General features: G+C 60.7%; 55 protein-coding genes and 1 pseudogene (2 of these 56 cut by a window edge). 37 read left to right on the top strand and 19 right to left on the bottom strand.

Annotated elements, in window-relative coordinates:
- The 7 genes in view from prpE to M8R19_RS26935 are tightly spaced (at most 54 nt apart) and all read right to left on the bottom strand, a layout consistent with a single transcriptional unit that may run on beyond the window.
- Window positions 1–1,940, bottom strand: partial view of a propionate--CoA ligase gene (prpE, locus tag M8R19_RS26965; protein WP_249919404.1) — the 5' portion only. It extends 10 nt beyond the left edge of the window; 1,940 of the gene's 1,950 nt are visible here — the first part of the coding sequence; its start codon is at window positions 1,938–1,940; its stop codon lies beyond the left edge, outside the window.
- A 45-nt stretch (window positions 1,941–1,985) separates the two neighbouring features.
- Entirely contained in the window at window positions 1,986–3,368 is a 1,383-nt protein-coding gene (locus tag M8R19_RS26960; protein ID WP_249919403.1) for an OmpP1/FadL family transporter, read from the bottom strand.
- A gap of 50 nt (window positions 3,369–3,418) precedes the next feature.
- Window positions 3,419–4,468: a 2Fe-2S iron-sulfur cluster-binding protein gene (locus tag M8R19_RS26955; protein ID WP_249919402.1), complete on the bottom strand. Its 1,050-nt coding sequence runs from the start codon at window positions 4,466–4,468 to the stop codon at window positions 3,419–3,421.
- A gap of 25 nt (window positions 4,469–4,493) precedes the next feature.
- The gene (styC, locus tag M8R19_RS26950; RefSeq protein ID WP_249919401.1) at window positions 4,494–4,988 is read right to left on the bottom strand and encodes a styrene-oxide isomerase StyC; all 495 of its coding nucleotides are present in this window, start codon (window positions 4,986–4,988) and stop codon (window positions 4,494–4,496) included.
- 16 nt (window positions 4,989–5,004) lie between these two features.
- Window positions 5,005–6,135 carry an alkane 1-monooxygenase gene (locus M8R19_RS26945; RefSeq protein WP_249919400.1) on the bottom strand — a complete coding sequence of 377 codons (1,131 nt, stop codon included), beginning with the start codon at window positions 6,133–6,135 and terminating at the stop codon, window positions 5,005–5,007.
- Between the two features lie 54 nt (window positions 6,136–6,189).
- On the bottom strand, window positions 6,190–7,674 hold the full coding sequence (locus M8R19_RS26940) for an aldehyde dehydrogenase family protein (RefSeq protein ID WP_249919399.1): 1,485 nt from the start codon (window positions 7,672–7,674) through the stop codon (window positions 6,190–6,192).
- 48 nt (window positions 7,675–7,722) lie between these two features.
- The gene (locus M8R19_RS26935; RefSeq protein WP_249919398.1) at window positions 7,723–8,481 is read right to left on the bottom strand and encodes an SDR family NAD(P)-dependent oxidoreductase; all 759 of its coding nucleotides are present in this window, start codon (window positions 8,479–8,481) and stop codon (window positions 7,723–7,725) included.
- A gap of 257 nt (window positions 8,482–8,738) precedes the next feature.
- On the opposite strand from M8R19_RS26935, the gene M8R19_RS26930 reads away from it, so the two are divergent.
- The 11 genes from M8R19_RS26930 to M8R19_RS26880 all read left to right on the top strand — a co-directional run bounded on the left by M8R19_RS26930 (window position 8,739) and on the right by M8R19_RS26880 (window position 17,625).
- A complete protein-coding gene (locus M8R19_RS26930) occupies window positions 8,739–9,401 on the top strand; it encodes a dienelactone hydrolase family protein (RefSeq protein WP_249919397.1) in 663 nt (220 codons plus the stop codon).
- 164 nt (window positions 9,402–9,565) lie between these two features.
- Window positions 9,566–10,465: a LysR family transcriptional regulator gene (locus tag M8R19_RS26925; RefSeq protein ID WP_249919396.1), complete on the top strand. Its 900-nt coding sequence runs from the start codon at window positions 9,566–9,568 to the stop codon at window positions 10,463–10,465.
- A gap of 487 nt (window positions 10,466–10,952) precedes the next feature.
- Complete coding sequence (locus tag M8R19_RS26920) at window positions 10,953–11,162, top strand: AlpA family transcriptional regulator (protein WP_249919395.1); 210 nt, start codon at window positions 10,953–10,955, stop codon at window positions 11,160–11,162.
- A 31-nt stretch (window positions 11,163–11,193) separates the two neighbouring features.
- The gene (locus M8R19_RS26915; protein WP_249919394.1) at window positions 11,194–12,054 is read left to right on the top strand and encodes a ParA family protein; all 861 of its coding nucleotides are present in this window, start codon (window positions 11,194–11,196) and stop codon (window positions 12,052–12,054) included.
- Window positions 12,041–12,277 (top strand): type II toxin-antitoxin system HicA family toxin, encoded by a 237-nt coding sequence (locus M8R19_RS26910; protein WP_249919393.1) that lies wholly within the window; start codon window positions 12,041–12,043, stop codon window positions 12,275–12,277. The genes M8R19_RS26915 and M8R19_RS26910 overlap by 14 nt, the downstream gene beginning before the upstream one ends.
- Window positions 12,270–13,958: a ParB family protein gene (locus tag M8R19_RS26905; RefSeq protein WP_249919392.1), complete on the top strand. Its 1,689-nt coding sequence runs from the start codon at window positions 12,270–12,272 to the stop codon at window positions 13,956–13,958. The genes M8R19_RS26910 and M8R19_RS26905 overlap by 8 nt, the downstream gene beginning before the upstream one ends.
- Window positions 13,959–13,975: 17 nt before the next feature.
- Window positions 13,976–14,536, top strand: a complete 561-nt coding sequence (locus M8R19_RS26900) for a DUF2857 domain-containing protein (RefSeq protein WP_249919391.1) — start codon at window positions 13,976–13,978, stop codon at window positions 14,534–14,536.
- A 3-nt stretch (window positions 14,537–14,539) separates the two neighbouring features.
- Window positions 14,540–15,724: an STY4528 family pathogenicity island replication protein gene (locus M8R19_RS26895; RefSeq protein ID WP_249919390.1), complete on the top strand. Its 1,185-nt coding sequence runs from the start codon at window positions 14,540–14,542 to the stop codon at window positions 15,722–15,724.
- A gap of 157 nt (window positions 15,725–15,881) precedes the next feature.
- Entirely contained in the window at window positions 15,882–16,667 is a 786-nt protein-coding gene (locus M8R19_RS26890) for a PFL_4669 family integrating conjugative element protein (protein WP_249919389.1), read from the top strand.
- Window positions 16,664–17,221 (top strand): DUF3158 family protein, encoded by a 558-nt coding sequence (locus M8R19_RS26885; protein WP_249919388.1) that lies wholly within the window; start codon window positions 16,664–16,666, stop codon window positions 17,219–17,221. Before M8R19_RS26890 ends, M8R19_RS26885 begins: the two co-directional genes overlap by 4 nt.
- Entirely contained in the window at window positions 17,218–17,625 is a 408-nt protein-coding gene (locus tag M8R19_RS26880) for a single-stranded DNA-binding protein (protein ID WP_249919387.1), read from the top strand. Before M8R19_RS26885 ends, M8R19_RS26880 begins: the two co-directional genes overlap by 4 nt.
- Before the next feature lie 213 nt (window positions 17,626–17,838).
- Here M8R19_RS26880 and M8R19_RS26875 read toward each other — a convergent pair whose 3' ends face one another.
- Entirely contained in the window at window positions 17,839–18,207 is a 369-nt protein-coding gene (locus M8R19_RS26875; protein ID WP_249919386.1) for a histone-like nucleoid-structuring protein, MvaT/MvaU family, read from the bottom strand.
- A gap of 368 nt (window positions 18,208–18,575) precedes the next feature.
- Between M8R19_RS26875 and M8R19_RS26870 the strand changes: the two genes are divergently transcribed.
- The gene (locus tag M8R19_RS26870; protein ID WP_249919385.1) at window positions 18,576–20,579 is read left to right on the top strand and encodes a DNA topoisomerase III; all 2,004 of its coding nucleotides are present in this window, start codon (window positions 18,576–18,578) and stop codon (window positions 20,577–20,579) included.
- 791 nt (window positions 20,580–21,370) lie between these two features.
- Complete coding sequence (locus tag M8R19_RS26865; RefSeq protein ID WP_249919384.1) at window positions 21,371–22,936, top strand: ATP-binding protein; 1,566 nt, start codon at window positions 21,371–21,373, stop codon at window positions 22,934–22,936.
- Between the two features lie 226 nt (window positions 22,937–23,162).
- Here the strand turns inward: M8R19_RS26865 and M8R19_RS26860 are convergent, their stop codons facing one another.
- The 9 genes from M8R19_RS26860 to M8R19_RS26820 form a co-directional block, all read right to left on the bottom strand.
- The gene (locus M8R19_RS26860; protein ID WP_249919383.1) at window positions 23,163–24,986 is read right to left on the bottom strand and encodes an ABC transporter ATP-binding protein; all 1,824 of its coding nucleotides are present in this window, start codon (window positions 24,984–24,986) and stop codon (window positions 23,163–23,165) included.
- A gap of 81 nt (window positions 24,987–25,067) precedes the next feature.
- Entirely contained in the window at window positions 25,068–25,595 is a 528-nt protein-coding gene (locus tag M8R19_RS26855) for a DOPA 4,5-dioxygenase family protein (RefSeq protein ID WP_069865587.1), read from the bottom strand.
- 2 nt (window positions 25,596–25,597) lie between these two features.
- Entirely contained in the window at window positions 25,598–26,674 is a 1,077-nt protein-coding gene (locus M8R19_RS26850; RefSeq protein ID WP_249919382.1) for an amidohydrolase family protein, read from the bottom strand.
- 10 nt (window positions 26,675–26,684) lie between these two features.
- Entirely contained in the window at window positions 26,685–27,806 is a 1,122-nt protein-coding gene (locus M8R19_RS26845; RefSeq protein ID WP_249919381.1) for an ABC transporter substrate-binding protein, read from the bottom strand.
- Window positions 27,803–28,975 carry an ABC transporter ATP-binding protein gene (locus M8R19_RS26840; protein WP_249919380.1) on the bottom strand — a complete coding sequence of 391 codons (1,173 nt, stop codon included), beginning with the start codon at window positions 28,973–28,975 and terminating at the stop codon, window positions 27,803–27,805. The genes M8R19_RS26845 and M8R19_RS26840 overlap by 4 nt, the downstream gene beginning before the upstream one ends.
- The gene (locus M8R19_RS26835; protein ID WP_249919379.1) at window positions 28,972–30,747 is read right to left on the bottom strand and encodes an ABC transporter permease; all 1,776 of its coding nucleotides are present in this window, start codon (window positions 30,745–30,747) and stop codon (window positions 28,972–28,974) included. The genes M8R19_RS26840 and M8R19_RS26835 overlap by 4 nt, the downstream gene beginning before the upstream one ends.
- Before the next feature lie 16 nt (window positions 30,748–30,763).
- Window positions 30,764–33,514, bottom strand: a complete 2,751-nt coding sequence (locus M8R19_RS26830; protein ID WP_249919378.1) for a TonB-dependent receptor — start codon at window positions 33,512–33,514, stop codon at window positions 30,764–30,766.
- A 101-nt stretch (window positions 33,515–33,615) separates the two neighbouring features.
- Entirely contained in the window at window positions 33,616–34,581 is a 966-nt protein-coding gene (locus M8R19_RS26825; RefSeq protein ID WP_249919377.1) for a FecR family protein, read from the bottom strand.
- Complete coding sequence (locus M8R19_RS26820; protein ID WP_069865601.1) at window positions 34,578–35,087, bottom strand: sigma-70 family RNA polymerase sigma factor; 510 nt, start codon at window positions 35,085–35,087, stop codon at window positions 34,578–34,580. The genes M8R19_RS26825 and M8R19_RS26820 overlap by 4 nt, the downstream gene beginning before the upstream one ends.
- Window positions 35,088–35,669: 582 nt before the next feature.
- Between M8R19_RS26820 and M8R19_RS26815 the strand changes: the two genes are divergently transcribed.
- From M8R19_RS26815 to M8R19_RS26705, 24 genes and pseudogenes are all read left to right on the top strand, one after another.
- Entirely contained in the window at window positions 35,670–36,536 is an 867-nt protein-coding gene (locus tag M8R19_RS26815) for a DUF3577 domain-containing protein (RefSeq protein WP_249919376.1), read from the top strand.
- A gap of 184 nt (window positions 36,537–36,720) precedes the next feature.
- The gene (locus tag M8R19_RS26810; RefSeq protein ID WP_249919375.1) at window positions 36,721–37,548 is read left to right on the top strand and encodes a DUF932 domain-containing protein; all 828 of its coding nucleotides are present in this window, start codon (window positions 36,721–36,723) and stop codon (window positions 37,546–37,548) included.
- Between the two features lie 100 nt (window positions 37,549–37,648).
- The gene (locus M8R19_RS26805; protein WP_249919374.1) at window positions 37,649–38,047 is read left to right on the top strand and encodes a hypothetical protein; all 399 of its coding nucleotides are present in this window, start codon (window positions 37,649–37,651) and stop codon (window positions 38,045–38,047) included.
- A gap of 118 nt (window positions 38,048–38,165) precedes the next feature.
- Window positions 38,166–38,693 carry a PFGI-1 class ICE element type IV pilus protein PilL2 gene (pilL2, locus tag M8R19_RS26800; RefSeq protein ID WP_249919373.1) on the top strand — a complete coding sequence of 176 codons (528 nt, stop codon included), beginning with the start codon at window positions 38,166–38,168 and terminating at the stop codon, window positions 38,691–38,693.
- Entirely contained in the window at window positions 38,690–39,355 is a 666-nt protein-coding gene (locus M8R19_RS26795) for an FAM114 family protein (RefSeq protein ID WP_249919372.1), read from the top strand. Before pilL2 ends, M8R19_RS26795 begins: the two co-directional genes overlap by 4 nt.
- Entirely contained in the window at window positions 39,352–40,071 is a 720-nt protein-coding gene (locus M8R19_RS26790) for a TIGR03759 family integrating conjugative element protein (protein ID WP_249919371.1), read from the top strand. The genes M8R19_RS26795 and M8R19_RS26790 overlap by 4 nt, the downstream gene beginning before the upstream one ends.
- Window positions 40,056–40,637, top strand: a complete 582-nt coding sequence (locus M8R19_RS26785; RefSeq protein WP_249919370.1) for a lysozyme family protein — start codon at window positions 40,056–40,058, stop codon at window positions 40,635–40,637. Before M8R19_RS26790 ends, M8R19_RS26785 begins: the two co-directional genes overlap by 16 nt.
- Window positions 40,634–41,161, top strand: a complete 528-nt coding sequence (locus M8R19_RS26780; protein ID WP_474065098.1) for an integrating conjugative element protein — start codon at window positions 40,634–40,636, stop codon at window positions 41,159–41,161. Before M8R19_RS26785 ends, M8R19_RS26780 begins: the two co-directional genes overlap by 4 nt.
- Window positions 41,162–41,171: 10 nt before the next feature.
- Window positions 41,172–43,343, top strand: a complete 2,172-nt coding sequence (gene traD, locus M8R19_RS26775; protein WP_249919369.1) for a type IV conjugative transfer system coupling protein TraD — start codon at window positions 41,172–41,174, stop codon at window positions 43,341–43,343.
- Window positions 43,340–44,089 carry a TIGR03747 family integrating conjugative element membrane protein gene (locus tag M8R19_RS26770; RefSeq protein WP_249919368.1) on the top strand — a complete coding sequence of 250 codons (750 nt, stop codon included), beginning with the start codon at window positions 43,340–43,342 and terminating at the stop codon, window positions 44,087–44,089. Before traD ends, M8R19_RS26770 begins: the two co-directional genes overlap by 4 nt.
- A gap of 203 nt (window positions 44,090–44,292) precedes the next feature.
- Window positions 44,293–45,414, top strand: coding sequence for a hypothetical protein (locus M8R19_RS26765; RefSeq protein WP_249919367.1), 1,122 nt, complete (start codon window positions 44,293–44,295; stop codon window positions 45,412–45,414).
- Between the two features lie 40 nt (window positions 45,415–45,454).
- Window positions 45,455–45,766 (top strand): DUF2845 domain-containing protein, encoded by a 312-nt coding sequence (locus M8R19_RS33545; RefSeq protein ID WP_423357465.1) that lies wholly within the window; start codon window positions 45,455–45,457, stop codon window positions 45,764–45,766.
- A 493-nt stretch (window positions 45,767–46,259) separates the two neighbouring features.
- Window positions 46,260–46,643: an integrative conjugative element protein, RAQPRD family gene (locus M8R19_RS26760; RefSeq protein ID WP_419792496.1), complete on the top strand. Its 384-nt coding sequence runs from the start codon at window positions 46,260–46,262 to the stop codon at window positions 46,641–46,643.
- Window positions 46,640–46,873: a TIGR03758 family integrating conjugative element protein gene (locus tag M8R19_RS26755; protein WP_061561447.1), complete on the top strand. Its 234-nt coding sequence runs from the start codon at window positions 46,640–46,642 to the stop codon at window positions 46,871–46,873. The genes M8R19_RS26760 and M8R19_RS26755 overlap by 4 nt, the downstream gene beginning before the upstream one ends.
- 83 nt (window positions 46,874–46,956) lie before the next feature.
- Window positions 46,957–47,244 (top strand): annotated as a pseudogene (locus M8R19_RS26750) (TIGR03745 family integrating conjugative element membrane protein); the annotation flags it as partial.
- 10 nt (window positions 47,245–47,254) lie between these two features.
- Window positions 47,255–47,650 carry a TIGR03750 family conjugal transfer protein gene (locus M8R19_RS26745; RefSeq protein ID WP_061561446.1) on the top strand — a complete coding sequence of 132 codons (396 nt, stop codon included), beginning with the start codon at window positions 47,255–47,257 and terminating at the stop codon, window positions 47,648–47,650.
- Window positions 47,647–48,321 carry a PFL_4703 family integrating conjugative element protein gene (locus M8R19_RS26740; RefSeq protein ID WP_249919365.1) on the top strand — a complete coding sequence of 225 codons (675 nt, stop codon included), beginning with the start codon at window positions 47,647–47,649 and terminating at the stop codon, window positions 48,319–48,321. The genes M8R19_RS26745 and M8R19_RS26740 overlap by 4 nt, the downstream gene beginning before the upstream one ends.
- Window positions 48,318–49,205: a TIGR03749 family integrating conjugative element protein gene (locus M8R19_RS26735; RefSeq protein WP_249919364.1), complete on the top strand. Its 888-nt coding sequence runs from the start codon at window positions 48,318–48,320 to the stop codon at window positions 49,203–49,205. The genes M8R19_RS26740 and M8R19_RS26735 overlap by 4 nt, the downstream gene beginning before the upstream one ends.
- Window positions 49,195–50,616 carry a TIGR03752 family integrating conjugative element protein gene (locus tag M8R19_RS26730; protein ID WP_249919363.1) on the top strand — a complete coding sequence of 474 codons (1,422 nt, stop codon included), beginning with the start codon at window positions 49,195–49,197 and terminating at the stop codon, window positions 50,614–50,616. Before M8R19_RS26735 ends, M8R19_RS26730 begins: the two co-directional genes overlap by 11 nt.
- Complete coding sequence (locus tag M8R19_RS26725; protein ID WP_249919362.1) at window positions 50,597–51,031, top strand: TIGR03751 family conjugal transfer lipoprotein; 435 nt, start codon at window positions 50,597–50,599, stop codon at window positions 51,029–51,031. Before M8R19_RS26730 ends, M8R19_RS26725 begins: the two co-directional genes overlap by 20 nt.
- A gap of 139 nt (window positions 51,032–51,170) precedes the next feature.
- Entirely contained in the window at window positions 51,171–51,671 is a 501-nt protein-coding gene (locus M8R19_RS26720; protein WP_249919361.1) for a DUF1543 domain-containing protein, read from the top strand.
- A 202-nt stretch (window positions 51,672–51,873) separates the two neighbouring features.
- Window positions 51,874–52,650: a hypothetical protein gene (locus M8R19_RS26715; protein WP_249919360.1), complete on the top strand. Its 777-nt coding sequence runs from the start codon at window positions 51,874–51,876 to the stop codon at window positions 52,648–52,650.
- Window positions 52,651–52,728: 78 nt separating this feature from the next.
- Complete coding sequence (locus M8R19_RS26710) at window positions 52,729–53,268, top strand: hypothetical protein (RefSeq protein ID WP_249919359.1); 540 nt, start codon at window positions 52,729–52,731, stop codon at window positions 53,266–53,268.
- 202 nt (window positions 53,269–53,470) lie between these two features.
- On the top strand, window positions 53,471–56,308 hold the full coding sequence (locus M8R19_RS26705; protein WP_249919358.1) for a conjugative transfer ATPase: 2,838 nt from the start codon (window positions 53,471–53,473) through the stop codon (window positions 56,306–56,308).
- 13 nt (window positions 56,309–56,321) lie between these two features.
- On the opposite strand, the gene M8R19_RS26700 is transcribed toward M8R19_RS26705, so the two are convergent.
- Entirely contained in the window at window positions 56,322–56,846 is a 525-nt protein-coding gene (locus tag M8R19_RS26700; RefSeq protein ID WP_249919357.1) for an RES family NAD+ phosphorylase, read from the bottom strand.
- Window positions 56,843–56,991, bottom strand: partial view of an antitoxin Xre/MbcA/ParS toxin-binding domain-containing protein gene (locus tag M8R19_RS26695; RefSeq protein WP_249919356.1) — the 3' end only. The gene runs 223 nt beyond the window's last position; 149 of the gene's 372 nt are visible here — the last part of the coding sequence; its start codon lies beyond the right edge, outside the window; it ends in the stop codon at window positions 56,843–56,845. The genes M8R19_RS26700 and M8R19_RS26695 overlap by 4 nt, the downstream gene beginning before the upstream one ends.

Here is a 56,991-nt window from a genome sequence, read left to right as displayed (position 1 = left end):
ACGTCGGGGCCGCGCGCCAGAGCATTGCGAATCTCATTGAGGGCGCCGGGATCATCCAGCGTAGACAAGTCGCCCGGATCCGCATCCAGCGCCAGGGCCTGCAACGACCGACGCAGCAATTTGCCGGAACGCGTCTTCGGCAACGCATTGACGATGTACACTCGCGCCGGCCGCGCTATCGCGCCCAGACGACTCTCCACCACCTGGCGTATTTCCAGCGCGGCGTCCTGGCGCTGTGGCTCATCGAGTGCGGGCTTACGCAGGGTGGCGAAAACGATGGGCACCTGCCCCTTGACCTCGTCGGGTACACCGATAACAGCTGCCTCGGCGACTTGGCGGGCCTCGGCAACGGACTCCTCGATCTCGCGCGTTCCCAGACGATGGCCGGCGACGTTGATGACATCGTCGGTGCGCCCGAGAATGTAGGTGTAACCGTCTTCGTCCTGGATAGCCCAATCCAGCGAGCTGTAGACCTGCTCCTTGAAGTGCCCGAAATAGCTGGTGCGGTAGCGCTCGTCATCGCGCCAGATGGTCGTCATGAAGCCCGGCGGCAACGGCAGCTCGAAGACCAGCACGCCTTTCTGGTTGGCGGCGACGGGCTCGCCGCTATGCTCGTCGACCACCTTCATCCTGTAGCCCAGGTTCGGCAGGCCGGGTGAGCCGAACTTCACGGGTTTCATCTCCAGGCCGGGCTGAAGGGTGATCGCCGGCCAGCCGGTCTCGGTTTGCCAGTAGTTGTCGATCACCGGTTTGCCGAGTGCCCCGGTAATCCAGTTGGCAGTCGGTTCGTCCAGCGGCTCTCCGGCCAGGAACAAGTAGCTCAAGGCGCTCAAATCGTAACGCTCAATGGCGTCGACATCGAACTTCTTCAGCACACGAACGGCCGTCGGCGAGGAAAACATCGTCCGCACCGAGTATTTCTCGCATAGCGACCACCAGATGCCGGCATCTGGGTGAGTGGGTAGTCCCTCGTACAACAACGAAGTCGCCCCGACGATCAACGGGCCGTAGACATTGTAGGAATGCCCGACCGCCCAACCGACATCCGACGTCGAGAACATCACCTGGCCGGGGGCAACGTCAAAAACCGTTTCCATCGACAATGCCAAGGCAACCGCATAGCCACCGACATCGCGCTGTACGCCCTTGGGTTTGCCGGTAGTGCCAGAGGTATAGAGCAGGTAGCTGGGTTCGTTCGACTCCAACCACTCTACCGGCACCTCTGTCTCGCCTACGGCGGCTCGCAGACTCTCATAATCTTCGTCACGCCCCAACACGCAGGCCAGCTCCGGCTGCAAACCGCGGGATACTATCAATACCTTCGCTGGCGGCGATTTCGACTCCGCACAGGCCAGGTCCACCAGAGGCTTGTAAGGAATGATCCGACCACCGCGCATACCTGCATCGGCGGTGATCAGCAGCTTGGGCTGTGAATCGTCAATGCGCGTCGCCAAATTGTGTGCCGCGAAACCACCGAAAACGACCGAATGAATCGCCCCAATACGTGCGCAGGCCAGCATGGCGAAAACGGCCTCGGCCATGTTTGGCATATAGATGACAACACGGTCCCCCTTGCCTACGCCGAGCCGCTTGATCACCGCAGCGAAGGCATTGACCTCTCGGAACAGCTGCGCATAGGTGATTTCCCGGGTACTTCCCGTCTCCGAGGAAACTGCAATCAACGCCAGCTGTTCGCCACGCTCCGGCAAGTGACGGTCAAGCGCATTGAAGCAGAGGTTGGTTTTCCCCCCCACGAACCACTGCCGGAAAGGTGGGTTTGACGCCTGGAGGATTTGCTGCGGCGGAACATGCCAATGGATACGCTGCGCCTGTTGGGCCCAAAAACGCTCTGGATCGTCGACGGAGCAACGGTATAGATTAAGATAGCGATCTTCCTCTCCCGTCATATCCGGACTGACCAATACATTCGAAAAGTTCATGTTCCTTTTCTCTCCAACTGAATGAACAGGCTTTGTCGCTGTGGCCTAGAAGCTCTTGGTATAAGCAATCGATGCGGCTATCTGCGAATGCGAGACTTCGATAGGCTTGTCGGTAATCGGCAAGCTGTCATTGGAAACTTTCTTTTTGAATCCGTAGGCCAGAGAGAAGTCGATCGCGTCCTCAGGACTGAAGGCGTATTGAAAACCCCCAGTGAGATTGGTAGTAGGCGTCGAAGGAATGATCGGCAATGTGCCACCCGAAGGACTTGCCAATTGGGCATAGTGCACACCTGCACGGAAGGTCCAGTTTTCACTGTAGCGATATTGCCCCCCCAAGGAGTACACATTAGTGTCTCGATAGTTGAATGGCACTTTCAAATCGAGCGTATCACCCGTACCAGATTGCTTGAAGTGCACATTGATATCCTCCATGACATCGCTCCAATAAACGCGTTTGTAGTCGAAGGCAAAAGCCAGTTTATCGCTGAACTCATGACCGATCCCGACCACCAAGTATGCCGGCATTTCGAAATTGCGCAGCTTGGCCTTTCCGGCAAGTGGAATATTACCTGCAACAGCACTTACGGCTGTTAGATCGGCATTACCGGATAGATCTCCTACATGGGTTTTGAAGTTATATGCGAGCCCAAGTTGTGTTTGCGGATTCAATTGATAGGTCAGACCAAGCCGACCGCCCACCCCCCACGAATCCACACCGCCACCACTAGCACGGTGATTGTTGGTTTCCAAATACCCTGCCGATAACTCAGGCACACTCAGCAAGGCCGGCATCAGCGAGCCAGACACCCTCTGCTGTCCAGCCAACGTGCCGATTTGCGAGGTATCCAACAGGAACCCCAGATTCACCGATGTCCACACTGCGTCCAGCGAAGCCCCGACGGACAGTTTTTCATTCACTTGATAGGCCACAGAGAATGGGATCCGCAGCACCAGTAGCCGGGAGTAACTATCCAGCCCTGTATCAAGATTGTTGGTCGAGGTACGAGAGAGAAAACTGCTGTCTCCGAACTGGGTTCCAACACCATCGGAGGCGAAGGCGCCAACTCCCAGTGCATACCGGTCGCCACGCCAAACGAAAGATAGCTCGGGCCCTATGTAAGGCCCGTTATTTCGCCCATGACTATGGGAATCAGCGTTTTCTCCCGTGGCAGTATTCTTGACTTCCAAATCCGCGGAAACAATGTCCATGCCCACATCCAGGTGCGCTCCATCCTGCATCTGAGTTAGTGTCGCCGGATTCAGCAACATCCCCTGCGATCCAATATCGAAAGCCGCACCAATCCCCCCCATACCTTGGGAAACCGGTCCAGCTCCAACGAGATTGAAAGCATCTGTTGCACACGCAAAACTAGAGTACAAGCAAGTAAAAAATCCGCACACACCAAGGCTGTGAATTGATCTTTTCATCAGTTAGTCCTTATTTTTATTTTACTGAATTTTTAATCTAGGAATTAACTCTAGGAATCTCGGCCATCCGTAAACTTATCGTAATAAATACTTTCCAGCGCTATGCCATGCTCCATAAGTCGTGCGATGGCCGCGTCGATCATCGGCGGAGGTCCACACAGGTAGCCTTCCGCCCCCCCGCAGAAATCCACGGGAATATGTTCGGTCACCAGGCCACGAGCCCCCGTCCAATTGCTGTATTCCGGCTCATGTGACAACACTGGAATGAAACGAAACTCACCCTGCCAATTGGCGGCGATATTGCTGATGGCATCGAGCTGATACAGATCGCCTTGGGTTCGTGCGCCAAACAACAATGTGCAGTCGCGTTTGATACGATTCACCCGGGCATGCTCAAGAATGCTGACCAGTGGTGCCAATCCGCTGCCGCCAGCAATGCATACCATCGGCGCATCGCCGCCATGCAAATGGAAGGTACCCTGGGGCGCTTCCATCTCCAGAGGCTGGCCATCCAGTTCACCACGGAACAAAGCTTCGGTGAACTCGCCCCCCGGAACCTTGCGGATATAGAACTCGAGAACGTTTCTACCTTTACGCTGCGGCGCGTTGGCGAATGAATAGCAGCGAAAACGTGGCGAGCCCGGAACGCGCACATTCGCATACTGGCCGGCCAGGTAATGAACCGGCCGATCGGTCTGGATGGTCACCTTGAGAATGTCATGGGTGAGCGGCTCGGTTGCCACGATGGTGGCAGCGAACTGCTCGACTGGCGGCAAGTCAGCCGACGGTGGGTCGATCTCGACCACGGTGAGCTCGTCACGCGGGAACGCCTGGCAGGCCAGGATATAGCCCGCATCCAGCTCCGCCTTGGACAGGGTGTAGCCGAACGGCGTCGCCTCCCGGACACGCCCCTGTTTCAGACGTGTCTTGCATGAGGCACAGGTGCCCACCGTACAGTCGTGCGGATAGGCGATGCCATTGGCCAGCGCGGCCTCCAGCAGCGTCTGTCCCGGCTCGAGCACGATCGTCACGTCCTGGGGCAGGATCTGCACTTGCTTCGGCGTTGCCTTGCCGAAGATGGATTGAAAGAAACTTCGCATTGAGCCCCCTTGGGAGATATACCGGTCACGCGGGACGCTGCAGGGCCTGTCTGGCCAGCACGCCCACGACGACGATGGAAACGACAGCGAACACCAGGGCCGGCAGCAGGCCAATCACCGATGCTAGGTTGGCGGCCCCCAGACGGTTGTCCGCAAAGGTCAGCGCTCGGTTGGGGGCGAACAGCGCAGCGGAATAGAACAGGGTGTTCGCCCAGCCGATCCCGATGATCCATCCGCCCAGTTGCCCCGCCCTGCGGGCGGGCAACTCCAGAACGGGCAGAGACAGGGCCAGCAGAACGATCAGGAACGCATTGAGCAACTGCCCGATGTGAAAGCGCACCCAGCCATCGCTGCTGCCGGGAAGCTCCAGCGCGACCAGCCTGCCGGGGAACACCTCCAGCCCGCCGATCAGGCTGACCAGCAGCCCTACTCCAGCCAGCAGGCCGACCAGCAGTATCAGCAGGCCGTGCCCTATCATCCGCTTCTGAATTACCCGCAGCAGGGGCTTTTCCTGGTTCATGGATTAGTCCGCTCGCTCAACCATGCGCCAACTTGGGTTCGTCAGGACGCGTTCCACGCCCACTCTGGTCATCGAACCAGTCTTCCCATCCCGCGCGCTGATTCTGCTCCTGCGCTAGGCGCCGCTCGGCCGAAGAGGCGTACTCGTTGTCCCAGCGCTTGAGTGCCGGCTTGATGATCGCGCCGTACCACAAAGGCGGGATGAACCCTGACAGGAAGCAGACGATGATGCTCGGCATGATGATCGCCTCACGATCCGGCACCAGCTTGTAGTACGGGATGTAGGAGTTGAGGTGATGATCCGCGTGGTTGGTGATCTCGAACGCGTACAGGCGCGAGAGCGTGCCATAGTGGTTCCAGACGTGCCGTTTCTCGATGGGCATGCCGACCACACGAACCTGGCCGAAGTGCTGGTAGTAGTTGAACGCTTCAACCCAGAACCGCGCGATGATCATCGAGATCGCGCACAAGCCGACTGCCATCCAGCCGCCAAGGGCGTAGATGGCGCCCAGGAACACCACGATGGCCAGCAACGCGCGCCAGACCGAATGGCGAATCGAATAGCGACCGAAGCCGCGCTTCTCCAGGTTGTCCGCGTCCAGCTTCAATTCCCACCGCACGGACTCGACCATCGAGCGGGCGACGAACCGGTACAGGTTGGTGCCACGTGGTGCGGTATCGATATCCTCGGTAGTACCCACGTCGCGGTGGTGGCCGACCACGTGCACTTCCATGCGCATGACATCGAGAAACACGATCTGCCCATAGCGCCCCGCGAAACGGGCCAGCCGTCCACGCGAATGATACAACTCATGAGTCGCCGGAACGCCGGGCACCACCGACAGCCACGCCAGCCCCAGCACACCCGCCGCCATTTCCAATCCACTCAGGCCGTTATTCGCTACCGACCAGGCGAAGACGAAATACATGACAGGCAACAGCAGCGTCGAGATCCAGACCGGCAGATAGGCCCAGAAATGGCTCTTCATCCTGCGCTCCGACAGATCGAGCGGCAGCAGGGCGTCGAGGATGGCGATGGCCGGAAACGCGCCGATTGCGATCCAGGTGTAATGGCCACCCTGATAAAACCCCAGGATCGCCAGGACTTGCACCAGAGGTGCGAAGTAGTACTTGATGTATTCCCACATGATCGGTCTCCTTAAGCGGACGTGACGTCCTCGCACGCGAGGGCGGGATAGCGTTCAGTCATCGAGCAATGCGCAGACCGTCTTGGTCTCCGTGTAGGCCGACAGCCCCTCCTCCGAGACTTCGCGGCCCCAGCCCGACTGCTTGAATCCTCCGAACGGCGCGGCCGGATCAATCACGCCATGGCAGTTGATCCACACCGAACCCGCCTGGAGGCGATGCGCGACCCGGTGCGCCTTCTTGATGTCTCGCGTCCAGATGTTGGCGGCCAGGCCGTAGGTGGTGTCGTTGGCTAGCCGGATCGCCTCGGCCTCATCCTTGAAGCGGATGACGCTGACAACAGGCCCGAAAATTTCCTCTTGAGCGATCCTCATCGACGGGTCAGCGTCGGCAAAGACGGTGGGCTGCAGGAAGTAGCCCTTGTCTCCGACAGCCTGTCCGCCACAGACCAACCTAGCCCCCTGCTCTACCCCAGACCGTACGTAACCCAGTACCCGCTCCTGTTGTTTGCGGGATACCAGTGGTCCTAGCATGGTGTCAGGCTCCAGGCCGTTGCCGACCTTGAATTGCCCGGCAGCGGCAGCAACGGACTCGACCACTTGGTCATACACACTGTCCTGGACAAACAGCCGGCTTGCTGCGAAACAGATCTGCCCAGAGTTGAAGAAGACCGCGAGCGCGGCCCCCAGACCGACCTGATCCAGATCAGCGTCGGCGAAGACGATGCTCGGCGACTTGCCACCCAACTCCAGGGTGACTCGCTTCATGTTGCCCAGTGCGTACTCGACAATCTTCTTGCCTACCACCGTCGAACCGGTGAAGGTGATCTTGTCCACGCCTGGATGACGCGCCAACGCCTCGCCAGCCTCGTGTCCGTATCCGTTGACGATGTTCAGTGCGCCTTCCGGCAGGCCAGCCTCCAGGCACAACTCGGCAAGTCGGAGCGTGCTCAGTGGAGTGAGCTCCGTGGGCTTGAGTACCATCGTGCAGCCGGCGGCCAGAGCCGAGGCGATCTTCCACGAGCCCAGTGCGAGCGGATAGTTCCACGGCGTAATGGCGCCGACGACACCAACTGGCTCGCGGCGGGTATAGGTGTGATATTCGCGACCATCGAACGAAACTGGAGGGGTCGTCCCCCCAAGCTTGGAACACCAGCCGCCCATATAGCGGAAAACATCTATCGTCGAAGGCAGATCGATGATCTTGGCGAACGATACAGCCTTGCCGGTATCCAGTGATTCCAGATACGCCAGCTCATCGGCATGCTCTTCAATCTTGCGTGCGATGTTCTCCAGAATCCGACCTCGGTCGATCGGTCGTATTTTTCGCCAGGCAGACGATTCGAAGGTAGTGCGGGCTACCCGTACTGCGTCATCGATATCCTCATGCCGGCCTCGCGGCACATGGGTGATGACCTCTTCGGTAGCAGGGTTCTCAACGGAGATGGTCTCGCCAGAGACCGCCTCCTTCCACTGTCCATTGATGAGGTTGCGACTGCGGAACCCGGCCGGGTCCGCAGCGAATTTCGAGCTAGCGCTCATAAGCTGACTCCAGAGTGCAAAGGGGATGAATGTCGTGAAGAACGGCGCTTAGAGGCTCATGTAAATGCCGCCATCCACCACGATGTTCTGCCCGTTGACATAGGAGGCTTCGTCGCTGGCCAGCCAGAGTGCCACCCCGGCGATATCCGACGGCACCTGGGGCCGATCGATCGCCCGCATGGAAGCGGAAACACCCTCGAACTGCTCATGCTGCTGGGTGTTGGCGAGCGCATTTTCCGAATGGGTGTAGCCAGGAGAAATGGAGTTCACAGAGATCCCAGCCTTGGTCGCTGCGAACTCGCGCGCCATGGCGCGGGTCATCGCCGCGACGGCTCCCTTACTGGAAACGTAGTGCAACATGAAAGGCGCACCGATGTGAGCGATCACCGATGCGATGTTGATGATCCTCCCACCACCGCCCTCGCGCATCGCAGCTGACACCGCACTGCTGCACAGCCAGGGCCCTTTGACGTTGACGCTGTAGAGCTTGTCCCAGTCTGCAACCGAGATCGATTCCATTGGGACATAGTTGAGGCCAGTGAAGATACCGGCATTGTTGACCAGCACGTCGATCCTGCCGAAGCGGTCCAGTGCAGCCTTGGCCATCTGCCGAGTGCTGTCAGGATCAGAGACATCGGTGAAGACGCCCAGTGCGACCTCCTCACCAAGCTCTGCCGCAGCTGCCTCGGCCCCTTTCACATCAGCAATGACCACCTTCGCGCCTTCCGCAAGGTAAGAACGCGCGATAGCGTTGCCAATCCCGGTTGCCGCGCCAGTTACGATCGCGACCTTGTCTTTCAGTCTCATGGCAGTCTCCATTGATTGTTTTTGTACCCTGCTGTGGAGATAATACAGACAGGCTGGTTTGTTTCTTTGTTGGCGGAATCATCCTGCTGAAGAACGTCTGAGTCAACGATTTTTTGTGGAGCGAGAGGGGCAAAGCCGTGGAGGCGCTAGCCCCCACGCCATAGGCAACCGAGATGTAGAGCAACCTGAGCAATGGCTGCCGCTATGGTCAGCGCACCATCAACGAAACCGTAACTGCTAACAAGAACGAGGTCCCGATGAGTCACTGGATTACGATGGTTACCCCCCACGGCCCAATGAACGGATGGTCTGCTGAGCCCGACGACAAGCCCATAGGCGGTGTGGTTCTGGTCCACGAGATATTCGGCGTCAATGACGACATGCGACAGATCGCCGAACGATACGCTGAGGACGGCTACCTGACGGTCGTCCCCGCACTCTTCGACAAAATCCAGCGCGAAGTCGAACTCGGCTACGCCTCTGAGGAAGTCCTGCTGGGCAGCAGGCTGGCTACCGAGATCGGTCTGGAAACGGCCGCTGAATTGGTTGCAACTGCCGTAGACGCAATAGCCCATGCTGGAAAGGTGGCAATCGTAGGCTACGGCTGGGGCGGGGTCGTAGCTCTTCAAGCAGCGCAAACGCTATCGGCACCTTGCATCGTGTATCACAATGAGCAAGACGTCTTCGAGACCCATACTCGAATAAACATTCCACTACTCGTTCATTCAAGCAATAACATTCCAGGTAGCGCGCACCTGTGCCGCGAAAGAGCACCGAATATTCAAGTGCTGACCTACCCTGCGGAGAATGGCTTCTACAGAATAGGCGATATGCAGCACTATCATCCCGAAAGCGATGATTTGGCAATGCATAAGTCACTGGAATTTCTTGGTGTACATATTCGCAGAAACGAGCACTGAACAGACTCGCCGGCTGTATTCTCTGGAGTAAAAGCGGCTTCGCGCAAGGGCAGTACCAAGGAACGGTCTCCCACACTACAAGAAGTAGTTTCGACTGCAAGACCGAACAATAGTGCTCTGTCTCTACGGAAATACCCATAGGACAGTAAGGAGGCTGCTGGTATATGAGGATTCGTCACCTTCTCTATTTCCTGGTCGTCGCCGACGAACTTAGCTTCTCGCGAGCTGCCGCTAGGGTCCACATTGAGCCCTCCCCTCTGTCCCGCGCCATCAAAGAACTTGAGGCCGAGTTGGGAGTCCGCCTACTACAGCGAAACCGAGGGCGCATCAAGCTGACATGGGCAGGCGAAGTCTTCCGGGAAGAAGCTCGCCGCATGTTGACATTCATGGACGGTGCGCGAACGCGCGTACAGGCAGCCGCACGGGGATACCGGGGGCGGCTGCGTATAGGCCTGACAGATAGCCTTGCACAACCCAGGCTCACCCGGTTGTTGGCCCGTTGCCGTGAAGAAGAACCACTGACCGAAGTGAAGATTATGGAAATGACCGTCAACGAAATGGTCAAGGCGCTGGGAGACGACCAGATCGATGCCGGCTTCACCGTACACACCGAAGTGAACGATGGGGTCGTAAAAGAAATCGTTTGGACGGATCGCCCGGCTATCGCTATTCCCAGGAACCACCCCCTCCTTAGCTTCGAAAAAATTCCTCTCGAAGAAGTCGCTCGGCACTCGTTGATACTTTGTGACCCCGATCAGTGCTCTGGAGGATACGATGTCATCTGCCGTTGGTTTTGCAAGTATACGTTACCGCTGCCCCCTATATCCGAATATGTCTCCGGACACGAGACGATGATGATGTTGGTAGCAGCGGGATATGGCATTGGTGTTGGACTAGCATCGCAAGTTACCCTATACAACCATCCCGATGTGATCATCCGGCCGGTGACAGACGATGTACCGAGCACTGCGATATTTCTTACCATGCTCGACAAGCCGCACTCCGAAGAGTTGAACAGGTTCATCACCCGAGCCCAGCAAGTTGGCAAACTTACAACCGCCTAAAACTTCCCGGAAGCGATCAGTATGGCCCTGGAAACCTCTACCGGGGTCCGCTCCTTTTTGTCAGGACACCAACCTCGATTGTCGCCTTGCCACTGGCTTATCGCTCAATCCACACCCCGCATGAGACAGGCTGTCGCTGCGATTGGCCTGTACTACAGACGAGAATGACTCCCAGCTAAGAACGACTTTTTTCGTCATCAATATGACAAAAACGCACGCACGGTCATGTTTCATCAGACACACAACTATGACGTTCTGTTTTTGATCTTGATCACGTTTAGAACGCTGCGATTAGTTGAGCGCCTGCGGGTCGGCTTGACGGTGTATGCCACCAACTCAGTAAAAGATCGGTTCCGCCCTATGTAACGGCGCGCCGAAAAATCCGGTGGTTAGTCGATCCCGATTGTTTGATGCGCTCAACGGAGTGACGCTCATCTACTACGGGCCACGCCTTTCGAGTGCTACCAAGCATTAAGGAGTGACCACCATGCCCACTGAGCAAACGCCTGTTGCAGAGCGCCGTATCCTCCGCCGCGCCGAAGTTGAAGCCAAGACCGGTATTAAGCGCGCGCACATTTACAACCTGATGAAGGTGGGAAAGTTCCCGAAAGCCAAACGCCTCGGCATCCGAGCGGTCGGCTGGGATTCCATCGAGATCGACGCCTGGATCGCTGAACGTCTCGAAGAGCGCGTTTGACGACGCTCCACTACGCATAGAGGAGCGCACCATGAACGTGATCGCGATCATTTCGACGAAGGGCGGAGTCGGCAAGACCACCATCGCGGCCAACCTGGGAGCATTCATTGCCGACGCCGGCCGACGTGTGCTGCTGATCGACCTGGATGTACAGCCCACCTTGTCGTCCTACTACTCACTCAGCCATCGCGCCAGCAGCGGCATCTACGAGCTGCTGGCATTCAACGAGCAGCCCCTGGCGGAGCTGGTGTCGCACACCACGATCTCAGGCCTGGATGTGGTGCTGTCGAACGACGAGCACCAGCAACTGGGAACCCTGCTCCTGCATGCCGCCGATGGGCGCCTGCGCCTGCGCAATCTGCTGCCGTTGTTCCGCCCCCACTACGACCTGGTGCTAATCGACACTCAGGGCGCGCGCAGCGTCCTACTGGAAATGGCCATGCTGGCGGCGGATATTGCGGTGTCCCCTGTCACTCCGGAAATTCTGGCCGCACGCGAGCTGCAGCGCGGGACACTGCAATTGGTCGACGCAATCGCGCCGTACCGCTACCTGGGCATCCAGCCACCGCCGGTGCATCTGCTAATCAATCGCGTACCAGCCGTTTCCTCGAGTGCCCGTCTGGTGCAGCAAACGCTGCGCCTCATTTTCCGCGAGCACAGCGAGATCCGGGTGCTACGCACCGAAGTCCCTGCCATCGAGGCGGTCCCGCGCGCGGCCACAGCGGGGCAACCGGTACACCGGGTCGAATACCGCCGCCCGTCCGGACGCCAGGCACCGGCAGCCCTGGAAACCATGCGTGCCCTCGCCAGCGAACTCTGCCCGCAATGGCAGGAGCAGTTCGCTCGAGTGACCGGCCGGGCCGATGGGAGACAATCCCATGAGCGCACATGAATTCTGCCGCGGCCACAAACGGCTGCTGCCGCTGATCGAATTCGCCCTGAGCGAAGGCTGGCAGGTCAGCCGGACGAGTGGTGGTCACCTGAAGTTCACCAAGGAGGGCTTGCAGCCGATTTTCACCAGTTCAACGGCCAGCGACTATCGGTCCAGCCGCAACGCATGGGCACGCCTACGCCGCGCGAGTCACAACCTGCTCGGAGGTGGTCCGAATGGCTGACCTCACTCCCGAGGAGATGGCCGACAAACTGCTGGCCGAAGGGTTCTCGCGCAACGGCCCCGTTGCGAAGGCCCTCAGCGAGCCTATCATCGAGACACCGATGGTCGTGACGCTGGACGAGTTGTTCCCGTACGAGCTTGACCCACGAATCACTCGCAACCCGCGTTACGACGAGATCAAGGCGTCGATCCGCGAACGAGGTCTCGATGCGCCTCCGTCGATCACCCGACGACCTGGCGCGGATCACTACATCATCCGCAACGGCGGCAACACTCGGCTGGCAATCCTGCGTGAGCTGTGGTCCGAAACGAAGGATGAACGCTTCTTCCGCATTCCTTGCCTGTTCCGCCCATGGCCCGCACGTGGTGAGATCATCGCGCTGACCGGGCATTTAGCGGAGAGCGAGCTGCATGGCAGCCTGACATTCATCGAGCGCGCGCTCGGCGTCGAGAAGGCCCGCGAACTGTACGAACAGGAAAGCGGCAAACCGCTGTCACAATCAGAACTGGCTCGCCGCCTCAGCAGCGATGGCTATCCGGTCCAGCAATCACATATCAGCAGGATGCAAGACACGGTCCGCTATCTGCTGCCGGTCATTCCCAACGTGTTGTACAACGGGCTGGGGCGCCACCAAGTCGAGCGACTGGCCGTACTGCGCAAAGCGGCGGAGTTGTCCTGGCAGCGACGCGCCGCCGGGAAGTCGCTGAGCATCGACTTCGAGACGCTGTTCAACGATGTCCTCGCTCCCTTCGACGCACAGCCAGAAGCGTTTTCCGTGGCACGGGCCAGGGATGAACTCATCGGTCAGATGGCTGGCGTCCTTGACGCCGACTACAACCTTCTGGAGCTGGAGATCGACAGCACCGAGCACCGCCAACGCGTCATGACCAGTCCTCCATTGATGCAGAGTAACCCGGAGCCTGATGTTGACAGAACCAACATCAGAACCGCACCGAAGCCTCAGCCGGAGCCAACACTAGCAGCACCGTCGGACGGTGACGGCACTACGCAGCTCCCTACCACAGCCTCCGCTACGCCGGCCCCGCCGCCTTCGTCACCATCTGGGCAGGAACAGCCACCAAGCCCTCCTCCGGAAAGCGACGCTCCGGCGCGCGTGCAGCAACATATTGTCTCCCCCGCCGCCACGACGGAGCGCTTGCAGGCGATCCAGCAACTGGTGGCCGAGCAGACCGGCGCCCCGTTGCCGCTGTTCGCAGACACGGTGCTACAGGCGATTCCCGTGCAGGTCGGCGGCCTGTTTCCGATCTCAGACATCTGGTACATCGAGCCTGGGCTCGACTCTCCAGACCGCCTACGCATCCACATCGCGCAATTCGCGCAGGAAATTGCCGAGGAAGCCGAGCTAACCGATTGCGTCGAACCTCTCGACACCGGCATCGGCTTCAGTTGCAAGGCACTCCAACCTGCTGCGGCAACCTCCCCATTCGCTCATAGTGTGCTCACGTTGCTGCATGCGCTGAGCGTCGTCCACTACGACGTCGAGCAGGACGATCAGCACCTGAGCGACAACCTCGGCGCGCTGCTGCTCGGCTCCGAACTCAGCGATGCGGAAGCGCCTCCGCGCCTGAGCGACAACGGTTTGGTGAAATTTTTCCGTCTTGTGAGACTGGCGCGTCGACTGCTCGATCTGGAAACCAATCCAGGCGAGACCGACAACTGAACCAGCCGGAGGCATCCATGTCGGCACCTCATCCGCTGAATCAAGCCGTCGTCACCCAAGCTCTGCACGACCTGCGCAACGGTCAATTGCGCCGTTGCTTGTCCATGGGATTTAGCGAACGCGAGCTGGACGTATTGAAGCAGCCTGCGCTGGTCAGCCTGCTCGCGAACGCGCAGGTCCCGTGGTGCTCGGTGAAGGTGAATACGGATGTCCTGTGGCGCCTGGTCGGACAGGTGAATGACATCGAACAGGAGATCGCCACCGTCGATCGCATGCTGAAGCTTGGGGCCAGCACTGAGATGATCAGCAAGTTCTATGGCCTCACGCATCAAGAGGTCGCACTACGCCGCGACATCATCGGCCTGCCCAAGCGCAAGGGCCGACATCCTGTACTGAGCGAAGCACAGGAGATGACGCTGTGGAAGAACTGGAAGGCCGGCATCGACGAGCGCGGTGTCGCGCTGAACGACGACAGCGCAATGCTCGCCTTGACCATGGATCTCGCCGAAGCCCTGTCATTGCCCATGTCGGTGATCTGGGCCGCGATACGCAGCTGGATCGACCAGGGATTGGTGTGACCTATGGTGCCGCCAAGCCCCCCTTCGGCAGGCCCCACCCCGCTTTCAACGTTGCTCGATGAAGCCCTGCAGCATCTGCTACCTGCCGGCGGCACCGCCGGCGACGGTTTCCTGTTCAGCGGCAATCGCCATGAAAGTGTGCCCCGCGTGCTGTTTCTCGACCGGCGCCTGACGCCGCTGGAGCGTAATACCTGGCAGGTGTTCCGGCTCATGCTCAACGAAGACGGCGTGACCGCCTTTCCCACCTACGACCAGTTGCGCCCCTACCTCGCATCGACGCCCTGCGAGGGGCAGGCATCCCATGAGACCGTGGCCCGGGCACTGACGCTGCTGCGCCTGACTCGCTGGCTCAGCCTCGTGCGCCGTCGGCGCGACCCGAAGAGTGGACGCCTCAGGGGCAATCTCTACGTGCTGCACGACGAACCGCTAACGCCCTTTGAGGCCATGCAGCTTGACCCGGAGTATCTCGGGCTGGTCAGCCACGCGCTTACCCACGCCAGCAAGGCCATTCAGAGGGTTGGCTATCATGCTATCCAGGAGCTCGGCGAAGACCCGATGCTCTGCGGTCGCTCACTGCCGACACGCATCCAGGTACTGGCACAGCGTATGGCCCAAGGTGACACTCCCGACGACGAAAGCTACCTACAGAAGACGCAGTCCGTCCACGAATCCGAAGAAGGTGCCAGCGCCCTTCTTCGGAATCGTGAAACGCCGTCTTTGGATTCCGAAGTAAGTGCGCAAGCTAACAAAACTGCCGCTCTTCGGAATCCGAAGTGGGACCGTACTGAAGTACTGAGTACTCGTATTAAAAATCCAGTACGTACAGTACCGCGTGCGCGAGAACTTCAGGATCTGCGACTGCCCGCACGCTTCCTTACGCTGAAAGACGAGCAGCAGGCCGGCGCGCTGGCCGCGCTGCAGCAGGTTGAAGCTGATCAGCGACAGGCTGTGCTCGACGAATGGGATGTACGTTGTCGTGACAGCCGAGTACGGAAGCCTGCCGGTTATCTGTTCGGCGTGATTCAAAAAGCCATCCGTGGCGAATTCAAAGCGTGGGCCACACAGGAACAGAATCACGTCACCGTTCCGCCACCCGCAACGGCTTCTCGTCCTGCGGACCCCGAAGTCGTCAAGGCGCATCTGGCCACCCTCCATGCCCTGCTCAACCGACACGGAAGCGAGTCATAGCGCAGTGGACTTCCAGAGCGCTATCCCCCGGGGATAACCAAAACAGACAGCCCTCCGGTCAGCAAACCCGGCTGGCATCGGGTTCGGTTTGTTGACTGACCGCCTTCCGCCCTCATCCCAAGCTGGCGACTCGTGTCCTCCACCACGAGTCGTCTTCATGGCCAACGAAGAAAAACCACTGCTGCTCAATCTCGGAGCGCTGCGCAGCTCAATGGCATTGACGCTGCACACGCACCACGCCTCGCGCATCTGGCACGGTCGCGCAGCCAGCGAAGGAAAGCCCGGCATCGTCGGCCTCAACGGTTTCATCGCGATCGCCAACAAGATCAAACGGGGCGCTGAGCAGGACGACCCGTACAGCGATTGGTGGATGTTGCGCATCGAGGAGAAGCTGACGCAGACCAAAGACACGCTGCAGGTGTTGCGTGAGCAGGTCGACCAGGCCCTGGCCGATGTGCCATCCGCCCTGAGCCTTGGCGAAAACATGAATGTGCAGCCGGTGAAGCTGCCCTTGTTCGTAAACGCGCAGCTTGGCTTTCTCGCGGTGTATCTGCTGGCCGACTACGACGACCTGGCGCGCAAGTTGATCCTCGCGCACCACACCGCACTCATCGACCGCAACACCCTAGAACGCTGGCTTAACGAGGGTGCCCACGCCTTGCGCAGCCTGTTCAGCCTGGCCCAGCAATATCGATTCTCCGGCTGCACCCGAGACGACTTCGCGGCGAAAAATGCCGCCGCCCGAGCGGCGATCGAGAAATTCGGCGAGCTGCCGCAGGACGTGCTCGAAGGCATCCGTCGCTCTCGCTATGCCCCCCCCATCGTCCGGCGTTCGGCACTGGCGACCTCTGCTGGAGTTACCGCAGGCGATGACGATTTGCCGGCTGAAAGTACTGATGAGCCGGCGACTGAGGCGCACGACAGCGGAGATGCGCCAGCATGACGAACACCTCGGCATCTGCGGCAGTCCGCCGCTTTATCCCCCTGGAACAGGCTGACTTCCAGAGTCTGGAACAGGCAGCCTCTCTAAAAGGCCTTTTGCGTCCCTTTCCTTTTAAGGGTAAGGGGGCGCTGATTGAGTGGGCCAGCCAGTGCCACGCGCTACGTGACGAGCTGATCGCGCTGGCGCAGCGGCGCGTGCTGGCGCAGGCCAACGCCTACCCCTTCCGCTTGTTGCCCGTACAACTGGCCCAGCAAACGACTGGCGCAGGAACCGTGTTTCTACGCTGGCGCAAGCCCAACCGCTCGGCAATGGGGGTAGCGTTGTGGCAGGAACTGATCGCCAGCCGCTCGACACCCGACGCACTGATTGATGATCTCCACGCGATGGAAGTCCAGCGCATCGTCCTCAACATGCAGATCAGCCTGCTGCACACGCTGGGCCGCCAAGCCCAGGAATGCGCCAGCAAGGTGGCTCTGGCCGAATCGATATACCTGCGACGGATCCACGGACACGCCGCGCCTCTCCACACCACCCATCTCGAGGAAACACCATGAGCACTCACTACGTTGGCGAGGGCAATATCGGCTCTGCGCCGGAATACCGGGAATTTGCTAACGGCAACGACGAGCCCAACCGCCTTCTGCGCCTGAATGTCTATTTCGACAACCCCGTTCCCAAGAAGGATGGTAGCTTCGAGGACCGCGGCGGCTTCTGGGCACCTGTGGAACTGTGGCACCGAGATGCCGAGCATTGGCAGTCGCTGTATCAGAAAGGCATGCGGGTGCTGGTGGAGGGGCGTACTGTCCGCGATGCATGGGAGGATGCCGAAGAGAATGAGCGGGTGACCTTCAAGATCGAGGCCCGACGTGTTGGGATTCTGCCTTATAGGCTGGAGTCAGTAGTACTGAGCCCAAAACAGGCGACTGAAACAGGTTCTGCCAACGAGTCGCAGATCTAAGCATTCAGTGGAACTATCCCCCGGGGATAGTTCCACTGATGTCCATCGAGTTCCAGCGCTCTCTGAACGATATTACTGGTCATAAGGCACTCCTGCCTGAAAGTCCCACATCCTTGGATGCCTTGGCCTACATTCACTAGTCAGCAGCACCGGGCACGATTTCGCCCCCTACAACCAAGCCCCATTCGGAAGGACCACTCACTGGTCCTCCCATCACTTGACCAACCAGGACTCGACGGTATCGTTACCGTATTCGGTCTTCCATGTCTTCAGCACTTTGTGGTTCCCCCCCTTGGTTTCCACAGTTTCACCGGTGTGAGGGTTCTTGTAGACCTTCACGACACGCGCCTTGCGCCGGGCATCGACCTTGTGGCTGCCCTTACGGCCAATAGCGCCAGCTGCCGGATCCAGGATCCCAATGATATCTTTCAGGTTTTTTCCATAAGTGCTCATCAGCTTCTTTAGCTTTTCTTCGAACTCGATTTCCTTCTTCAGGCTCGAGTCGTTCTTGAGCGACTCCAGGTATGCAAGCTGCTCGGCAAGAGCCTTTTCGGCGGCACGAAACTCTGCCAGACGGGACATATTGGACTCCTATTATTAGGTAGAGGGAAAACAAAATTATTATAAGACAGCCAACCTAATGGCAGCCAGAGTAAAAGCAAGAGATAACCATATAAAATATAAAGATACTCATGCAATCCAACATAACGAGTTGAGACCTCTCTCCTCGTCAATGAGCGCATGTGTGTTGGCATGGCAATCGGAGTTGGACTTTTCATAACGGCGCAAGCTTCGACCAAGATCCTTTGACCCCTGCACTCGCCAACCGAGCTACTCGCCATTCTCTCTACTGAAAGCGGGCTCACTGTCTCCGCCTAGTTTGCTGCTCCGTACACCACACCCGGGAACCCTGGCAGTCATTCCATGATCGCCAGCGACCTGGAGAACTTATGCGTGTGTTCCTGTGCGAGAAGCCCTCCCAAGGTAAGGACATCGCCCGCGTGTTAGGCGCCAGGCAACGCGGAGCTGGGTGCTATAGCGGCACCGGACTCATCGTCACCTGGTGCATCGGCCACCTGGTCGAGGCGGTTCCGCCAGAAGGCTACGGTGAGCAGTACAAACACTGGAGGCTCGACCAACTCCCCATCATCCCTGAGCAATGGCGTGTCGAGCCCAAGCCGGCAACCGCCGCGCAGTTCAAGATCGTCAGACAGTTCCTCGCCAAGGCCTCCGAACTGGTAATCGCCACGGACGCAGACCGTGAGGGCGAGATGATCGCCCGCGAGCTCATCGAGCTATGTGGCTACCGCGGTCCCATCCAGCGGCTGTGGTTGTCAGCCCTCAACGATGCCTCCATCCGCAAGGCGCTGAGTACGCTCAAGCCAGCAAACGAAACGCTACCGCTGTACCACTCTGCGCTCGCCCGCGCCCGGGCGGACTGGCTGATCGGCATGAATCTGAGCCGACTGTTCACCCTGCTCGGTCGGCAAGTCGGATATGACGGTGTGCTGTCGGTTGGTCGGGTGCAGACACCAACGCTAAAGCTGGTGGTGGATCGCGACCGTGAGATCGCGTGCTTTGTCTCCGTCCCCTTCTGGGCAATCGATGTCGAGCTGTCCCATGGCGGAAAGAGCTTCATCGCGACCTGGACGCCTCCCAATAGCACGGTGGACAAAGCCGGCCGCTGCCTGCAGCCGACAACGGCACAACAGGCCTACGAGCGCCTTCGCACAACTGGCAGTGCGACCGTCGAGTCGGCCGAGACGGAGCGCGTACGCGAAGGTCCACCGCTGCCGTTCGACCTCGGGACGCTTCAGGAGGTGTGCTCCAAGCAGTTGGGGCTGGGTGTCCAGGAGACACTGGATATCGCGCAGGCCCTGTACGAAACGCACAAGGCAACGACCTACCCTCGCTCAGATTCAGGCCACCTGCCCGAAAACATGCTCTCTGAAGCGCCAGCGGTTCTTGCAGCCCTGCTCACCACCGATCCCTGTCTGCAATCAGTGCTCAGCTGCCTGGACAGGACACAGAAATCTCGCGCCTGGGACGACAACAAGGTAACCGCTCACCACGGCATCATTCCGACGCAGGAGCCCACCAATCTGTCAGCCATGAGCGAAATGGAGCTCGCGGTCTACCGCCTGATCCGCGGGCATTACCTCGCGCAGTTTCTGCCGCACCACGAGTTCGATCGCACAGAGGTACGGCTGGTCTGTGCTGGGCAACAGCTGACTGCCGTTGGTAAACAGGTTGCCGTAATGGGTTGGCGCGAAGCGCTGGCAATGCCCCCAGAAGAGGACGCGCAGACCGAGGAAACGGCACAGCCTCAAGTGCTGCCGCCTTTGCATGCTGGCACTTCTTGCCAGGTCAACAAGGTCGACCTGAAGAGCTTGAAGACACAGCCGCCCAAGCCCTATACCCAGGGTGAACTGGTCAAGACCATGAAGAGCGTCGCCAAGTTCGTCACCGATCCGCGCCTGAAGCAGAAGCTCAAGGAGACTGCGGGTATAGGCACCGAGGCGACGCGTGCCAGCATCATCAACGGCCTGCTCGGGCGTGGTTACCTGCTGAAGAAAAGTCGTGCCGTGCGCGCATCCGGTGCCGCCTTCACGCTCATCGATGCAGTACCTGCGGCGATTGCTGATCCTGGCACTACAGCACTCTGGGAGCAGGCGCTGGATATGATCGAAACCGGGCAGATGACGCTGGAGAGCTTTATCTCCAGACAGGCCTCATGGGTGAGGCAACTGGTCCAGCAGTACCGCAACAGCACGTTGGCCATCCTGCTACCCAAAGCCCCCACTTGTCCCCAATGCAAGGCACCGATGCGCCAACGCACCGGCAAGAATGGCGCGTTCTGGTCATGCAGTCGCTACCCAGACTGCAAGGGTTCCCGCCCCATCGAGCAGCCGACAGCCGGACAAGGCTCGCCACGTACGAAGGTCACGCGCTAAGACTTCCTGAGCCCCTCTGTCGTGCCAGTATTCGGTACTGCGGCAGACGTCCCGCCGGCCCGGTGGGACCTCCCAAGCACACCTTCCCTTCCGCAATGGTGTGCCCCCGCCAGCCTGCAGCTGTCTCTGTGCGGTGCGAAGGTCACTCCTCCGAGAATCGCGGAACGCCCCTTCAGCTGATCAGTCTCTTCCGTTGCCCGCGATGGGTCCCCTGGCACCTTGCCGAATTACCAGCGAGTTGCCAGGAGACCCATCCGGGTCGAACGGTAATCAGTGCCGGCGCCTACCGGCGAAACAACGGGTTCCTTTTGTGCGCGGATGCGTGCCGAAGGGTATCGGCCCCAGCCACGACACGGGCCGAGTGCGATTGCTGCGACAACGGATGGCTTTGACGACAGCCAGACCGTTCAACCAGCCCACTGTGGCGACTTCCTCAAACGCCGGAGGCACAGCCTTCGGCGGCCTTCTCCTGCCGCTCACGCAACCAATTGAAGGCGCAGCCCAGTGACCGACAGGAACCGGACACGCCCACCTTCCGATAATTCCACGACACGCCAGACCAGGTTCCCCAGTCTTGCCGCAGGTATCGCTGCTCGTCAGCGTCCCCGGCAACCAAGGTCTTCAAGGTTGCGCTACGTCCCGTAGTGACCACAGCCGTCCGCCCGCATCGCCTTTGCGGACATACGCCAGCCCTCGGCGTCGATGCCGCCTCAATCATCCGCAGCGCCCTCGCGCTGCCCCACGGGCCTCTTCTTTCACGCCCCTTCGGGCCCTCAAGCAGGAGCTATGCCATGAGTACGATTCGTCTCAAGACCAACCAGCATCAGTTTATCGCCAACCTGCGACATGCCTTCACCCCGGCCTCCATGCTGGGTGAGCTGCTGCAGAACGCTCGCCGGGCCAAGGCTCAGCACATCGAGGTCATCGTCGACAACAACACGCTCATCGTGCGCGACGACGGTACCGGCATTGCCGACCTGCAAACCCTGATCTTCATCGCCGAGTCCGGTTGGGACCAAGAGCTGAAAGAGCGGGAGAACGCATTCGGCCTCGGTGTCCTGTCGACCCTCTACTTCGCCGAATACCTGTCGGTACATTCGCGCGACCAGGCCTTCCGCGCAGCCACTGCAGCCATCATCCACGGCGATGCCATCGAGGTTCATCCCGCCATACCGCGCCTCGGTAGTGAAATACAGCTGGAGGGCGTGCAATCACCGCAGGCTACGCTCACCTTGTCGCAATGGGCAGCGGCACAGCTAGAGCGTCTATGCGAGGCATTCCCCGTGCCCATCTCGTTCAACGGTGTCGACCTTCCTCGACCCTTGGCCGACCCCACCTTGCCCTGGCTTGAAACAGCCGTGGGTAAGGTTCTACTCAACCTCGACACCCCTCCGTCACGGTGGCGCTGCTTCCTTCAGGGGCTCCCCCTTGGCGGCCGTTACTCGACCGATCCCAGGCAGCAGGTCGTACTGTTGCGCGATGACATGATCGCTCGCCTGCCCGATCGCCAGCACCTGCTCAACGAAGAGACGGACAATCGGCGGATACGGGACGCCATCAACGCCGCCTACCGGCAGGCACTGTTCGAAGCCAAGGAGCAACTGTCGGGCAGCGACTTCGTGTCGTCGTATGCCGAGACCTGCCTGTCATCCTCGAATGCGGACCTGCTGAATGACGTCCCCTTCGTGCCCCGTGCATGGTTCCGCAACTGGGAGGGCGAGCCACCTGGCTATCGTCGCTTCTGGGACCATCATCCGCTGAGTGGGATCGTGACCCGCCTGGAGCTGGAGGAGAAAGGCGTCTGGTCCATCGAGAGCGATGGCCGCGAGGAGTGGGCAGCGGAAAGCTACCTCGCCGCGCGGCAAGCCTTCCTGCTGGAAGAACCTCGTCTCGATGAACAGCACTGGCTGCGGCAGGTACGCCGAACCACCACATCTGATCAGGTGTGCGTCCACCATGGCGCCATACTCTATCGCGAGGACACGCCTCCTTTGGCCGAGGCCCTCGAACTGGTCCTGGTCGAAGCGCTGAACGTCAGCTTGAAAGGTGAGCCAGGCCAGTACCCGGTGAAGGTACTCCGCCAGGACGATACGCTCTACCTGACACCGAGCGCCGACTGCGTGACGCCACTCGTATCCGACTACATCTTCGATGATCGATACGACGAGGATGCCGAAGTGGAGGATGACGAGACGCTGTCGACCTTCATCGCCGTAGGCTGCTCACAGGTGCCCAGTGAAGTCGTAAAAGCACTACTACCTCGCGCGCTGCGCTTCGCCTCCCAGCCCAAGCTCGCCAAGGCAGTAGTTCGACTGGTCTTCGATAGCGAAGGGAAACTGCTGGAGGTGAAACCCTGACCGCGGCAATGAACGCTCCTTCGGGAGCGTTCTCTTTTCTCGTAGTCCCCCATGCCTGCTTCGTTCAATAGGAATCCCACTGGACTCCGCCGATCGACACGATCCGCCGATAACAAGGCGACCTGCATCACACCGCCCCAACCGTTCCGCTTGCCCCCTCGGATAAGAGTGCAATGAGTGCCGTGTCTCGTCCGAGCAGCCAGCCCCCCCGTCAACGAGCGCAACATCAATCCTGCAATGTCGATGCAAGAGGTCGTTGCGGAAAAATCCCCCCCACCTGGCGTTCCCACAAACGACGGTAGGCACCGTTCGGCCGAGCCAGTAACGCCTCATGGCTGCCATCCTCGATTATCCGGCCATTCTCGAAAAACAAGATGCGGTCCAACTGCGCAACGGTGGACAGTCGGTGCGCCACGACGATCACGGTCTTGCCGCGCATCACCTCGGTGAGGGTCTGCTGGATGGCCTTCTCGGTGACCGAGTCGAGGGCCGAGGTGGCTTCGTCCATGATCAGGATCGGCGCGTTCTTGACGATCACCCGGGCAATGGCGATGCGTTGCCGCTGGCCACCGGACAAACGTACCCCGCGCTCGCCTACCAGCGAGTGGTAGCCCTGCTCCATTCGCTCGATGAAGTCATGGGCATGGGCTTTGCGCGCCGCCGCCTCGACCTCGGCTTCGGACGCCTCCGGCTTGCCGTAGCGGATGTTCTCCAGCAGGCTGCGGTGGAACAACCCCGGCTCCTGGGGAATCAGGCTGATCTGCGAATGCAGCGATTGCTGGGTGAAGTGGCGGATGTCCTCGCCGTCGATACTGATGCTGCCGTGCTGCGGCTCGTACAGGCGCATCAGCAAGTTGAGCAGGGTCGACTTGCCGGACCCCGAGTAGCCGACCAGACCGACGCGCTGGCCCGGTTCTATCTCCAGGTCGAGGTTGTGGAATAGGGGCCGTTCGGGCTGGTAGCCGAAGGTCACGTCGCGCAGGACGATGCGCCCTTGGGTCACACGGATCGCCCGTGCCTGGCGGGTGTCGGTGATTTCATGGGGCACGACGATGGTCCGCACGCCGTTCTCGATGTTGCCGATGTATTCGAACAGGTCGAGGAAGCGCCGGCTGATGTTGCGGGCCTCGGAGATCACCACGAAGGACAGCGTGGTGCTCATCACGAATTCCGGCACGCCAATCCGGCCTTGCTGCCAGAGCCACAATGCAAAACCGAGCAGTCCCACTTTCAGCACCAGCGAAGCCGCCAGCTGGAACAGCACGATCTTCTCGTTGAAGCCGAACGAACGGCGCGCCGCATCCACCTCGCGGCCGAGGAAGCGCTGCAGGTGCGCACGTTCGTAGCCCAGGCGGGCGAACAGTCGTACCGCCGTCAGGTTGCTCACTGCGTCCACCACCCGGCCGGTTGTTTCACTGCGGGCGGCAGAGAAAGCCCGGGAGTATTGCTGGCAATGGCGCGCCAGCCAGTAGGAGCAGGCTACGAACAGCACCGACCAGGCCAGCGTGAACAGTGCCAGCAGACTGCTGGCGGTCGTGAGAATGACGACCGCCACGCTCATGGTGACTATCACCGGCAACACATCGAAGATCAGCGCCCACAGAGTCATGTTCACGCCCATGGACGTTTCCGAGATGCGGTTAGCCAGCGAGCCGGCAAAGTTGCTGCCTATATAGCGCTGCGAATGGTGTTGCAGGTAAGCGAACAACTGCGCGGTGACACGGGTACGTTGCAGTGGCGCCACATATACCCGGGCGAAGCCGGCGATGCGACCGAACACCAACTCCCCCACGTTCAGTGCGACAAAAAGCGTCAGCGGCGGCCACACCGCCGAAAGCAGGCGAGCCCCGCCCGAGTCATGGTTGATGGCCCCCACCACCTGTCCCAGCGCCAGCGAAACGCTGACGCCGCAGGCTGAAGACAGCACCTGCAAGGTCACGATCATCAGGTACCAGAGAAGGAAATGACGGGCAAACTGCAAGGTGAAGCGAAACGGGCTGGAAGCCAGCTCGGGGGGATGGGCATCGAAATCTGAGCAGGGGGTGATCATGGCGGTCCTGGTGCGGGCGACGACGGGAAAAGGTTCAAGAGGACGCGCGGGGCCGTTGCCGGAGCGGCCCCGCGCGCCGGCTCATAGCGCCCTGACGGGTGGGAAGTCGCGGGTCTTGTAGGTGTCGTCGCCGGGACGGTAGCGCACCGTGCCGGCCAGGTGGCTCTGCTGGCCGACGAGAAGTACACCGCTGACCTCGGTAGGCTCGCCAGCGAGACGCCGCGCCTCCTGCTCGCGCATGCGCTCGAGCCCCAGGTCGAGCTGCTTGCCGAACCACAGGGTCAGGTAGGAATGGTCGATGTAGACGTTCTCGGTGATCGCATGCAAGAGCACGCTGAGCCCCTGGCGGGCCTCAAGGATCCAGTACACGTAGCGCTCGAAGTCCTCCTTGAGGAGGGCAAAGCGGAACATCGGCGAAGGATGCAGGCCATTGGCCTGATCCAGCCAGCGGTAATCCCAGATCTTGAAGCGGTCCTGCAGTTCCTCGTTCAAACGCTCGGCGATATGCCGGGTCTCCTCGGAAAAATAGATATGGCTGTGCCAGGCGACGATCTCATCGATCTGCGCCGGCACGTCGGGAACAGGGGGCAACAGTGCAGCTTGGGTCATGGCTAGGCCTCGTTCAGGGTAACGGGTGTGGGAAGGGAAACGCCCTTGCTGCGCAGCAGCCGGGCGGGGTTGTCGAAGAAGATCGCCCGACGTTCAGCGACATCCAGCTCGGCATGGAGCAGGTTGCCGATCACCGCAGCAGTGTCGGCGAGCGGCGCGTAGTCGGTACCGAACACCAGGTAGCGGGAACCGATCAGGCGGGCCACTTGGCTGATCGCCCCGCTGCCGCTGCCGGCCGCTCCCGTGTCGAAGCTCAGCTGCTCGAGGCGCCGGGCCACGTCGGTGTTGTCGTAGCGCTGCGGCGCGGCGAGGAACTGTTCGAGCAGGTTGGCGAAGATGCCTGATCCGCCAAGCATGGCGACCTGCACGGTGAGGTCCGGATAGTCGTCGAGCACGTCGGTGTACAGCAGGGTGAAGACGGCATTCGCGAATACCACCGCGGTGGCCAACGCCGAACGGATCCCCGGCAGGTCCGGATCGGCGGGCAGTGGAGGTTGTCCGGGCACGCTGGCATGGGCCAGGCCCGTGTGCAGGTAGAGGTGCGAACGTTGACGCTGCCCCTCCTCCAGCAACGGGCGCAAGTGCAATGCGGCCTGTCGTGAGGCGAACGCGCCCACCGGCAGCACCGCGCCGATCAGGCCCAGTTCCTGGTGAGCCCGAGCCAGCTCCCGCACCGACCAGGCGATGTCGGACGTCGACAGCGCGGCCAGCGCAGAAAAGCGCCGCGGGTGGGCACGCAGCAACTGCCCGAGATCATCGTTGTAAGCCTGCCACAGACCCAGCAGTTCGCCAGGAGCGGATAGCGGATCGAGCCCAAGGGTGGTCGGCCAGGACAGCAACTGATGGACAATGCCCACCGTTTCCAGGTGCGCCAGGCGCAGTTCCAGATCGAACCACTGGGGGCCGAGTTCGAAGCGCTCCGGCAACCCGTCCTGTACGCCCCGCAGCAGCACCGGCCGCCCCTCGGCTACACCGTCCATTCGTACGCCCGTGCGCCGCCCGCCGAGCAGACGCACCGTCGAGGGCGCGAACCAGTGACTGTGCAGATCAATCTTGGGCAGAGCCCACTCATCACTCATGGTAGAAACCTCACAGAGTCTGTTGCCACAGGGCACGGAACTTCGGCACCCAGTCCTTGAGCGCGCGGGCAGTTTCCAGCGGCGCCAGCATCGCCTGCCGCGCACGTTGCTCCGCCTCGGCAGGAAGTCCAGGCGGCAGCGGCGCGCCGGGCATGTTGCCCAGCGCGAATGTTTCACTGGCCAGCAAGGCCTGGGCGTCGGGGCTCATCAGCCAGGTCAGTAGCAGCTTCGCTGCGTGGGGATGGGCCGGCTGGCGCACCAGCCCCTGGCCGAAGGGCACCAGCAGGGTGAAGTCCGGTGGATAGGCCATCGCCACCGGCACGCCGAGGCGCTGTTGGCGCATGAGCGGTGGCAGGTAGGCCCAGGGATTGAGCGCACGGCGGCCCTGGGCGAGGCTGATCACCCCCGCCTCCTGCGCACCACCGGCACCGCCCTGGATGCGCAATTGGCGCAGTTGCTGCTGGTCGATGCGTTGCTGACCAAGCAGTTGCAGCAGCGCCACGTCGGTGGTGCCGGCACCGCCGCCAGGGGCGCCGTATTCGAAGGCATTGCGCCAGTCGCCAGCGAGCAGTTGGCCAAGGTCCCGGGGCAAGGTGGCATCGCTGGTGCGCCGGGTGTTGTAGCCCAGCCCGTAAACCTTGTTGAAGACGAAGTAGACCTGTTCGCGGTATTGCCAACGCGGATCCAGGGCCTGGGCGGTGACGGGGCGCCAGGTCGACAGATAACCACGGTCGGCAATGTCCAGCACCACGTTGACCGGCTGGCTGACCAGGTCGCCGTAATGCGCCCCGGTGACGCCTTCGATGTCCAGGCGGTCGGTCACCCCGGTGGGTGACAGATGCATGTAGGTCACCCGGATGCCGGGAAAGACCTGGGCGAAACGCGACCAGAGCGGTTGCCACTCGTAGTCCATCGCCGCCTGGTACACCACCACCTGGTCCTCGCCGTGCTGCAGCGCCTCGCGGTACAGTGCCTCCATGGCCTGTCGCTGCCCCTCGCTACCGCTCAGTGCGCGACTGCGCGCAGTGACCACCTCGTCGGTGAAGGCTGCCTGCCGGGTACCGAGCGCGAACACACCGGCCAATGCGGCCCCCAGCAGCACCAGGCGAAGGCCATAGGGAATGCGCCTCATGCCAGCGCCTCCTGGGGCCGGCGCATCGCTGGTAACGGCTCACTCGCCGCCTCGCGCGGGATGGCCAGTGCGGCTCCGGGTTGCAGCGCCACCCGCACCGCCTGGCCGACAAGAGCATCGCGACCGAGCAGCGGGCTCCCCCAGGCATCCAGTCCAAGGGTCACCGCCAGTGACAGGCCAAGGGCCTCGACCTGGCCGGTATAGCGGTCGCCAGCATAGGTCGCCTCGCTGACCACCCCGTGCAACGTCAGCGCCTGTGCCGGAACGCCATGGCCGGTAGGCAAGGCCTGCAACTGCGCGGCACGCAGCGCGATCCATACGGGAGCTCCCGGCGGCAACCGGCTGGGGTTGCGGACAACCAGGCGCAAGCCGCCCTGCTCCAGGCTGACCTGGGCCTGGTCGCCGTCCAGCGCATCGATCCGCCCTGGAAGGATGTTCTCGATGCCGACGAAATCGGCGACGAAACGAGTACGTGGCGCCAGGAATATTTCCCCTGGCGTACCCACCTGCTCCAGCCGGCCAGCATTCATCACCGCGACGCGGTCGGCCAGGGCGAGAGCCTCGGCATGATCGTGGGTGACATAGACCGCGGTGTAGCCCAGTTCGTCATGGATCCGCCGCAGGTCCTGGCGCAGACGGATGCGCAGTTGTGCGTCCATGTTCGACAACGGTTCGTCGAACAGCATCAGCCCCGGCCGCGCCACCAGCGCGCGGGCCAGTGCCACGCGTTGCTGCTGGCCGCCGGAGAGCTCCGCCGGATAGCGTTCGGCATGCCCATCGAGACCGACCAGTTGCAGTACTTCGAGGATGCGCCTCTGTTCCTCCTCGCCGAGCCGGCCACGGGTCTTCAGGGGGTAGGCCACGTTCTGACGCACCGTCATGTGCGGCCACAGCGCATAGTTCTGGAACACCATGCCGATGTGCCGCTGTTCGGGCACCACGAACAACCCGCTCCCGGCGTCGGCCACCACCCGTTCACCGAGCCGCACCTGGCCGCCATCGGGCTCTTCCAGGCCAGCGATACAGCGTAGGGTGGTGGTCTTGCCGCAGCCGCTGGGGCCAAGCAGCACGAAGAACTCGCCGGCTTCGATCTGCAGGTCCAGTTGGCGAATGGCGTTGACGCGGCCGTCGAAGGCCTTGCGCAGGTCATTGAGGATCACTCGGCTCATGGGCGTAGGCCTCCAGACGTACCGGCGGCCAAGGCCAGGGCCCGTTGCCGGGTACGTTGATGATTGAGGTGGCGGGCGCGGCGGAACAGCCAAAGGGTGGCCTGGCTGGCGCCCCACAGCAGCAGCGAGACGCCCATCAGCACCATCAGCAGCGCCGCCGCCATGCTGTAGTCGCCCGCGCTCTGCAGGTTGTAGGTGATCACCGCCAGGGTATTGACTCCCGGCGACTTGAGCAGCAGAGGCACTTCGAGGTTGCCCGAGACCATCAGCGCGGTCATGAACCAGCCGGCGATGAAGCTCGGTGCAGCCAGCGCCAGGATGACTTCGACGAAGGTCTGCGTCGGCCCCGCCCCGCTCATCCGCGCAGCTTCCGATAGAGACGGGGCGATCTGCGCGGTGGCCGACAGGGCGATCTGGCTGGCGAACGGCATGGCGGTGACAATCAGCGCCAGCGCCACCAGCCAGATCGAGCCGTACAGTTGAGCAAACGCCGGGATGCTCAACCACGCCCAGGAAATCGCCACGGTGGTCACCGCGCCAGGCATCGCCAGCGGAATCAGCGTAGCGAAGCGCAACGCCGCCTGGCTGCGGCGCCCCAACCTGCGCGACAGCACAGCAACAGCGAAACCCAGAGTCATCACCACGCCGCCGACTATCACACCCAGTACCAGGGTCACTCGGATTGCCTCCAGGACCCTCGGTTGCTGTAGCACGGTGGCGTAACGATCGAAGGAAAAACCGCTGTAGACGCCTGGGTACGGCTGCAGCGAGGAAAACAGCAAGGCGCCCAACGGCATCACGAACGACACCAACAGAAACAGCGATACCAGTATCGACACCAACGGCCGCCCCCTGCCGAGCGACAACAGCCGCGGCCGTGAGAACTTTCCGCTGATCGACACGTAGCCCTTGCGCCCCAGCAGGTGAAGCTGCCCCAGGTAGATCAGCGCTACGCAGGCGACGAACAGGCTCGACAGGACGCTGGCCTGGGCGTAGTCCGCAGGCCCCGCGCCACCGCCGAGCAGGTTCAGCAGCAAGGTGGCGATCACCACGATATTGTCCGGCCCGCCGAGGATCAGTATCGGTTCGAACACCTGCAGCCCGGCGATCAAGCCCAGCAGCGCGACGCTGGTGAGCGCGGGAGCCAGGCTCGGCAGGTTTATGCGTACAAAGGTGTGCAGCGGGCCGGCGCCGGACAGGTACGAAGCTTCGTCATGGGAACTGTCCAGGGCACGGAAGGCACCGGCGATGAACAGGTAGGTCAGCGCCACCTTCTTCAGGATCAGTACCGTGTAGATCCCCCACCAGCCCTGGATGTTGAGCCAGGGGGTATCGATTCCCAGCGCGTGACGCAAGGCATCGTTGACCAGGCCGGTCCAGGGGTTGGCCAGTTGGGTGAAGGCGACGGCGTAGAAGATGCCCGGGGTGACGAACACCAGCAGCATGCTGGGCATGATCAACCGGCGTACCCGCAGGTCGGTGCGCTCGCTGACGAAGGCCAGGCCCACGGCCAGCAGCAGTGCCGCCAGGGTGCTGACCAGCGCCAGTTTGACCGAGGCCCACACCGCGGCAAGCATGCCCGGGTTGTACAAGGCCACCCGCCACGCGGCCAGGGTCCACTCGCCGGGCAGGAACGGCGCCTGGCTGCGGAACGCCCCGGCCACCAGCATCACCAGCGGCCAGACGAACAGCACCAGGATCATCCCTCCCAACGGCAGGCTCCAAGCCACCCGGGTGAGGCTACGCCGGCGAGCGGCGACAAGGGTTCGCATGCGTGTCGCTCCCGGCTCAGAACTGGTAGTTCAGGCCAACGTAGTAGAAGCCGCCCGAAGCCCCGGCCGGAGGGATGAACCCGTAGCGGTTGATGCCGTTGACCTGGTTGTAGGACTTGTACTTCTCCGGGTAGGTATCGAACAGGTTGTTGGCCCCGGCGTTGAGCCCGAGGGCCTTGGTCAGTTGGTAGCGCACATCGAGGTCGACCACCCACTGCGGACTGAAGGTCTGGTCCTGGCTGGCCAGCGTCGGGTGGTTGTAGGTGTACTCGCCGAAGCGCGTAGCCTGTACGTTGACGCCCCATTTGCCGATGCTGTAATCGCCGGACAGGATCAGCTTGTTCTCCGGCGTGCCATTCTCCGGGTTGCGCAGCACGTCTCGAGTGAACAGCGAGGTACCGGTACGGGTGAGCACCGTCCCCTGTTTGATGTTGCTGACCTTGGTGTCGGTGACACTCAGCCCAGCGCCCAGGTCGAGCTTGCCGTAGCCAGCCAGGTCCAACCGGTGTTTGAGCTGCGAGTCGACGCCACGGGTCTTGGTGTCGTAGCCGTTCGTATAGAACGACGCGCCGGTAAAGTTGCTCAGACCAGCCGCGGCGAGGATGTCGCGCACTGCGGTGGAGCTGTTGTTGGCCGGGTCCTGCAGGGTCGAGGTGGAAAGGATGTTGCCGTCGATGTCGATGCGATAAGCATCCACTGTCAGCGAAGTCCGATCGGTCGGCGTCCAGACGAATCCCAGAGACAGGCTCTTGGCCTTCACCGGATCCAGGTCCTTGGCGCCGAATGCGGCTACCGCACTGTCGCCAGGGCGGAACAACCGGGTGCGCCCGGCCGCTGCCTGGCCGCCATCGAACGACCAGTTGCCGGTGTAGGTGGTGGTTTGGGTATCGAGTTGGGCCAGACTCGGCGCGCGATAGCCGGTGCTGAACGTGGAGCGCACGGCGAATTGCGGGGTAAAGGTATAGCGTGCCGACAGCTTGCCGTTGACCGTGTCGCCGAAGTCCGAATAGTTCTCGGCGCGCAGCGCGGCGCCCAGCTCCAGTTTCTCGGTCAGGTGCCCTTCCAGCCCGGCATAGAGGCCGTAGACATTGCGCGACAGGCTGCCCAAGTCCTCAGGATTGATACCCGCGATGTCGACTGCGCCGAAGCGTGCCGGCTGCCCGGCATTCAGCTGACCGGCCGGAATCAACCCACCGCCATAGTTCCACGACTGTTCGTCACCGATCTCGTCGGTGGCGAAGTCCTCGTGCCGGTAGGCGATGCCGCCGGACACCGTCCAGGGCGAGGGAGCCCAGCTCAGCGGTAGCTCGCGGTCCCAGTCCAGGGTCAGGCTGGAGGTCTTGCTTTGACTGGCGCCGCGGTAGAAATGCGTGGCGCTGTCCAGTCCATAGCTAGGGCTCAGGCTGTTGTCCAGGTAGCCCTTGACCTCGTTTCTGCCGTAGGACGCCGACAGGTCGAAGTTGCCGAGCAGGAGGTCGGTGTACTTGAGCCCGACCACCGAAGAAAAATCGTACCGCCGCTCACTGACTCGCGGCTGGAAACCGTTGGGGTAGATCGCCTTGATGTTGTCCTTGGAGCTGGAATAGTTCGGGTTGACGTCGTTGTAGTTGTCCGAATAGCCATAGTTGAGCGTGGTGTAGAGCCTGGCCTGGTCGTTGAGCCCGAGCTCGGCGTTGGCCAGCAGCGAGCCTTGCTCGCGACCACCCTGCCCCCAGCGCCCCGTACGCAGGTCGCCGGCCGGGCCGGCGTTGACGTACTGATGGTCGATGCCGCTGCGGTCCACCGGATTGTTGCTCAACCCATCGGCGCTCAGAGTCAGGAAGCCATCGCCCGGCAGGCTGGTACCCCACCAGCCACTGGCGTTGCGGGTTTCGCCGTCGCCCTTGTTGTACTGACCGTAGCGAGTTTGCAAAGCGCCGCCGCTGTCGCGCTCCTTGAGCACGATGTTCAACACCCCGGCGATGGCGTCGGAACCGTACTGCGCCGAGGCGCCATCACGCAGCACCTCCACCCGCTCGATGGCACTGATGGGGATGTTGTTCAGCTCGACCAGTTGGTCGGCCCCCCAAGGATCCACGCCGGACAGCCGGCCGGTCGGATTGCGCCGCTTTCCGTTGACCAGTACCAGGGTATATGCGGGACTCAAGCCACGCAGCGATGCCGAACGCACCGCGCTGGTGCCCTTGGACGCGTTCTGCCCCTGGGGAAAGTTGAAGGACGGCACCAGTTGGCTCAACGCCTGGTTCAGCGTCACTGCGCCAGAGTTCTGCAATTGCTCGGGGGTGATCAGTTCTACCGGCGCCAGACTCTGCAGCGCCGTGACATCCTGACGGCGGGTACCCAGAGTGACCACCGTATCCAGGACAGGGTCATTGGAGCCACTCACCCGCGAAGTCTGCACCGGCGGATTCCCCGCCGGCAGGACCTGGGTCGACGGGATGCCCTCGCTGCTGATCATCACGGCGCCACTGGCGGTATAGTCAGCGCGCAACCCCGTACCCTGCAGTGCCTGATCGATGGCCTGGTCGCGGCTGAGCGTACCGCGGATAGCCTTGCCGTTCAGGCCCTCGATGGCGGCCTGGTCGAAAGAGATCGGCGTATGGGTCTGCCGCGAAATGGCGATCAGGGTATCGGCCAGCGGGCCGGCCTCAATGGCGAAGGCATGCTGCAACTGATCGGCGACGGACAGCGGTGGCAGAATCACAGCCCCCAGGAGCACGGCGCAAGCCAGGGGAGCGAAGGGGAAACGACGGTTCGGTGTGGGCATGGGCTAGTCACTATGTGGGCAGGTCATTTCCCCCCTTGTGCAGTGACAGCCTCGAATTTTCACGCCCGATTAGATTGATGCAGCCTATGCATATAACCGCCTCACGCTTGTTCGATACTGATCCAGTAGGCGCTGAATCGGTGGACCCGGATCGGCAACTGGCGCTCGAGCATTTCCAGCGTCTGGTCGCTGTTGTCTAGTGGATACAGACCGCTCACCGGCAAGGCCGCCAGGTACGGATCGAGGCGGATGATGCCCGGCCGGTAGCTGCGCAGTGTGTCGACCACCTCGCCCAGCGGTTGCTTACGCGCCTCCAACCAGCCATCCAGCCAGGCGGTTTCGCTGCTGTTCATCGGCTGCTGTTCGAGGACCGCGTATCGGTCGAACAACACGCTCTGACCAGCGGATATCTGTATTTCCGCACCACCTTTGGGCCGCAACAGCAATGGCCCGTCGAGAGTGGTCAGGCGCGAAGCCTCGTCGCCCTGGCGCAGCACCAGCCGCCCCCCACTGGCACTGACAGTGCCCTGCTGGGTTTCCAACTGGAACGGCCGGACGCCACCTCGGTGGATTTCCAGTAACAATTCGCCCTGGTGCAATTGCAATTGCCGGTGCCCATCGACCAGGTCGGTGGAGACCCGGCTGCGAGCATTGAGTTGCAGTAGGCTGCCGTCCTCCAGTTGCCAGCGGCGTCGCTCGGCGGTGCCAGTGTGCAGGTTACCGGGCGCCAACCAGGGCCAGTCCGCCGCCCGGCCGAACAGTCCGAGGGAGATCGCCAGGCCACCGAATACCAGGCTGTTACGCAGGAACTGACGGCGCCCATTGGGTGCGTTGAGTGCCTGCAGTAATGGATCGGTCGCACGCCCCCTCCACTGCGAGAAAGGTGCAGCTCCCAAGTTGCGCTGGATACGGCCGAACGCGGCTGCATTGCGGCTGTCACTGGCATGCCAGGCCTCAAAGGCCTCGCGCTCTTGCGAGCTCATCTCGCCGGAGTGCAGGCGGACCATCCACAACACCGCAGCCTCGGCTGCGGCGTCGTCCAGTGGGCGTTTCACCGAGGAAGTCATGGCTCGCAGACCTGGTAGACGCAACGCAGCGCCTGCGCCATGTACTTGTGTATGGCGCCCAACGACAGGCCCAGCCGGTCGCTGATCTGGATATAGGTCAGTCCTTCGATCTGATTGAGCAGAAACACTGTCTTGCCCTGGTTGGGCAGTCCGTCAAACAACTGGTCAATGGCCACCAGGCTCTCGATCAGCATCAGATGCTCCTCCGGCCCGGGCTGCAGCGGCTCCGGTACGCCGCGCAACGCCTCCAGATAGGCCTGTTCCAGATCACGCCGCCGCCAACCTTCGTACATCACCCGCTGGGCGATCGTGGTCAGCAAAGCCCTCGGTTCGCGGAAGGCCGAGGGATCCGGCAAGGACAACACACGGGCGAAGGTTTCGGCGGCGATGTCTTCGGCGCTGTGCGGGCAGCCCAGCCTGGACCGCACCCTGGCGCAGAGCCACGCATAGTTGAGTTTGAACAGTTGGCCGATCTGCTCCCGATTTCCTATCCCTGAGACCGTCATGGTGATCACGCTTGTCGATAGCTGCGCGGCACCTTCGAAGGCTATGCAGCGTTCAATTCATATCGGCGTCCACTGGTCCGGTGCGCCCCGCCGTATGGCTAATAGGAGGGTATCGCGGCGAAAAACAAAACCTAAAGGAATTAAAAATGATATGTATAAAATAAAAAGAGATAAAAATACTACCGAGCATGAGAGCCAACAATCTCGGTCGAAAGTAGTCGGTAGCAAATGGCAGCTATCTGTGGGAGCTCAAAAAGAAGAAAAGCGGCAGAACGCCAGCACCCGAGTCATACAAATACGATTCGTCATCAGTTCCGATTCCCCCTAGCCACTAAGAGACCCCATCCGTACGCTAGCGTCATGTTCTGCTGATCTCGTCAGCGACATGCCAGGCAACCATGGTCCTCCCGGTTGCCGCGCAGCGACAGCTGCGTGACCAAGCCCGTTCGTATCGCATCCTTCACGCGAACAGCCACCACCCGGTGGTGGATGCCGACCTTCCTCAACCCGCCGCGGGGTTACGCCCCCCGCCCAGGGTCAGCGTGTCTCCGCCGTCTTGTCCTCAAGCATTGGAGACTCGCCATGAACGACACCTCTTCCGAGCAGAAGTCGTACTTCGATATTCATACCTCCGGCATCGGCTACCTTCAGCGTGTCCGCGAGGTTCCCGTCAAGGGCGGCCGTAAAGCCCAGCCATTCCTGGCCTGCACCATCGCCGCACTGGTCGGGCCTGCCAGGGATCCCATCCTGCGCTACTTCGATGTGCGCGTCTCCGGCGCCGAAGCCAAGAAACTGGTCCAACCCTACCTCGGTATCGAAGATCGTCAGCAACGACCGTTGATTCGCTTTCGCCTCGGCGATTTGTGGCTCGATCCGTTCCGTCGTCCCTCATCGGGGGAACCGGCAGCCAGCATGAAAGCCCGCTTGCTCAAGGCTGAACTGCTGGACCGCAGCGTGCTGCGAGATATCGAGCAGCATGAACTGCACACCAACGGCATCGGCTATTTGAATAATCCCAGGATGCTGTCGAACGACGGCGCCCCGCTCATGTCCTGCTCCCTCGCGGTATTGGCCGGCCCGACTGACAGTCCCGAGTATCGCTACATCGAGACCGTCGTCGCTGACGACAGCGCCCAGGAGTTGCTCCAGCGCTGCGTCCAGGCCGTTGAAGCCAAGCAGAAGGTGCTACTTGCTTTCAAGCTCAACGACATGCGAGCCGAGGCCTACAACCGCACCAAGGGCGAGCATGCCGGTGAAGTCGGCGCAAGCCTGAAGTCAAAGCTGATCCACGTGAGCCTGATCAAGATCGACGGGCAGCAAGTCTATCCCTCTCAATCCGACGCCCCTGAAACCGAAACGATCGACTCTGTCCCGACAGACAGTGAGGGCTCACAAACCGCCGCGCCCTCCCAGGCGCCTGAAGCCCCCGCACTAGCGGCTTCGTTCTAAGCCACAGGCCTTCCAAGCCTGCTTTCCTCCCCTGCCCCGTGCCCCGACACCTCGGTGTCGGTGGCATGCCCGGGCTACCTCCTGCGCTGCAATCGGCCCACGCCCTGGGCTCTCTTCATCCCTCGCAATCGCCCCCAAGGTTCTGCCTCGGCGGGCGACTGCGCATTACTCCAGGAGAACGATCATGCAACTCGCCTCTCATTTTGCGCCCCAGTCCCCGATCCTGCGCGCGAACCATCCGCTCTCGGATGACCAGATTCGCTCGGTGGCCCCTTCCATCTTTGCGGAAACACCTCACGAAAGTCGGTCCGAGCGCTACAGCTACATCCCGACCGCTACCATCCTCGCCGAACTTCGCCAGGAGGGCTTCGAACCCTTCATGGTGTGCCAGACCCGAGTGCGCCATGAGGATCGCCGCGAATTCACCAAGCACATGCTGCGTCTTCGCCATGCCAGCCAGATCAATGGTGACGAGGCCAACGAAATCATCCTGCTGAACTCGCACGACGGCACCAGCAGCTACCAGATGCTCGCCGGCCTGTTCAGGTTTGTTTGCCACAATGGCCTGGTCTACGGCGACACCGTGGCCGATGTTCGAGTGCCTCACAAAGGCAATGTCGCCCAGCAGGTGGTCGAAGGGGCGTACGAAGTCTTGCAAGGCTTCGAACAAGTCCAGGACTCTCGTGACGCCATGTGCGCCATTACCCTCGATGCGAATGAAGCAGCGTTGTTCGCCCATTCCGCCCTGGCGCTCAAGTACGACGATCCCAACAAGCCGCAGCCGATCACCGAGGACCAGGTGCTCGCACCAAGGCGCTTCGAAGATCGGCATGCCGACCTCTGGTCGATCTTCAATCGGGTCCAGGAAAACCTCGTCAAAGGCGGTCTTTCCGGTCGTGCAGCCAACGGCCGCCATCAACGAACCCGGCCGGTCCAGGGCATCGACCAGAACGTCCGCCTGAATCGCGCGCTTTGGCTGCTGGCCGAAGGCATGCGCCGGCTCAAGGCCTGAGCGTCAGCAACACCATTCGCACCGCAGTAGCGGCATCAACTCACCCGCCGGGGTACCGTCCCCTCGGGGAGGTCTCCGGCCATTTACTGGAGATCTCATCATGGGTTGGTTCTTCTCTCCCCAGTCCCGCTCCGAGTTGATCGCGGAACTGGTTGAACCGCAGGAAACCGAGCGCGCAAGCGCCAAGGTCATTGCTCACACACTGCGTGGCAACGTCCTGTGGTCCGTCGTCGAAGTGACCGCCAAGGTGGAAGGCGTGTCCCCGAATCTCGCTCCTGGGCAATCGCTCCGCTACATCCGCTGCGACCTGCTGCAGCGACATGGCAACGAGTGGGGCTACAAGCCCTTGGACGAGTCGATGCACCCTTACTACTACACATGCCCACTTCGCTACCTGGAGCTGGCACCCGAGCAGTCCAGGGAGTGGCGCGAGCGAGTCCGTGCCTATCACGCGCGGCGGCGTCAACCCAAAGCCTCGGAAACGGCTCCAGCGACCTGAGATGTCCACGGCATCTTTCCACCGCCCAGGAATCGGCAACATGGAGATTCCCCTTGTTCGCAGATAGCTCTTCGCAGAATGGTGATGCTCCCGGCTAGACCCAGCCGGGAGTCATCCCATGCCCATCACGCAATACATCTACCGTAGCGCTCTGCTGCTGGCCGCTCTGGTGTCGGGATGCTCCGCCTCTTCTCCACCATCGGTGCCGGCACCAGTGGCAACAACAGAGCAAGTACCACGGCAGATTCCGGTCGAGCGCTATGGCCGCTACAGCCTGGTCGAACTGGCACCAACGGCTGCACAACAGGACCTATTGCAGCAAGTGGTCGACCTCAGCATCCCCGACACACTGCATGCCAGTGTCGGTGACGGCCTACGGCATGCATTGCTCCGCTCCGGCTACCAGCTCTGCAACACGAGCGAAACCCACCTCTTGGACAGCCTGCCGTTGCCGGCACCGCACTATCACCTGGGCCCCCTCCCCCTACGCGAGGCGCTGCTGACTCTGGTCGGCCCTGCTTGGTCGATGCACGCCGACGACAGTACCCGCCACGTCTGCTTCACCCACGCGAATCACTCAGGAATACCTGCTGCCCCGGTAACTCCCAGCGCTCCATCGGCATCAGCCATGGAGACGCAACCATGATCCTGCCAAGGCCAGAACAGCGCCGTCCCCTCCGGCTGATGGACATGATCGCGGTCATCTGGCTGTTGTCGCTCACCACGGTCCTGGGGATCGAACACAGGACACAGGCTCGACTCGCTGCACAGCTCAATACGCGCGCTACGGCACAGCAGGTCGAGGCGTTGCATCAGCAAGTAGCCCACCTCAGCCAACTGATCGACGAGTATCAACCGCCGTCGGATGTTCTTTCCCTATCCCGTTACGAAGCAGACAGCCAGGCCTTCGGACAGCGGCTGAGAATCCTTGAGAAATCACTCGACGGTCACTCCGCAGCAGAAAGCCTGCTGCCATTGCAGGCCCGCCTTGAACAGTTGGAGGGACAGCTGGCCGCACAACGCGCCACGCCTCCAGTCGTAGTCCAGCACCACCGGCCAGCTCCGGCCAAACCACGGAAGTCCAAAGCGCCGTTCCAGATAGTTGGCCTCGAGCAACGAGCAGGCGAGCAGTTCCTTCTTCTGCTCCCGATCAACACGCCAAACGACAGTCTCACTCGACTACAACTGCTGCATCCCGGAGAGGGAGAAGCAGGCTGGCGGCTGGAGGGCATCGAAGGCAGCACCGCCCTCTTTCGACATGGCGACGACACCCGACGCCTGCCGATCCCAACCGAGCCCACCCAATGAACCGCTGGGCCGGCGCTTCCCGGGTGATTGCCGGCCTGCTGGTCTGTGGACTGGTGCTGGGTATGGATAGCCGGACGTCCCCCACCCAAGACAGCCGTGAACGACCAACACTGACCGAGACCAGCGGCGAGCAACAGGCTCGTGACTGGGGACTGAACACGGACGAGTGGGCACGTTTCCAGGCCCTGATGCATGGTCCCCTGGGTGTCTATTCCCCTCACCTGGATCCGCTTTCTGCTCTCGGCATCGAAGCACGCTCCGACGAAGAGCGGCGCCACTATGCCGAACTTCAGGTCCAGGCCGAAGCTCGCCGGGTCGAGAAGCTGCTCGCCTACCAGCACGCCTATGACGACGCCTGGCAACAGCTATACCCGGCCGCGTCACGGGTGACGCCACTCGACGTCAGTACTATGTCTATTGCCTCGTCCACCAATGAGCGAGCCGCCGTGTTCGTCAAGGACGAGTGCCCGGCCTGCGATCAGGTCGTGCGCCAGTTGCAGTCTGCAGGCATGGAGTTCGACATCTACCTCGTCGGTAGCCATGCCGACGACGCTCAGATCCGCTCCTGGGCGCAGCGCGTAGGCGTCGATCCGAGCAAAGTGCGCGCCCGCCACATCACCCTCAACCACGATGCCGGTCGCTGGTTGCTACTCGGTCAGCCCGGTGAACTACCGGCCGTACTGCACCAGGTGAATGGACAATGGCAGCGGCAATAGAACGTTCGCCATGGACGACCTGCGTGCTGCTGGCCTGCCTTTTGACTGCCGACGCCCAAGCCCAGGAGACACCACCGCCGGCTTACCAGATCGCCGCACAACAGGCCGGCATCCCCTCCGTCGTGCTGTATGCCATTGCCCTGCAGGAGAGCGGTACCTGGCTCAACGAACGTCTGGTGCCCTGGCCGTGGACGCTGAATATTGCTGGCAGGGCCTATCGCTATGCACATCAGGCCGCAGCCTGCTCCGGGCTCCAGCAGGCCTTGCAACACACCTCGCCAACTCGCATCGATGCCGGCCTGGGCCAGATCAACCTGGGTCACCAGCAACAGCGCTACAAGCATCCCTGCGAGCTTCTGGATCCGTACCGCAACCTCGCCATCGCCGCCGAAATCCTGCGCGAGCAGCACACCCCGAGGCAGGACTGGCTGATCACGATCGGACGCTACCACCGCCCCGCCGGAGGAGCACCCGCCGCCCATTATCGGCAGAGCGTCGGCCTGCACCTGGCCCGGGTACTTGGTGATGCCCAGATCGCCTCGGCCTTCCATGGAGGTCGGCCGTGAAGTTCTTGCTCGCTACGACCCTCCTTGCCCTCGCCACTACCTCAAACGGCGATCACACAACCAAGCCTCTGATCGTCGTCGAAGACCGCGGCGGCACCTCTGCACTCCCCTACTACGAGGCCCTGGATCTCCAATCACGCCCGGAAGAACCAGCGCTGGAAATCGAAGCGCCTCCCGTACCCACTGACTCTTTCAACGAAGCCGACATGCTGCCTGTGCAGTCGACGTTGCTGACACCAGGTCCAGTAGAACGGCGAGTGATCCAGGCGCCAGGGCTACCGCCCCTTTTCATCATCGGCAACGACGAGCTCTCCCGCACCTGGCTTCGCCGGCATGCCGGCCGCCTGAAGGCACTCGGCGCCGTGGGGCTGGTAGTCAATGTCCAGAACCCCGCCGATCTGGCAGCGCTGCGAGCCCTGGCCCCAGAGCTCCACCTGGCCCCGACGCCCGGCGACGACCTGGCACAACGCCTGGAGCTGCGCCACTACCCGGCCTTGATCACCTCGACCGGGATCGAGCAGTGACCTATTCGCCATGGCGCAGGCCTATGCGATCGAGGTGCTACTGCGGCCAGCCGTAGAGCTGTATTCCGTCGCGGTTTGCGCAGGTGCCGCCGCGTTGTGTCTGGCGGCCCCCTGGTCATTGGCGCTGAACCCGTCGCTGGGCCTGGGTAGCGCGCTGGCTTTCTTGGTGTTCGGCAGCATCCGCCTATGCGAAGCGCTGGTGATTCTCCGTTATCGTCGCAATCTCCGTCGCCTACCACGCTACGTCATGACCAGCCGCGAAGTGCCGGTCAGTCAGCAACGTCTGTTCATCGGTAGGGGCTTTCGCTGGGAGCAACGCCACACCCACCGGCTGATGCAAACCTACCGACCGGAGTTTCGCCGCTACGTCGAACCCTCCGCGACGTACAACCTGGCCCGTCACCTGGAGGAGCGCCTGGAGTTCGCGCCCTTCCCAGTGTCCTGTCTAGCCAGGCTCACAGGCTGGGACAGCCCCTTCAACCCCGTGCGACCGCTGCCTCCAGTCGGCGGCCTGCCACGGCTACACGGTATCGAACCTCACGAATCCGACGTCAGCCTGCCGCTGGCCGAACGTGTCGGGCAGACCCTGGTGCTGGGCTCGACGCGCGTCGGCAAGACCAGGCTCGCCGAATTGCTCATCACCCAGGACATCCGCCGGCGCAATACCGACGGCGAGTTCGAACCGGTGATCGTCTTCGATCCCAAAGGCGATGGGGACTTACTCAAACGGATGTACGTGGAGGCCAAACGCGCTGGCCGCGAAGGTGAGTTCTACATGTTCCACCTCGGCTGGCCGAACCTCTCGGCGCGCTATAACGCGGTGGGCCGGTTCGGGCGCATCAGCGAAGTCGCCACGCGTATCGCGGGACAGCTTTCGGGTGAAGGCAACTCGGCCGCATTCCGGGAGTTTGCCTGGCGTTTCGTCAACATCATCGCCCGCGCGCTGGTCGAATTGGGGCAACGACCCGACTACCTGCTGATCCAGCGGCACGTGGTCAACATCGATGCCCTGTTCATCGAGTACGCCGCTCACTATTTCGCCCGCACCGAGCCCAAGGCCTGGGAGATCATCGTCCAGATCGAGGGCCGGCTGAACGACAAGAACACCCCGCGCAACATGATCGGTCGGGAGAAGCGCGTGGTCGCGCTTGAGCAGTACCTGTCGCAAGTCCGGGTATATGACCCCGTGCTCGACGGCCTGCGCAGCGCGGTCAGATACGACCGCACCTACTTCGACAAGATTGTTGCAAGCCTCCTACCACTCCTCGAGAAGCTGACCACCGGCAAGATCGCCCAACTGCTTGCGCCAGACTATGCCGACCTCGCGGACCCAAGGCCGATCTTCGACTGGATGCAGATCGTACGCCAACGTGCGGTGGTCTATGTCGGCCTCGATGCGCTCTCTGACGCGGAGGTTGCCGCGGCCGTCGGCAACTCGATGTTCGCCGACCTGGTGTCGGTAGCTGGGCACATCTACAAATTCGGCATCGACGATGGCTTACCAAGCGGAGGTAGCAGCAGTACGTTGCCGATCAACGTCCACGCGGATGAGTTCAACGAACTGATGGGTGATGAGTTCATTCCGCTGATCAACAAAGGGGGCGGTGCCGGGCTGCGGGTCACGGCCTACACCCAGACACTCTCGGACATCGAGGCGCGCATTGGCAACCGTGCCAAAGCAGGCCAAACGATCGGCAACTTCAATAACCTGATCATGCTGCGGGTACGGGAAACCGCCACCGCTGAATTGCTGACCAAGCAGTTGCCCAAGGTCGAGGTGCATACCACTACCCTGGTCAGCGGAGCTACCGACAGCTCCGACATCCATGGTTCGACAGCCTTCACTTCCACCGCTCAGGACCGTGTCACCACTTCGAGCGTGCCCCTGATCGAGCCGGCGCATCTGGTCAGCTTGCCGAAGGGCCAAGCGTTCGCCCTTCTGCAAGGCGGTCAGTTGTGGAAGATTCGCATGCCGCTACCGGCCCCCGATCCGGACGAGACCATTCCGGCGAACCTACAGGAACTCGCAGGCTACATGCGACAGCACTATGCCGAAGCGGGCGAATGGTGGAATGGCCAGGAGCTGCCAGGCCTTCAAGAGGGCCAACTGCCTGATGACCTGCTCGAAGGCGTTTCTCCCTCAGCCAGTGCCGGCAAGGGCAACGACGAGGCCCGGCCATGAGGGACCCGGCCGCTACCGCGCAACGCCAACAGGTCAGACAGCAGAGCCTGGTCGTCAATACCATCACCCTGCCGCTACGCATGCTCGGCGTACTGATGGGGTCGCTGCTGCTGTCCATCGTCATCGAATGCGTGGGTATGTACTGCTTCTGGCCTGACCAAGGCTGGCACCACGCCCAGGGCATGCTGGACTACGAGTTGGCGCAGTTGTCCAGCCAGTTCACCCGCAGCCTGCTCGTCCAGGAACCAGGACACACGGCACAGCAGGTCATCAATGGCACCTATGAGTGGATCTTCGTGAAAACCGGTCTGCTCGAATGGATAGAAAACGCCTCGGCACACGCTCGCGCTCCAAGCCAGAGCAACACATGGGACATCCGCTATTACCTGAGTCAGGTCTATCGCTGGACGGAAGGCTACCTGATCGCCGCGGCATTCACCGTGCTCACCTTCCTGGTGCGATTACTGGTGCTGATCCTGACGCTACCGCTGTTCGTCATGGCAGCCTTCGTCGGTTTCGTGGATGGGTTGGTACGACGCGACATCCGCAAGTTCGGCGCTGGTCATGAGTCCGGCTTCGTCTACCACCGTGCCAAGGCTGCACTTATGCCCATTGCGGTGATGCCCTGGATCCTCTACCTCACCCTCCCCATCAGTGTTCACCCACTGCTGATACTGCTGCCGAGTGCAGCGCTGCTTGGCGCGGTGGTCTGTATTACCGCGAGCAGTTTCAAGAAATATTTGTGAGTGCATCACCTATACATTTACATCCCTATCCCTTAGCAAAACCGAAAAACACTTTCCTATAAATCGCAAAAGAATTTTCGAAGCTCTTAAACTCTCAGAACATTGACTCAGATCAATTTTTAACCATTGAAATCTCCTTGTCACAGTCTATGTTTCCCGACGCAACATCTCAAAACACAGCGGGAAAACCCAAGGAGATCCGCATGAAACTGACCATGATATGCGAGGGCGGCTACATATCTAATAACAATTTCAATAGCGTGCTTTCTGGAGTCGGAAGCAACACGCTATTAGTACTATCAAATGCACAAGCAAACCCCGTCGGCGGACTTACCCCAATTATCAGCGCTGCCGGAAGCAGACACCTCTCCCTCCAAATTGACGGAACAAAAGCATCTGAATCACAGGCAATACAGATTATAAACTCAGCCTCAGGATCTAACACAAGCATAAACATATCTTCTATTACCAGCCAAACCACGCAAGCTGTCAAAAATATCACTCAAGCCGGAGCTAACAAAAAGCTTTCAATTGGCATTGACTGCGCAACGGCATCACAAAACGACGTGACGAACGCCATTAGTGCAGCGACCAGCAGAGGTCTGTCTTTTTCAGTCGACTCATTAAATGCACTAACTACTGCCGGTGTCACTGCCGTATTTCAAGCAGCCCAAGGAAAGACCTTTACTGCATCACTAGATGGAAAAAACACTTCTGGAAATAAGCTCAAAGAAGTAATTAATGCTGCGAACGGTTCTGCTGCCTCATTGAGCGTAGTCAATGGATCCTACATACCGATGTCAGACCTACTGTCCGCCATCACACTGGCGGGCAATCGAAGCCTCAGTCTAGAGTTCAATGCAACGCTTATCACCGCCCAGAATCTCAAAAGCCTTGCTGCTGCTGCCACTAACTCAACAAGTCTAATTATAGACATAGCGCAGGGCATAACTGCCCCAAACCTAGTTGACATAATCAACACCTCAGGAACCAAAAAGCTCTCCATAAACTTCAGTGCAGAGCAAGCAACAAATATACAAATGCAGGACGCAGTGGGCGCAGGAACCTCCGGAACCTACATATCGATTTCTGCTGCCCAAATACCTCAGCTAAGCGTAATGCTTGGGATGATTTCCTCATCCGGGCACACAAACCTCTCCCCAAACTACAATGGAGCCCAATTAGTAGTTACGCCTACTGACGGAAATTGGGTAGTACGAGCGCTACAAGCCGCGCAGCCTACAACTCAAATAGTAGTGAGCTCCGTAGGGCTAACCAATTTCACTCTAAGCCTTATACTTGACATACTTAGCGCTGCTGGTTAAAAGTACACATTCAGGCTTCCAAATCTCAAGGGTCCGCCCCATGAAACATTCAAAGATCTCTTTCGCAATTGGCATCTTCCTTCTTTCCAGCAATTTCGCTGACGCTTCATCAATGAGATGCAGTCGTGGAATTGCTAGCGAAGGAGATACGAGGCAGGAGGTAATAGATAAATGTGGCGAGCCCATCAATAAAGAGATTTGGGAGCCTGGGGTTCGAAACCAAAATACGAAAACCCCTAAAAAAGGCGCTGCTCATGTTGAATTCTGGACTTACGGACCTGATGGAGGTGTATACAGGAAGCTACGCTTCATTGATGACCGGCTAGTGCAAGTTGAAATAATTTGGAAATAGCCACTCTCATTTCAATTTCTCTATTGAGCACATTAACAGAAGACACCATTACAGAAGGATAGAATTCCGAGCAGCACCTTCATGACACCAAACAGCTTCACCTCTGCACCGAGACAGGTTGAAATTACCGCTCCGAACCCAGCCGCATGTTTCGTTAGTACAATTTCGCCGACACTCCGCCAAAATAGATGCTTTAGAGCTCCACAACCTTCTAAGCATCAAATTAATTACATACCACTCTCTCGCCCCCCAAAAAACCATCTACGAAACGCTCCTGAAACCTCAAATCCCCCCCTAAAATCCGAATTACATCGCAATCCCTCCACACTTTTATTCGCCCCATTGCCATCCGAACTCCCCCTATATCTTTCTGATACCTCAGGAAATAATGATCATCCAGCAATCCGGTGACACACAGAATCCGATTGCTTGAGGCGAAACGACAAGTATCTGGAGAGCATCACACCATTCCTCCACCATCGTGGATAGGCCAATGTCGATGCAATCCTACGTTCCAGTCAGCAAACAGAGTTCTTTCGACAGGCTACTGGTACTCCTGCTCAGCCTCAGCAGTCTGGGAATTTCTGCGCAAGCCGGCGCGGTCGATGCCATGCCAGAGCAAGAGCGCCTCACTGCCGCTTTGCGCCAACTCGACAGCATTGAACGACTCGTCGCACCACAGGCTGAGCAGTCGCTCAACGAGCGGGCTCGCTACTACTTCGACTATGCCCGCCTGAACGCCGATCTGGAGCGCATCCGCGCCGGCATTCACGGTTATCTGTCCCCCTCCCGCGCTCAGCCGCGCGATGCCAGCCAGCTCTTCGGTGATTACCGCCAGGCCACCGTTGTACCCGCGGACACAGGGGGCACTCCATGAACGCCGCCCAAGCCAGTGCATTCCAGGCCAACAGCGGCCTCACGCCGTCAGGTGTCTCAACAGTACTCCTGTGCACCGTCTTCGCCACGCTGCTGCTGTGGAGCGCCTGGGCGCTCCGAGGTGCCTACAGCGGCTGGGCCGAAGCCCAATTGTCCCAACGTCAGCTTACAGGCGTCATGGTGCGCATCATCGCCCTGTATCTGGTGCTGACCTTCTTCCTGCTGTCGTAGAGGTCGTCGCCATGAGGTCCTTTCTTCGTGTGCGTCTCAGCCATGTTGGTCGCTGGTCAGGGCTGTCCGTAGTTGCCGCCTTGTCATCCTTCGCCCAGGCCGACCTGCCTACTCTGGAAAACCCATCTCGGGGCGCCGGCTCCGGCATCCTCGAGACGCTGCGCAACTACGGCTATGACATCGTGATGCTCATCGCGCTGCTGGTGGTCGCCTCGATGTTCGTGGGTGTGTGCTACCACGCCTACGCCCGCTACGCGGAGATCCACACCGGCCGCGCCACCTGGGGTCAGTTCGGACTGACGGTGGCGGTCGGCGCGATGCTGCTGGTGGTCGGCATCTGGTTGCTGACCGAAGCCACCGGCGTGCTGTGACCCTCCCACCATGAGCGACGATATCCGCGCGGACGGCACAGTGGCCTTCCTACCCCATCGGCTCAACCGCCACCCGGTCGTGGTGCGCGGTCTCACCGCTAACGAACTGTGGGTGTGCGCCGGCTCCTCAGGCGCAATCGGCCTGCTCTGCGGGATTCCACTGGCTATCGCCTGCTCGACCCTCGCAGTGGTGCCCTCTGCGATGCTGCTGGCCATCACGGGTGGGATCTTCGCCGGTGGTGGAGCGCTCCGCCGCATCAAACGCGGCCGTCCTGAGACCTGGCTGTATCGGCAGTTACAATGGTGGACCGCGACGCACCTGCCCCATGCTGCAGCCTTCGTCGGCGGACATACACTGGTGACCCGCTCCGGCCATTGGACGACGCGCAGGAGCCGCGCGCCATGAGCCGGTTCAAGAACGAGGTCCTGCATCTGCAGGCACATATTCGTACCCTGCGTACCGGCGCCAGTGTGCTCACCGCGCTGGCCCTGGTCATGGGTATCGGCTGGTGGAGTGCGCCACGCAACCTGACGATTCATGTACCACCGGACCTGCGCTCGGGCAGTACCCGCCCCTGGTGGGAAGTACCACCGGAAAGCGTGTACGCCTTCGCCTTCTATGTCTGGCAACAACTGCAGCGCTGGCCCACCAACGGCGATGACGACTACCCCCGCAACCTGTATGCCCTGTCGAGCTACTTCACCCCTGCCTGCAAAGCCTTCCTGCAACAGGACTACGAGTATCGCCGCAACGCCGGCGAACTGCGCCGCCGTGTGCGGGGCATCTACGAGATTCCCGGTCGCGGCTATAGCGACAACCCGCCCCTGCGCGTGCGCACGATTTCCAACCAGGCATGGGTGGTCACCCTGGATGTCACCGCCGACGAGTACTACGCCTCGGAACAGGTCAAGCGCGCCCTGGTGCGCTACCCGCTGAAGGTCCTGCGGCTCGACGTCGATCCACAACGAAATCCGTTCGGCCTGGTCATCGACTGCTACGAAGGAGCCCCGCAGCGTATCGTCGCTCCGATCGACTCCGCACATACCGCGCCCCCGCCACCGGAAGACGTCCCATGAGTCGTATCCCGCTAACTATCGCCGTGCTCGCGCTGGCCGCCTTCAACTCCGTCAATGCCACCGAGATTCTGCGCTGGGAACGCCTGCCCCTGGCCGTCCCACTGGTGGTCGGCCAGGAACGCATCGTCTTCATCGACCGTAACGTCCGCGTCGGTGTCCCCGTCTCGCTGGGCAACCGCCTGCGCGTACAGAGCGCTGCCGGCGCCGTCTACCTGTTGGCAAACGAACCGATCAAGCCCATACGCCTGCAACTCCAGGACGCCGATACCGGTGCAGTCATCCTGCTCGACATTGCGGCTGAGCCCGCACAGGACAAGCAGCAGCCACTGGAACCGGTACGCATCGTCGAAGAGCCAACCGCCAACCCCCGGTACGGCGTCGCCTCGGCGGCCAAGGAGCCTACCGAAACCGGTGACTCACCAACGCCTCTACCCAAGCACGAAACACCACTCCCAGTGGTGCTGACTCGCTATGCCGCTCAGAACCTCTATGCGCCGCTGCGCACCGTCGAGCTCCTGCCCGGCATTACTCGCGCCAACCTGCCAGCAGGGATGCCACTGGATACCCTTCTGCCAACCTTGCCGGTGCAAGCCCAGGGGTTAGCCGCCTGGCGCCTGGACAATCTCTGGGTCACCGCCGTGCAGCTGCGCAATACCAGCCCACGTTGGTTCGACCTGGACCCGCGGTCGCTCCAGGGGGATTTTCTGGCAGCAACTTTCCAACACCCCACCCTGGGCCCCGTCGGCACGCCTGAGGACACCACCGTCGTCTACCTCGTGACCCGCGGACACGGCCTGGAGCGAGCGTTGCTGCCGAGTCTCTCGCCCATCGATGCCTCGCTCAACCAACCAGCGGCGCAAGACGGAGGCCACGATGCGCAGTAATGGCCTGCTCAAGTGGCTGATGATCCCGATGCTCCTGCTACTGGTATTCGTCGGCGTCAAGCTCTTCTCCGGCCGCGGTGCTACCCCCCCCTCATCGGACGCCAGCAGCCGCCTCACACCAGAGGAAGCCAAGGCACTTGGCATCGAGGGCGACACGCCGCGCGACACGGTGGCCACCCTGGTTGCGCAGGTTCGCCAACTGCGCACCGAACTGCAGACCGCGCTGGCCGACAACAAGACTCAACGCGAAGAGAATACGCGCCTGCGCCAACGGGAGAGCAGTATCGATCGGCGCATCCAGAGCGCCCTCGAGAGCGGACGCAACCAACTGCGCGAGGACCGGGACCAGGTTGCGAACGAACGCCAGCGAACTCAGGGCCTACTGCAGGAGCTACAACAACGCCTCGACGGCATCGGCGGTGGCAAAAGTAAGCCCGCGGACCTACCGGTCGGGCTGGGCTTGGAGCCCGGGGATGGCGAGGAGACCCTGCGTTGGGTAGAGCCAGATGACACCCATGACGACAAGCATCGTACTGGGAAGAACACCCTGGGCTCCGCCTTCCCCACCAGTTTCGGCCCGGCGCAGAAGACACTCGAGACGGTAGCCGGCACCGCGCTCGACGCGGGGCGTCAGGCCGCTGGCGTACCGGCAACGCAGGCGATCTACACCCTCCCCACCAATGCCACGCTGATCGGTTCGATCGCCATGACGGCGCTGATCGGCCGAGTCCCGGTGGACGGCACGGTCAACGACCCCTACCCCTTCAAAATCTTGATCGGTCCGGACAACCTCACCGCCAACGGCATCGATCTTCCCGACGTCGCCGGCGCCGTGATCAGTGGCACCGCCTCCGGGGATTGGACGCTCTCTTGCGTCCGCGGCCAGGTGCGCTCGGTCACCTTCGTGTTCCAGGACGGCACCATCCGCACCCTTCCGGAAGACCACGGGCGCAATACCACCTCGCAACGCGCCGGGAACAACAGCTCCACACAGAACGGATTGGGCTGGATCAGCGATCCCTACGGCATTCCCTGCGTCAGCGGCGAGCGGCGCAGCAACGCCCAGCAGTACCTCGGCAGCCAGGCCCTGATCACTGCTGCGGGAGCCGGCGTCGCCTCCCTGCTCGACACCAGCAGCGGGCAGCTCTCCTACGTGAATAGCAACGGCGCCATCGGCACCGTCGGCATCGGTGCCAACGAGGCCATGGGCCGCATCCTCGCGGGTGGCGTGCAGGACATGTCGCAGTGGGTCAACAAATTGTATGGACAGGCCTTTGCCGCCGTGTACGTCAAGCCCGGCGCCAAGGTCGCCGTACACCTCGAGGAGCCCCTGACTATCGACTACGCACCGGCCGGCCGCCGGGTCGACCATCGCCTTGGAGGAACGCCCCATGCGCAGGACCTGGATTGACGGACCAGCGCTGCTGGCCATCACGCTCATCCTTGCAGGCTGTACGACCAGCAAGGAAGAACTGCTGCCACACGACAACGCCACCATGCTCGATGTCTGGAATGCCGGTACAGGCGGCAGCGCCGGCGGCGGCCAGGCAGCCCGGCAGTTGCTCGATGCGCACCAGTCGCTGCGCCGCCCTCTGCAGACGCCCGACCGGCAGGCGGCAATGGCGGAACAGGCCCGCTATACCCGCACCGCGGCCAATGAAATCTATCGGCAGTTCCACCGCCTGCCCAATCCCGACCTGGTGATGTACGTGTACCCGCATCTTGCCGGCAGCGATCCCGTCCCGGTGCCTGGCTACACCTCCGTGTTCCCTCTGTACCAGCGAGTGCAATACGCCATGCCCGGTGAGCGGATCGAGGACTACTGAAACACCTGGTCTCTTCAGTAGAGCTGTATTCGACCAAAAGCCAGCGAGAGGAAGCCATTCAAGCTGGTCATTCACTCGCTGCCTCAACCAGAATATTGCGAAATCGCCGTTCCTCAGACCTTCATGCACGGACAACCCAATGCTCTATATCGTAATGCTGGGAGGCAAACATCCGCGGGCCAGGATCGAAATTCACGATGTGGTCTTCGCCGTTGCCGATAGCCTGGAAGACACCTACCCACAACTGCGTAACGCCTGGTTCGGCAGCCAGGACGGACTGCACATTGACTGCTGGATGGCAGTGGACGGTATCGGCGACTGCAAGGTCGAGTTGAGCACCCAGGCGCCGGCCGACGACGACCTGCGACTGTACTTCATCAACCTTGGCGGCTATGAAGATGGTGTGTTCGGCGAGGCGCACCGATACCTGTTGGTGATCGCCCGAAACAAGGCCGAAGCCAAGGCCAAAGGCAAGCAACGCCTGCTGCAGGACTGGTACAAGCCGCATACCGATGCCCTACTGGATGTGGACGATTGCCTGCCCGTGGATCGGGTAGAGGGCCGATACGTGCACTTGGTACCAGGCGGCTCGCACAGTGGCGTGCTACAGCGTAGCGACTACATCCTGATCAATCCCTGACACGGAGGCACCATGCTCGAAGCTCCCTCCATCTTGCTGCCCTCCTACAGCTCCTGCAGGACAAAGGTACATAGCACCTGCCGAGCGGATCTAGCGGCGTCCAGGAGGGCGATCAACCTGCCAGAGTCCACCTAACACTCGTCAAGCCGATGCCGTTCGTGGCACAGCCTGATTCAGGTATTAGGTTGCAAAAGGAATAACTATGCCAATCGGTAAGTGTGCACTTTGCCTAGTTGTTGCCGAGCTTAGGCGATCACATGCCATCCCAGATTCTGTCTTTAAAAGAGTCTCCAAGGAAAACAATGGCCAGTCCATTAGGCTCAATGACGATGACACATCTCCAATCGACTACTCAAGCGATAGCTGGTGGGAATACCAGCTCTGCGGTGACTGCGAGCAGCACCTGAATCTGAACTATGAACAATACTCTCTTTCCGTGATCAGGGCTGGGAAAGGCAAGATCTTTAAACATAAACTTGGTGTGACCTTTAGCGAGATAGACACATTAAAAATACAACTATTCTTTCTATCCATTTTTTGGCGCGCAGCCAACTCAAGAAATGAGGCGTATCAAAAGGTCTTCATCCCTGAGCCCTGGAACAACGACCTTCGAATTCATCTCCTGAACAAAAAACGTATCCCTTTACGTTTTATGACCGTAAAAATCTCTCGCCTAATAGACAGAAGCGTAAAAGACGGCTTTAGTTTAAAAGACCTAAAGAGCATTATCATCTCCCCACTTTTCAGGAAATTACCGAATCACAAGATTTCTTTCTGCTTCCTGTTCGAGGGATTCTTCATAGAAATATTCATGCCTGGCCACACATTAAAACAACGAGCAACCAAAGGAGTAATAAACCCATTAGGCAAGACAATCACCGCCCCCTTTTTAGATATTTTTGATATACCCGAGGTCGTTGATCTACTTACTTCTGGATATAAAAAGAATCTAGAGGGAAAAGTCAAATTTGCAAACTAACTAGTGGTCCAACTCGCTCGCCTCTCGAGCTGGAGTACGAATGATACAGAGCTACTTACTCAGAACCAGGCCCTACTCATGCCCAACGAAATTTCCCTGATAGTTTCAATTTTCGCAGCCGTTATTTCGGGACTCAGCCTCGCAATCTCCTTCCATAATGTTCGCCGCGACCGTGCACAAGTGTACGCACGGTCAGAGATTTTCTACGATAGCACTCGTAGCTTAGAACCAGAGCCCAGCATGAGAGTGCGCATCATTAATGCGGGACGCCGACCAATCACAATAACTCAATTTATTGTTATAAGCGATCAAGGCAACTGGTTTATTCCTCTTCGAACACTCGGAGGTAGCGAATTACAAGAAGCCATTACCGAGGGCCGACCATTAATCGAGAGGTTTGTTTCACAAAATACTTCTACCCGGTTGTCTGAAGGTGAAATTTTCGAGATGATTATCCATCATGACGATGACCGTATACTTTATGATTTCTTTGAGGATGATCAGAGAGAGGCTCAGGACCTTCAGATTGAAGATGTCTTAGGGCGGAAATATAAAGTCAAAAATGCAAAGAAGAGCTTCTCAAAGCTGAAAGCATACAAACCGCCGGCGAATACCTAACAGGCAACTGCCTGGCAGTTCATCCGGGATTATGCGGGCAGAAAAATGACAGGGGAAAGGCCCCCCTTTGAAGCTCGACCGCCTTTTCTCTGAGGCGCCACTGTCCTAGCAGCATAAACAGGAGAGTGGAAAAGCGGTTTATTGCACGCGGTAAATGCCCGCCTCCTCAATAGTGGCAGCCCAATCATCAAAAGGCGTGGGCATGTCGCGCGAGCAGAATACAGAACCTAGTCAAGATACTTGGCAGCGCCATGTTGCTGAACTGCATGCCCACGGCATTTCCGAGCCTGGCAGCGCACGCTTTTGCCAGCAACCAGCTACCCGGGCCGACGAGCAGGCGCTCTATAACGCATCCCCCTCTTTCGTCGACCTACTGCCATGGGTCGAGTACTTACCCGAATCGCGCTGCATGCTGCTGGACGACGGGCACTCCGTGGCGGCGTTCTTCGAGCTGCAGCCGATCGGCACTGAAGGCCGTGAGCCGAGTTGGCTGTTGCAGGTGCGCGACACGCTGGAGAACGTGCTACAGGACGCGTTCGACGAACTGGATGACAACCCGTGGGTAGTCCAGCTCTACGCCCAGGACGAGGCAGACTGGGAGCCCTACCTTGGCACGCTGCGCGACTACATCCAGCCCCGAGCCCAAGGCTCGGCATTTACCGAGTTCTACCTACGCTTCTTCCGCCACCATCTGGGTGCTATCGCCAAGCCAGGCGGGCTGTTCGAAGACAAGACCATTACCCGCCTGCCCTGGCGTGGCCAGATCCGCCGTACCCGCCTGGTCGTCTATCGTCACGTTGGCCAGGCCACTGCTCGCCGCGGACAAACACCCGAACAGGCCCTCAACCTGGTCTGCGATCGCCTCACCGGAGGCCTGGCCAATGCCGGTGTGCGTTGCCAGCGAATCGACGCTCCGGAAATCCATGCCTGGCTACTGCGCTGGTTCAACCCGTACCCGACCTTGCTCGGTACCGCCCCCCCCGATCAGGAGCGCTTCTACGCACTGACCCGCTACCCGCAGGAGCAGGAAGCCGGCGAGATCGAGTTGGCCAGCGGCACCGATTTCGCTCAGCGCTTGTTCTTCGGCCAGCCACGATCCGATGTATCCCAAGGCACCTGGCACTTCGATGGATGGCCACACCGCGCCATAACCATCGACCGCCTCCGTACGGCACCGTCCACCGGACACCTCACCGGCGAGACGCACAAGGGCGATGCCATCAATGCGCTGATGGACCAGATGCCGGAGGACACGATCTTGTGCCTGACGCTGGTCATCACTCCGCAGGATGTCCTAGAGGCGCACCTCAACCACCTGGCCCGCAAGGCGGTCGGTGACACCCTGGCGTCCGAGCAGACCCGGCGCGACGTGCAGCAGGCTCGTGGACTGATCGGCAGCGCGCACAAGCTCTTTCGAGGTGCCCTCACTTTCTACCTGCGCGGGCACGATCAGACTGAACTGGACGCCCGTGGTCTGCAACTCGGCAATGTGCTGCTCGGTGCCGGCCTGCAGCCTGTGCGGGAGGATGATGAGGTAGCCCCGCTCAACACGTATCTGCGCTGGCTCCCCTGCGTCTACGATCCGGGCAAGGACAAGCGGCAGTGGTACACCCAGCTGATGTTTGCCCAACACGCGGCCAACCTGGCCCCTTTATGGGGGCGCAGCCAGGGTACAGGACATCCAGGCATCACCCTGTTCAACCGTGGTGGCAGCACGCTGACCTTTGATCCGCTGAACAGGGCCGACCGGCAAATGAACGCCCATCTGTTCCTGGTTGGCCCGACTGGCTCAGGCAAGAGCGCCACCCTCAACAACCTGCTCAACCAGGTCATGGCGGTCTACCGCCCGCGGCTATTCATCGTCGAGGCTGGCAACTCGTTCGGCCTGTTCGGCGATTTCGCTGCCCGGCTGGGACTGACGGTGCACCGTGTGAAACTCGCGCCCGGTGCAGGTGTGAGTCTCGCGCCGTTCGCCGATGCCTGGCGCTTAGTTGATACGCCGAGCCAGGTACGGACGCTCGATACCGAGGCGCTCGATGACGACAACAACTCGGCCGACGAAGGCGACGAGCAGCGCGACGTGCTCGGCGAGTTGGAGATCACCGCGCGACTGATGATCACCGGCGGCGAGGACAAGGAAGAGGCGCGCATGACGCGTGCCGATCGCAGCCTGATCCGCCAGTGCATCCTCGATGCGGCGCAACGTTGCGTCACCGAGCAGCGCACGACACTTACGCGTGACGTGCGGGACGCGCTGCGCGAACGCGGCCGCGACAGCACGCTGCCGGAGACCCGACGCGCGCGACTGTTGGAAATGGCAGACGCAATGGACATGTTCTGCCAAGGGGCGGATGGCGACATGTTCGACCGCCCAGGGTCGCCGTGGCCAGAGGCCGACATCACCATCGTGGATCTGGCCACCTATGCCCGCGAGGGCTACAACGCCCAGCTTTCGATCGCCTACATCTCGCTGATCAACACGGTGAACAACATCGCCGAGCGCGACCAGTTCCTCGGCCGCCCGATGATCAACGTCACCGACGAAGGGCACATCATCACCAAGAACCCGTTGCTCGCGCCTTATGTGGTGAAAATAGCGAAAATGTGGAGGAAGCTCGGGTTGTGGTTCTGGCTGGCCACACAGAATCTGGATGACCTGCCCAAGGCCGCCGAGCCGATGCTGAACATGATGGAATGGTGGCTCTGCCTCAGCATGCCGCCAGACGAGGTGGAAAAAATTGCCAAGTTCCGCGAACTCACGCCAGCCCAGAAGACGTTGATGCTCTCCGCACGCAAAGAGTCCGGCAAGTTCTCGGAGGGCGTGATCCTGTCGCGCAGCATGGAACTGCTGTTTCGAGCCGTTCCGCCCAGCCTCTACCTCGCCCTGGCACAGACCGAGCCAGAGGAGAAAGCTGAACGCTACCAGCTCATGCAGCAATACGACATCAGCGAGTTGGATGCAGCTCTTCGGATTGCAGAAGCCATCGACCGGGACAGGGGCATTGCACCCTGTACTGGTATGACGGGACTCGGGCACTGAGCGCGCAATCGCCTCATCGATTTATCAGGCGCTGCAAGGCTCCGTCCGGATCATAGACACGCAGTTGCGCCGCAGGCCGGGACGAGCTGTGGTAGATCACTAGGTTGGTTCCACCCGGCCTCGCCTGCGAAGGAAACAGAATACCATCCAGCCCAGCGGCAACCACATCGTCAGCCATGTACCAAGTAGGCGGCTCGACCGACTTATCGAACCACTCCGCTCGCCAGTCCACCGTGTAGTCAGCCCAGAGCGGCGGCCAGCGATCCGGATCGAAACCGGCGCTCAAGTCAGCGACGCGCAGGCCGTTAACGAAGAACGTGCAGATCGTGCCCGGACGCAGCCACGGGTTGTCCTGCTTGTATTCGGCCAACGCCGTCGACTCATCCAGCGCCAGGTACAGCGCCTCCTGGTCCGGACGGTTGAACCGCCCTCCCTGGCGCGCCGCTCCCATCCCGGACAAGGGCGTGCCGGCATAGGCCGGCACGATGACTCGGTAAAAGGCTTCGTCGCCGTCGGCGCCGAGCGTCTTCGAGATCATCCGGCCGCACCGCCGGCGAAGGATTCCAGGTAGGCGATGACCGCATCGGCGCGACCTTCCTGAATCAGAGTGTCAGCGGTCTTGTAGCCAAACGCACGCAGCGGTTCATTGCGCAGCAGAAAGACCGCCCGATGGACGTCGCCGG

The sequence above is a fragment of the Pseudomonas sp. R3.Fl genome, from assembly GCF_023516765.1.
In the GTDB taxonomy this organism is placed as follows: domain Bacteria; phylum Pseudomonadota; class Gammaproteobacteria; order Pseudomonadales; family Pseudomonadaceae; genus Pseudomonas; species Pseudomonas citronellolis.
The sequence above is the reverse complement of the archived record's forward strand: the minus strand, read 5'-3'. Positions and strand labels throughout refer to the sequence as shown.

Coding starts and splice junctions, on each gene's coding strand:
- M8R19_RS26960 (WP_249919403.1), bottom strand. CDS start 3,368: ATGAAAAGATCAATTCACAGCCTTGGTGTGTGCGGATTTTTTACTTGC.
- M8R19_RS26955 (WP_249919402.1), bottom strand. CDS start 4,468: ATGCGAAGTTTCTTTCAATCCATCTTCGGCAAGGCAACGCCGAAGCAA.
- styC (WP_249919401.1), bottom strand. CDS start 4,988: ATGAACCAGGAAAAGCCCCTGCTGCGGGTAATTCAGAAGCGGATGATA.
- M8R19_RS26945 (WP_249919400.1), bottom strand. CDS start 6,135: ATGTGGGAATACATCAAGTACTACTTCGCACCTCTGGTGCAAGTCCTG.
- M8R19_RS26940 (WP_249919399.1), bottom strand. CDS start 7,674: ATGAGCGCTAGCTCGAAATTCGCTGCGGACCCGGCCGGGTTCCGCAGT.
- M8R19_RS26935 (WP_249919398.1), bottom strand. CDS start 8,481: ATGAGACTGAAAGACAAGGTCGCGATCGTAACTGGCGCGGCAACCGGG.
- M8R19_RS26930 (WP_249919397.1), top strand. CDS start 8,739: ATGAGTCACTGGATTACGATGGTTACCCCCCACGGCCCAATGAACGGA.
- M8R19_RS26925 (WP_249919396.1), top strand. CDS start 9,566: ATGAGGATTCGTCACCTTCTCTATTTCCTGGTCGTCGCCGACGAACTT.
- M8R19_RS26920 (WP_249919395.1), top strand. CDS start 10,953: ATGCCCACTGAGCAAACGCCTGTTGCAGAGCGCCGTATCCTCCGCCGC.
- M8R19_RS26915 (WP_249919394.1), top strand. CDS start 11,194: ATGAACGTGATCGCGATCATTTCGACGAAGGGCGGAGTCGGCAAGACC.
- M8R19_RS26910 (WP_249919393.1), top strand. CDS start 12,041: ATGAGCGCACATGAATTCTGCCGCGGCCACAAACGGCTGCTGCCGCTG.
- M8R19_RS26905 (WP_249919392.1), top strand. CDS start 12,270: ATGGCTGACCTCACTCCCGAGGAGATGGCCGACAAACTGCTGGCCGAA.
- M8R19_RS26900 (WP_249919391.1), top strand. CDS start 13,976: ATGTCGGCACCTCATCCGCTGAATCAAGCCGTCGTCACCCAAGCTCTG.
- M8R19_RS26895 (WP_249919390.1), top strand. CDS start 14,540: ATGGTGCCGCCAAGCCCCCCTTCGGCAGGCCCCACCCCGCTTTCAACG.
- M8R19_RS26890 (WP_249919389.1), top strand. CDS start 15,882: ATGGCCAACGAAGAAAAACCACTGCTGCTCAATCTCGGAGCGCTGCGC.
- M8R19_RS26885 (WP_249919388.1), top strand. CDS start 16,664: ATGACGAACACCTCGGCATCTGCGGCAGTCCGCCGCTTTATCCCCCTG.
- M8R19_RS26880 (WP_249919387.1), top strand. CDS start 17,218: ATGAGCACTCACTACGTTGGCGAGGGCAATATCGGCTCTGCGCCGGAA.
- M8R19_RS26875 (WP_249919386.1), bottom strand. CDS start 18,207: ATGTCCCGTCTGGCAGAGTTTCGTGCCGCCGAAAAGGCTCTTGCCGAG.
- M8R19_RS26870 (WP_249919385.1), top strand. CDS start 18,576: ATGCGTGTGTTCCTGTGCGAGAAGCCCTCCCAAGGTAAGGACATCGCC.
- M8R19_RS26865 (WP_249919384.1), top strand. CDS start 21,371: ATGAGTACGATTCGTCTCAAGACCAACCAGCATCAGTTTATCGCCAAC.
- M8R19_RS26860 (WP_249919383.1), bottom strand. CDS start 24,986: ATGATCACCCCCTGCTCAGATTTCGATGCCCATCCCCCCGAGCTGGCT.
- M8R19_RS26855 (WP_069865587.1), bottom strand. CDS start 25,595: ATGACCCAAGCTGCACTGTTGCCCCCTGTTCCCGACGTGCCGGCGCAG.
- M8R19_RS26850 (WP_249919382.1), bottom strand. CDS start 26,674: ATGAGTGATGAGTGGGCTCTGCCCAAGATTGATCTGCACAGTCACTGG.
- M8R19_RS26845 (WP_249919381.1), bottom strand. CDS start 27,806: ATGAGGCGCATTCCCTATGGCCTTCGCCTGGTGCTGCTGGGGGCCGCA.
- M8R19_RS26840 (WP_249919380.1), bottom strand. CDS start 28,975: ATGAGCCGAGTGATCCTCAATGACCTGCGCAAGGCCTTCGACGGCCGC.
- M8R19_RS26835 (WP_249919379.1), bottom strand. CDS start 30,747: ATGCGAACCCTTGTCGCCGCTCGCCGGCGTAGCCTCACCCGGGTGGCT.
- M8R19_RS26830 (WP_249919378.1), bottom strand. CDS start 33,514: ATGCCCACACCGAACCGTCGTTTCCCCTTCGCTCCCCTGGCTTGCGCC.
- M8R19_RS26825 (WP_249919377.1), bottom strand. CDS start 34,581: ATGACTTCCTCGGTGAAACGCCCACTGGACGACGCCGCAGCCGAGGCT.
- M8R19_RS26820 (WP_069865601.1), bottom strand. CDS start 35,087: ATGACGGTCTCAGGGATAGGAAATCGGGAGCAGATCGGCCAACTGTTC.
- M8R19_RS26815 (WP_249919376.1), top strand. CDS start 35,670: ATGAACGACACCTCTTCCGAGCAGAAGTCGTACTTCGATATTCATACC.
- M8R19_RS26810 (WP_249919375.1), top strand. CDS start 36,721: ATGCAACTCGCCTCTCATTTTGCGCCCCAGTCCCCGATCCTGCGCGCG.
- M8R19_RS26805 (WP_249919374.1), top strand. CDS start 37,649: ATGGGTTGGTTCTTCTCTCCCCAGTCCCGCTCCGAGTTGATCGCGGAA.
- pilL2 (WP_249919373.1), top strand. CDS start 38,166: ATGCCCATCACGCAATACATCTACCGTAGCGCTCTGCTGCTGGCCGCT.
- M8R19_RS26795 (WP_249919372.1), top strand. CDS start 38,690: ATGATCCTGCCAAGGCCAGAACAGCGCCGTCCCCTCCGGCTGATGGAC.
- M8R19_RS26790 (WP_249919371.1), top strand. CDS start 39,352: ATGAACCGCTGGGCCGGCGCTTCCCGGGTGATTGCCGGCCTGCTGGTC.
- M8R19_RS26785 (WP_249919370.1), top strand. CDS start 40,056: ATGGCAGCGGCAATAGAACGTTCGCCATGGACGACCTGCGTGCTGCTG.
- traD (WP_249919369.1), top strand. CDS start 41,172: ATGGCGCAGGCCTATGCGATCGAGGTGCTACTGCGGCCAGCCGTAGAG.
- M8R19_RS26770 (WP_249919368.1), top strand. CDS start 43,340: ATGAGGGACCCGGCCGCTACCGCGCAACGCCAACAGGTCAGACAGCAG.
- M8R19_RS26765 (WP_249919367.1), top strand. CDS start 44,293: ATGAAACTGACCATGATATGCGAGGGCGGCTACATATCTAATAACAAT.
- M8R19_RS33545 (WP_423357465.1), top strand. CDS start 45,455: ATGAAACATTCAAAGATCTCTTTCGCAATTGGCATCTTCCTTCTTTCC.
- M8R19_RS26760 (WP_419792496.1), top strand. CDS start 46,260: ATGTCGATGCAATCCTACGTTCCAGTCAGCAAACAGAGTTCTTTCGAC.
- M8R19_RS26755 (WP_061561447.1), top strand. CDS start 46,640: ATGAACGCCGCCCAAGCCAGTGCATTCCAGGCCAACAGCGGCCTCACG.
- M8R19_RS26745 (WP_061561446.1), top strand. CDS start 47,255: ATGAGCGACGATATCCGCGCGGACGGCACAGTGGCCTTCCTACCCCAT.
- M8R19_RS26740 (WP_249919365.1), top strand. CDS start 47,647: ATGAGCCGGTTCAAGAACGAGGTCCTGCATCTGCAGGCACATATTCGT.
- M8R19_RS26735 (WP_249919364.1), top strand. CDS start 48,318: ATGAGTCGTATCCCGCTAACTATCGCCGTGCTCGCGCTGGCCGCCTTC.
- M8R19_RS26730 (WP_249919363.1), top strand. CDS start 49,195: ATGCGCAGTAATGGCCTGCTCAAGTGGCTGATGATCCCGATGCTCCTG.
- M8R19_RS26725 (WP_249919362.1), top strand. CDS start 50,597: ATGCGCAGGACCTGGATTGACGGACCAGCGCTGCTGGCCATCACGCTC.
- M8R19_RS26720 (WP_249919361.1), top strand. CDS start 51,171: ATGCTCTATATCGTAATGCTGGGAGGCAAACATCCGCGGGCCAGGATC.
- M8R19_RS26715 (WP_249919360.1), top strand. CDS start 51,874: ATGCCAATCGGTAAGTGTGCACTTTGCCTAGTTGTTGCCGAGCTTAGG.
- M8R19_RS26710 (WP_249919359.1), top strand. CDS start 52,729: ATGCCCAACGAAATTTCCCTGATAGTTTCAATTTTCGCAGCCGTTATT.
- M8R19_RS26705 (WP_249919358.1), top strand. CDS start 53,471: ATGTCGCGCGAGCAGAATACAGAACCTAGTCAAGATACTTGGCAGCGC.
- M8R19_RS26700 (WP_249919357.1), bottom strand. CDS start 56,846: ATGATCTCGAAGACGCTCGGCGCCGACGGCGACGAAGCCTTTTACCGA.